The sequence below is a fragment of the Oribacterium sp. FC2011 genome (assembly GCF_000701645.1).
Classification (GTDB): domain Bacteria; phylum Bacillota; class Clostridia; order Lachnospirales; family Lachnospiraceae; genus Oribacterium.
On the sequence record NZ_JNJM01000023.1, the window covers coordinates 1 to 57,671 of the forward strand.

44 protein-coding genes, 1 pseudogene and 1 riboswitch (1 of these 46 running past the window's edge) are annotated in these 57,671 nt (G+C 43.4%); of the genes and pseudogenes, 33 read left to right on the plus strand and 12 right to left on the minus strand.

Annotated features, from left to right (window positions below; all coding sequences use genetic code 11):
- The first annotated feature begins 36 nt into the window (after window positions 1–36).
- From T357_RS0115090 to T357_RS0115120, 5 genes are all read left to right on the plus strand, one after another.
- Window positions 37–468, plus strand: a complete 432-nt coding sequence (locus T357_RS0115090) for a CAP domain-containing protein (RefSeq protein WP_031554443.1) — start codon at window positions 37–39, stop codon at window positions 466–468.
- A 317-nt stretch (window positions 469–785) separates the two neighbouring features.
- The gene (locus T357_RS0115095; protein ID WP_044917143.1) at window positions 786–1,937 is read left to right on the plus strand and encodes a hypothetical protein; all 1,152 of its coding nucleotides are present in this window, start codon (window positions 786–788) and stop codon (window positions 1,935–1,937) included.
- Between the two features lie 147 nt (window positions 1,938–2,084).
- Window positions 2,085–3,023 carry a hypothetical protein gene (locus T357_RS0115105; RefSeq protein ID WP_031554450.1) on the plus strand — a complete coding sequence of 313 codons (939 nt, stop codon included), beginning with the start codon at window positions 2,085–2,087 and terminating at the stop codon, window positions 3,021–3,023.
- Window positions 3,024–3,076: 53 nt separating this feature from the next.
- A complete protein-coding gene (locus tag T357_RS0115110) occupies window positions 3,077–4,195 on the plus strand; it encodes a M20/M25/M40 family metallo-hydrolase (protein ID WP_031554452.1) in 1,119 nt (372 codons plus the stop codon).
- Window positions 4,196–4,744: 549 nt separating this feature from the next.
- Window positions 4,745–5,362 carry a sugar O-acetyltransferase gene (locus T357_RS0115120; RefSeq protein ID WP_031554454.1) on the plus strand — a complete coding sequence of 206 codons (618 nt, stop codon included), beginning with the start codon at window positions 4,745–4,747 and terminating at the stop codon, window positions 5,360–5,362.
- A gap of 91 nt (window positions 5,363–5,453) precedes the next feature.
- On the opposite strand, the gene T357_RS0115125 is transcribed toward T357_RS0115120, so the two are convergent.
- Together T357_RS0115125 and T357_RS0115130 are read right to left on the minus strand one after the other, a co-directional pair.
- A complete protein-coding gene (locus T357_RS0115125) occupies window positions 5,454–7,454 on the minus strand; it encodes a transporter substrate-binding domain-containing protein (protein ID WP_031554456.1) in 2,001 nt (666 codons plus the stop codon).
- Between the two features lie 11 nt (window positions 7,455–7,465).
- Window positions 7,466–9,055: a sensor domain-containing diguanylate cyclase gene (locus T357_RS0115130; protein WP_242840128.1), complete on the minus strand. Its 1,590-nt coding sequence runs from the start codon at window positions 9,053–9,055 to the stop codon at window positions 7,466–7,468.
- A 379-nt stretch (window positions 9,056–9,434) separates the two neighbouring features.
- On the opposite strand from T357_RS0115130, the gene sfsA reads away from it, so the two are divergent.
- Entirely contained in the window at window positions 9,435–10,121 is a 687-nt protein-coding gene (gene sfsA, locus T357_RS0115135; RefSeq protein ID WP_031554461.1) for a DNA/RNA nuclease SfsA, read from the plus strand.
- An 18-nt stretch (window positions 10,122–10,139) separates the two neighbouring features.
- Here the strand turns inward: sfsA and T357_RS0115140 are convergent, their stop codons facing one another.
- The gene (locus tag T357_RS0115140) at window positions 10,140–11,489 is read right to left on the minus strand and encodes a LysR family transcriptional regulator (RefSeq protein ID WP_031554464.1); all 1,350 of its coding nucleotides are present in this window, start codon (window positions 11,487–11,489) and stop codon (window positions 10,140–10,142) included.
- Between the two features lie 212 nt (window positions 11,490–11,701).
- Between T357_RS0115140 and T357_RS0115145 the strand changes: the two genes are divergently transcribed.
- The 4 genes from T357_RS0115145 (at window position 11,702) to T357_RS0115160 (ending at window position 16,126) form a co-directional block, all read left to right on the plus strand.
- Window positions 11,702–12,796, plus strand: coding sequence for a tripartite tricarboxylate transporter substrate-binding protein (locus tag T357_RS0115145; protein ID WP_031554467.1), 1,095 nt, complete (start codon window positions 11,702–11,704; stop codon window positions 12,794–12,796).
- 126 nt (window positions 12,797–12,922) lie between these two features.
- Window positions 12,923–13,402 (plus strand): tripartite tricarboxylate transporter TctB family protein, encoded by a 480-nt coding sequence (locus T357_RS0115150; protein WP_031554481.1) that lies wholly within the window; start codon window positions 12,923–12,925, stop codon window positions 13,400–13,402.
- A gap of 16 nt (window positions 13,403–13,418) precedes the next feature.
- Entirely contained in the window at window positions 13,419–14,912 is a 1,494-nt protein-coding gene (locus tag T357_RS0115155) for a tripartite tricarboxylate transporter permease (protein WP_044917145.1), read from the plus strand.
- Window positions 14,913–14,965: 53 nt separating this feature from the next.
- Window positions 14,966–16,126 carry a mandelate racemase/muconate lactonizing enzyme family protein gene (locus tag T357_RS0115160; protein WP_031554483.1) on the plus strand — a complete coding sequence of 387 codons (1,161 nt, stop codon included), beginning with the start codon at window positions 14,966–14,968 and terminating at the stop codon, window positions 16,124–16,126.
- 69 nt (window positions 16,127–16,195) lie between these two features.
- On the opposite strand, the gene T357_RS0115165 is transcribed toward T357_RS0115160, so the two are convergent.
- Both T357_RS0115165 and T357_RS0115175 read right to left on the minus strand, forming a co-directional pair.
- On the minus strand, window positions 16,196–18,862 hold the full coding sequence (locus tag T357_RS0115165) for a leucine-rich repeat domain-containing protein (RefSeq protein ID WP_031554484.1): 2,667 nt from the start codon (window positions 18,860–18,862) through the stop codon (window positions 16,196–16,198).
- 438 nt (window positions 18,863–19,300) lie between these two features.
- Window positions 19,301–20,440 carry an RNA-guided endonuclease TnpB family protein gene (locus T357_RS0115175; protein WP_031554486.1) on the minus strand — a complete coding sequence of 380 codons (1,140 nt, stop codon included), beginning with the start codon at window positions 20,438–20,440 and terminating at the stop codon, window positions 19,301–19,303.
- 232 nt (window positions 20,441–20,672) lie between these two features.
- Here T357_RS0115175 and T357_RS0115180 point away from each other — a divergent pair, with 232 nt between their 5' ends.
- Window positions 20,673–22,979, plus strand: coding sequence for a diguanylate cyclase domain-containing protein (locus T357_RS0115180; protein WP_031554492.1), 2,307 nt, complete (start codon window positions 20,673–20,675; stop codon window positions 22,977–22,979).
- 93 nt (window positions 22,980–23,072) lie between these two features.
- On the opposite strand, the gene T357_RS20500 is transcribed toward T357_RS0115180, so the two are convergent.
- Window positions 23,073–25,349 carry a fructose-specific PTS transporter subunit EIIC gene (locus T357_RS20500; RefSeq protein WP_049962474.1) on the minus strand — a complete coding sequence of 759 codons (2,277 nt, stop codon included), beginning with the start codon at window positions 25,347–25,349 and terminating at the stop codon, window positions 23,073–23,075.
- Between the two features lie 290 nt (window positions 25,350–25,639).
- Between T357_RS20500 and T357_RS0115190 the strand changes: the two genes are divergently transcribed.
- Window positions 25,640–26,176 (plus strand): hypothetical protein, encoded by a 537-nt coding sequence (locus T357_RS0115190; protein ID WP_049962475.1) that lies wholly within the window; start codon window positions 25,640–25,642, stop codon window positions 26,174–26,176.
- A 406-nt stretch (window positions 26,177–26,582) separates the two neighbouring features.
- On the opposite strand, the gene T357_RS0115195 is transcribed toward T357_RS0115190, so the two are convergent.
- The 3 genes from T357_RS0115195 to T357_RS0115210 form a co-directional block, all read right to left on the minus strand.
- Entirely contained in the window at window positions 26,583–27,746 is a 1,164-nt protein-coding gene (locus T357_RS0115195) for a GGDEF domain-containing protein (protein WP_031554503.1), read from the minus strand.
- Window positions 27,747–28,193: 447 nt separating this feature from the next.
- The gene (locus tag T357_RS0115205) at window positions 28,194–28,583 is read right to left on the minus strand and encodes a PaaI family thioesterase (protein ID WP_031554505.1); all 390 of its coding nucleotides are present in this window, start codon (window positions 28,581–28,583) and stop codon (window positions 28,194–28,196) included.
- A gap of 235 nt (window positions 28,584–28,818) precedes the next feature.
- A complete protein-coding gene (locus T357_RS0115210) occupies window positions 28,819–29,403 on the minus strand; it encodes a hypothetical protein (protein WP_031554506.1) in 585 nt (194 codons plus the stop codon).
- A 485-nt stretch (window positions 29,404–29,888) separates the two neighbouring features.
- On the opposite strand from T357_RS0115210, the gene T357_RS0115215 reads away from it, so the two are divergent.
- Complete coding sequence (locus T357_RS0115215; protein WP_031554507.1) at window positions 29,889–31,625, plus strand: carbon starvation CstA family protein; 1,737 nt, start codon at window positions 29,889–29,891, stop codon at window positions 31,623–31,625.
- Window positions 31,626–31,641: 16 nt separating this feature from the next.
- On the opposite strand, the gene T357_RS0115220 is transcribed toward T357_RS0115215, so the two are convergent.
- The gene (locus tag T357_RS0115220) at window positions 31,642–32,499 is read right to left on the minus strand and encodes an AraC family transcriptional regulator (protein WP_049962476.1); all 858 of its coding nucleotides are present in this window, start codon (window positions 32,497–32,499) and stop codon (window positions 31,642–31,644) included.
- Window positions 32,500–32,633: 134 nt separating this feature from the next.
- On the opposite strand from T357_RS0115220, the gene T357_RS0115225 reads away from it, so the two are divergent.
- The 16 genes and pseudogenes from T357_RS0115225 to T357_RS0115295 all read left to right on the plus strand — a co-directional run bounded on the left by T357_RS0115225 (window position 32,634) and on the right by T357_RS0115295 (window position 50,650).
- Window positions 32,634–34,826: an alpha-galactosidase gene (locus T357_RS0115225; protein WP_031554512.1), complete on the plus strand. Its 2,193-nt coding sequence runs from the start codon at window positions 32,634–32,636 to the stop codon at window positions 34,824–34,826.
- Between the two features lie 260 nt (window positions 34,827–35,086).
- The gene (locus tag T357_RS0115230; RefSeq protein WP_242840129.1) at window positions 35,087–35,536 is read left to right on the plus strand and encodes an HIT family protein; all 450 of its coding nucleotides are present in this window, start codon (window positions 35,087–35,089) and stop codon (window positions 35,534–35,536) included.
- A gap of 100 nt (window positions 35,537–35,636) precedes the next feature.
- Window positions 35,637–36,128, plus strand: coding sequence for an NAD(+) diphosphatase (locus T357_RS0115235; RefSeq protein WP_031554516.1), 492 nt, complete (start codon window positions 35,637–35,639; stop codon window positions 36,126–36,128).
- 224 nt (window positions 36,129–36,352) lie between these two features.
- Window positions 36,353–37,429, plus strand: a complete 1,077-nt coding sequence (locus tag T357_RS20505; protein WP_049962477.1) for a GGDEF domain-containing protein — start codon at window positions 36,353–36,355, stop codon at window positions 37,427–37,429.
- A gap of 245 nt (window positions 37,430–37,674) precedes the next feature.
- Window positions 37,675–38,751, plus strand: coding sequence for a uroporphyrinogen decarboxylase family protein (locus T357_RS0115245; protein ID WP_049962478.1), 1,077 nt, complete (start codon window positions 37,675–37,677; stop codon window positions 38,749–38,751).
- 109 nt (window positions 38,752–38,860) lie between these two features.
- Window positions 38,861–39,808: a transporter substrate-binding domain-containing protein gene (locus T357_RS0115250; RefSeq protein WP_049962479.1), complete on the plus strand. Its 948-nt coding sequence runs from the start codon at window positions 38,861–38,863 to the stop codon at window positions 39,806–39,808.
- Window positions 39,805–40,665 carry an amino acid ABC transporter permease gene (locus T357_RS0115255; RefSeq protein ID WP_081828201.1) on the plus strand — a complete coding sequence of 287 codons (861 nt, stop codon included), beginning with the start codon at window positions 39,805–39,807 and terminating at the stop codon, window positions 40,663–40,665. Before T357_RS0115250 ends, T357_RS0115255 begins: the two co-directional genes overlap by 4 nt.
- A gap of 15 nt (window positions 40,666–40,680) precedes the next feature.
- Window positions 40,681–41,409 (plus strand): amino acid ABC transporter permease, encoded by a 729-nt coding sequence (locus T357_RS0115260; RefSeq protein ID WP_031554535.1) that lies wholly within the window; start codon window positions 40,681–40,683, stop codon window positions 41,407–41,409.
- Complete coding sequence (locus tag T357_RS0115265; protein WP_081828202.1) at window positions 41,397–42,242, plus strand: amino acid ABC transporter ATP-binding protein; 846 nt, start codon at window positions 41,397–41,399, stop codon at window positions 42,240–42,242. The genes T357_RS0115260 and T357_RS0115265 overlap by 13 nt, the downstream gene beginning before the upstream one ends.
- Window positions 42,243–42,392: 150 nt before the next feature.
- Entirely contained in the window at window positions 42,393–43,625 is a 1,233-nt protein-coding gene (locus tag T357_RS0115270; protein WP_044917146.1) for a MalY/PatB family protein, read from the plus strand.
- Window positions 43,626–43,741: 116 nt separating this feature from the next.
- A complete protein-coding gene (locus T357_RS0115275; protein ID WP_044917148.1) occupies window positions 43,742–44,932 on the plus strand; it encodes a trans-sulfuration enzyme family protein in 1,191 nt (396 codons plus the stop codon).
- Window positions 44,933–45,276: 344 nt separating this feature from the next.
- Window positions 45,277–45,453, plus strand: a pseudogene (locus tag T357_RS22365) (potassium channel family protein); the annotation flags it as partial.
- A gap of 156 nt (window positions 45,454–45,609) precedes the next feature.
- Window positions 45,610–46,821, plus strand: a complete 1,212-nt coding sequence (locus T357_RS20510; RefSeq protein WP_242840131.1) for a hypothetical protein — start codon at window positions 45,610–45,612, stop codon at window positions 46,819–46,821.
- Window positions 46,822–46,850: 29 nt separating this feature from the next.
- Window positions 46,851–47,648, plus strand: a complete 798-nt coding sequence (locus T357_RS0115285) for an alpha/beta hydrolase (RefSeq protein WP_031554545.1) — start codon at window positions 46,851–46,853, stop codon at window positions 47,646–47,648.
- Window positions 47,649–47,717: 69 nt separating this feature from the next.
- Window positions 47,718–48,851, plus strand: a complete 1,134-nt coding sequence (locus T357_RS0115290) for a macro domain-containing protein (RefSeq protein WP_031554547.1) — start codon at window positions 47,718–47,720, stop codon at window positions 48,849–48,851.
- A gap of 44 nt (window positions 48,852–48,895) precedes the next feature.
- The gene (locus T357_RS0115295; RefSeq protein WP_031554549.1) at window positions 48,896–50,650 is read left to right on the plus strand and encodes a hypothetical protein; all 1,755 of its coding nucleotides are present in this window, start codon (window positions 48,896–48,898) and stop codon (window positions 50,648–50,650) included.
- Window positions 50,651–50,741: 91 nt separating this feature from the next.
- Here T357_RS0115295 and T357_RS0115300 read toward each other — a convergent pair whose 3' ends face one another.
- Window positions 50,742–51,602 (minus strand): PRD domain-containing protein, encoded by an 861-nt coding sequence (locus tag T357_RS0115300; protein WP_031554551.1) that lies wholly within the window; start codon window positions 51,600–51,602, stop codon window positions 50,742–50,744.
- A 116-nt stretch (window positions 51,603–51,718) separates the two neighbouring features.
- Entirely contained in the window at window positions 51,719–53,875 is a 2,157-nt protein-coding gene (locus tag T357_RS0115305; protein ID WP_031554552.1) for a PTS sugar transporter subunit IIABC, read from the minus strand.
- Window positions 53,876–54,599: 724 nt separating this feature from the next.
- Here T357_RS0115305 and T357_RS20515 point away from each other — a divergent pair.
- From T357_RS20515 to T357_RS0115325, 4 genes are all read left to right on the plus strand, one after another.
- Window positions 54,600–55,280, plus strand: a complete 681-nt coding sequence (locus T357_RS20515) for a hypothetical protein (protein ID WP_049962480.1) — start codon at window positions 54,600–54,602, stop codon at window positions 55,278–55,280.
- 138 nt (window positions 55,281–55,418) lie between these two features.
- Window positions 55,419–55,512: riboswitch (TPP riboswitch) on the plus strand.
- Window positions 55,513–55,599: 87 nt separating this feature from the next.
- On the plus strand, window positions 55,600–56,259 hold the full coding sequence (locus T357_RS0115315; protein WP_081828203.1) for a YkoF family thiamine/hydroxymethylpyrimidine-binding protein: 660 nt from the start codon (window positions 55,600–55,602) through the stop codon (window positions 56,257–56,259).
- 4 nt (window positions 56,260–56,263) lie between these two features.
- Window positions 56,264–56,881 carry an ECF transporter S component gene (locus T357_RS0115320; RefSeq protein ID WP_044917150.1) on the plus strand — a complete coding sequence of 206 codons (618 nt, stop codon included), beginning with the start codon at window positions 56,264–56,266 and terminating at the stop codon, window positions 56,879–56,881.
- Window positions 56,881–57,671, plus strand: the 5' portion of a protein-coding gene (locus tag T357_RS0115325) for an ABC transporter ATP-binding protein (RefSeq protein WP_031554556.1). The gene runs 775 nt beyond the window's last position; 791 of the gene's 1,566 nt are visible here — the first part of the coding sequence; it begins with the start codon at window positions 56,881–56,883; the stop codon falls past the right edge of the window. The genes T357_RS0115320 and T357_RS0115325 overlap by 1 nt, the downstream gene beginning before the upstream one ends.

Here is a 57,671-nt window from a genome sequence, read left to right on the forward strand (position 1 = left end):
GAAAGGTCAGCCAGTTGCACTTGAAAGGAAAAGAAAATGAGAAACCTCGTTAGAACAATATTCGTAGCAATCTTCTTCGCAGTAATGATGACACTTACATCTTTTGCACAGACTGACCTTGAGGCTCAGGCGCTTGCAAAGGTTAATGAGATAAGAATAGCAAACGGACTTTCAGCAGTTCAGTACAGCGCATCTCTTGAGACAACATCTGTAGTAAGAGCAAACGAGATCACAACCAAGTTCTCACACACAAGACCGGACGGAACAGACTGGTACACAGTAAATGCAGATCTTCAGTACGGCGAGAATCTTGCAGAAGGCTACAACACAGCAGACGATGTAGTAAATGCATGGATGGCATCACCTACACACAGAGCAAACATCTTAAAGCCTGACTTCACAACTTGCGCAATATCAACAACAACTCAGAACGGAAGAACATACTGGGCACAGGAATTCGGAATCTGATGTAAACAAAAAATGATAAACCTCTCCTTATAAATTAAACCTACGTACATAAAAGACTCTATCGGAACCAAATCCGGTAGGGTTTTTTAGCTGGTTTATTCACCTTGGTAAAATAACCCTTTGGATGTTTTATCAGATAAATATTTGCCATGTAGTCTGTGATACAATAGAAATCAGTTCAGTTACTGAAAATATCATTAATTAGCAATATAAGGGAATTAAAAATGAAAAAAATATCCGACAAAAAAATAAAATCCTTACTAATATGTGTTGTGGTTATATTCACAGCGTTTTTTATTGTATCGTGTGGGGATGAGATGATCTTTCCAAGGGAATCAGACGCAGAAAAAGTTACTACCACGAATGCAGTGTATCTTGGGATTAAAAATTATGGACAGGAGGAGGTCAATAAGGATAATAAAGACAGCTTCCAATACATATTTGAAATAGATGGCAAAGAAAGTACCTTCCGGATGGATAATGGAACCGTAAATGAGGATGGGGCATATGATTATCCAATTCAGAATATTCTGAAGGAAGGATACAGCTATTTAGTTGGTATAAGCGGTAATACTATCATTTCGGCGGAAGAGACAGGAGACGAAAAAGTGAGCTATGTACCAAAGGTCCAGGGAACTCCGGGAAAACGTACGCTTTTAAATTTTTTAAAGACCGCAATGATGCCTGTCGGAACAACGCTTTATATTTATGGCGGTGGCTGGGACTGGCAGGATGCAGGTTCCGCAATACAGACGAGAACAATCGGTGTTTCGCCGGACTGGGTAAAGTTTTTTGATGAGCATGATGAGGATTTTACCTACAAGTCAAAAGACGGGAATGAAGATAATTCCGATCCTTCAACCAGCTATTATCCTTATGGCGGATATAATGAATACTATTACGCAGGTCTGGACTGCTCCGGATATTTAGGATGGATTTTGTATAATACATTTGAAACAGAGAATGGAAGAGATGGTTATGTGGGTGGCTCCACCGGCATTGCAAAAAGGCTCTCTAAAATGGGCTTCGGTGAGTGGACACAAAATGTCAAAGCACCGGACGGAAAGAACGGATATGAGATGAAGCCAGGGGATGTCATGAGTATTAACGGTCATGTGTGGATAAGCCTCGGTACCTGCGATGACGGTAGTGTGGTCATAGTCCACAGTACACCTGCAAACAGCAGAACAGGGCAGCCAGGAGGTGGCGTGGAGATCAGTGCAATCGGAACCACAAAAAACTGCAAGGCATATATTCTGGCAGATCACTATATGTCAGAGTACTATCCCAAGTGGTATGAAAGGTATCCGGTAAAACTGGCTGAACCTGAAGTGTACTTCACTTTTGAGGGTGAAAATGCCGGTCGTTTTACCTGGAATACTGAAAATACTACAGATGGAATTACGGATCCGGAAAGGGTAAGTGAGAAAAGCCCGGAGAATGTTCTGAAAATGTTGTTTGCAGAATGAATGATAAGGGTGCCAGGGACTCTTACATACCTGCCAGGCTTCAGGCGCTAATGGTGCCGGAACTCTTGTTATCACAACTCATGATATTGAAGATTACCAGATTGCAGCATAAGAGATGCTTTATTTTGGGGACGGAGGAACAAGTTTATGAATCAGAAATTATTAATAGAGTTTAAAAATCATATCGATTTGGGGGATCTGATAAAAAAATATAATCACAGCTTCGATGAGTATGTAACAATGCAGATCGGCTTTGATGGAAACGTTTATATTTTATTCAATAAAAACATTCCGGAACGAATAGATGGAATGTTTGTTCCAACAGAGTCAAACAGTAATTATTCTGTTTTGCTGTTACAGATTGACTGGAATGAAGAAAAAATAATAAATGAAAAGTATTATGATCTTGGAGTTCAGAAGATGAATTACAGCTTTGTCCAGCCAATTTCTGAGGGCCTTCTTTTGGTATCTTCGAGATGCAGATTTAATAAAGGAAATCCGGAAAATAATGCTGCAATAGTTGATTTTAATGGAAATATAATCGATGAATTCTGTCTTGGAGATGGGATATCTCATTGCTTTGTTCATCCTGATTTAGGAATTGTTATCGGGTACTTTGATGAAGGTGTCTTTGGAAATTACGGATGGAATAATCCGCTAGGTGCATGTGGTGTCAGGGTCTGGGGAAGAGGCGGTCAGGATATATGGCAAGCAGACAAAAATATCTATGATTGCTATGCTATGAATATAAGTGAGACAGGGACTATCTGGTATTACTACTATGATGAATTTAAACTTGTCAATGCAAGTATAAACAATTCTTGCGAAAGAGAATACATTCCTGAAATAGACGGAGCGGTGTCTCTTATTATTTCAAAAGATAATCTCACAATAATGATGGATAAAGGATACGATGCTAATGATGAATTCGTAGCAAAAAAGATAATAGACGATAAGCTTTGCGATGAAGTGCATATTAGCTTTATGTATCAGGGGAAATGCCGTAAAGTCAGTTTGATTTCTTCATATGGTTCCAAAGCTGCATTTGTTGAAAATGGAACTTGTTTATTTTTAAGAAGTTTCTAGCTTGAGCCTTTGAGCAGATGCAGACATAAATCCTCTGAAGGGACTTTTGAAAAATGAGTATGGAAATAGACAGTATAGTAAACACTTTCGTTGAGCTTAGCCGAATCGATGGTATCAGCTGCAAGGAACGACAAGTTGCAGATCACCTCATAAAAATATGGGGTGATTTTGGCGTAAGATTAATCGAAGACTCAGTCGGAGTAAAATTCGGTGGTGATACCGGAAATCTTTACGGCTTTATTCCGGGAACCGGAACAAAAAAAGATGCGGAGCCGATCCTTTTCTGTGCACATATGGATACGGTATCTCCGGGTCTCGATAAAAAAGTGATACTTCATGATGACGGTCGTATAACAAGCGACGGAACCACTGTTCTGGGAGCCGATGACAGAGCAGCACTTACATGTATCTATGAGGCCTACAAAAAGATTCTTGAAGAAGGGCTCGATCATCCTCCGATCGAGCTTTTATTCACCGTGGCTGAAGAGTCCTACGGATTGGGATCAGATGCCTTTGACTATTCCATCATTAAATCAGAAAAAGCCTTTGTACCCGATGCCAGCGGTGATTTTGGAGTCTACTCATCCCAGGAGCCGACACTTGTTAATTTTGAAATAGAGATTTCCGGACGCTCTGCACATGCGGGATTCGAGCCGGAGAATGGCATTAATGCATTGGCCATAGCGGCACAGGCTGTTAGTAAAATAAAGCAGGGCTGGACAAACGACCACACTACTTTGAATTTCGGGACCATCAAAGGCGGCACAGTTAGTAATGCGGTTCCCTCATCAGTAACCCTGACGGGAGAGGTCAGAAGTTCTGTTCATGAGGAGGCGCTCTCCACAGTAGAGCATATAAAAAATGTCTTTGAAACGGAGGCTGCACATATAGGCGGGAGCATCAGCATGGACAGCGCTCCAAAGATCTACACCTACAGGATAGATCCTGAATCCCAAAGTCTGAAGCTTTATGAAAAAGCTCTTGCTGCTTTTTCTTTAAAGCCCGTACCAAAAAAATCCTTCGGAGGCAGCGACAACAATATGCTTATCAGAAAGGGTATAGATGGTCTTTGCATATTCAATGCCATGCACGATATACATACCGTAAACGAGTACACTACGGTGGAAGAGCTGAAAAAAACAACTGAGCTCATAAAACTATTGATGTCATGAAGTCAATATGATACTTCAGAAAAATATAAAGAAGTGAATATAATGTAAAATGGTAACAAGAGAAGAGGCTTTTAATCTGCTTAAAAAATACAATAAGGATCCGTTTCATATGTTGAAAATGTACACGGTACTTCTTATCGGATGCAGACGAGATTATTTCCTGTATTTCGCCCTATTTACCTGTGATATCAAAGGAATGCCGGCTTCTTGACTAAATAAGAAAGAAAACTCAACATTAGAGGAAGATTTCTTTGTAAGGACTCAGAATAATTTGATTCCAGTCGAAGTTAAGTCAAATAGTGACCAGTCAAAATCATTATCTTCGCTGATAAAAAATGAGAACTATAGCGATATCTCATATGGGATAAAGCTGGGAGACTTCAATGTTGGTAATGCAAATAACATATATACTTTTCCATATTTTTGTGCATTCAAGACGAAAGAGTATTTAAAGAAAAGGGATTGATCGAAAATTAACGTCGTAAGGAAAAGAGGCACAGGCAGCTATCGCCGAGTGGCGGGAAGATAATAGATGGGACAGGAGAGATTATGACAGAATATGAACGAATGAAGAAGGGTTTAATCTATGATCCCGGAGATGCTGAGATAATGAAAGAACAGGTCCCGTTCCAGGATAAACTCTGGGAATTTAATCAGCTAAAACCTTCTGATTATGAGAAGAAAGAACTATATATGAAAGAGGTTTTTGCAGAATGTGGAGAAAGATGTTATATAGAGCTGCCTCTTCATGCTAACTGGGGAGGACATCATGTTCACTTTGGAAGTGGAGTATATGCCAACAGTAATCTTACTCTGGTGGATGATGGTCATATTTATGTTGGGAATAAGGTGATGTTTGGACCAAACGTAACTATCGCTACTGCAAATCATCCTATAGAAGCTTCTTTAAGAGCCAAGGGACTGCAATACAATAAGGATGTCCATATAGGGGATAATGCATGGATAGGTGCTAATACTGTAGTCTGCCCCGGAGTAACAATCGGACATGATACAGTTATCGGCGCGGGAAGCGTTGTTACAAAAGATATCCCGGATGGATGTGTAGCATTTGGAAATCCCTGTAAAGTACATAGACGTGTCTCTGACCATGATATGGAATATTTCTATAGAGATGAGAAGATTGATTGGGAAAACCTGAAAGATTAATGTAATTACCCCGGCTCTAAAGAGTCGGGGTTTAAAAGGTTTATGATGATTATTTCTCCTCGGATTATAACACTTAAAATCTAAACGATTCCTAAGTGATTTTCATATATGTGACCGCGCAGTATCCGGGGGATAGGATCTGACGGACAGATAATCGGAAATTATCTCCGCTCACTATGTCTGTAAAGTCGTTCTCCACGGTCTCACCGTTTATTGCCGCGCGCTTTACGTTCTGGAACCATGATTCCTCAATATAGGGATAAAGCGTTCTGACTCTTTGCCCGATGACCGAAGCGGCCGAACACCTTCCGTATTCCTCATATTTGTGGTTAACGTAGATGATTTCTGCGTCATACAGCTCGCTGTGCTCCGAATGGATCACATGGTAAACGCTGTAAGAAATGGGAAGATCATCGAAGAGGTGAAAGTCTTCCGCCCTGGGTGTCTGCAGCCGGTTCCTGTCAGCCGCCTTTTTCTTCTGTGAGATATACAGCACAATCAGGTACGCCAGCAACGCCGCGACAAGCATTGCAAACAGGATACCCGGATTCTGCCTGAGGAAGCTTTGCAGGCTGATTCCGGCATCTTTCGTGTAATAGTAGGTTAGCGCTGCATTGACGGAAGGCGCCGGAATAGCACCCGCAGTCTTGGTAAGGATAGAATACAGAACCGTATCCGTCCGGTTTACCGCAAAGCAGTAGTCCATCTCCACACCGGTAGACCAGGTGGTAAGGTGATATTTGTCACACAGGTTGGAAATGTTATTGAAGCGGTAATTGCTGATCAGCAGGCAGTCAGCATGCCCGTCCGCAATTGCCTTGAGGCATTCAGGTGTATTTGAAAAGTAGATAGCGCGCCATTTGGGGAAATGATCCAGCAGGAACTTGTCGTAGTTGGGATTGCCCACGTTTACCGCAACGGTCACACGTTCTTTGCTTGCAAACAGATTCAGATCAGACTCGCGTATCACCGCTGACATATCCGTGCGCATCAGTGCCGGCGTAATAAATACGCCGCTCAGCTCGCCGTCATATTCGGTCAGATTATTGGGAAACACACAGTCTACCTCTCCGCGCTTCAGCGCCTCCATGGCGTCTTCAGCTGTGGCGTAGCAAGTCGGTTCAAAATCGATATGGGCATTTTCCATACAGTTTGAAGCGATGTCCAGATAATCCTTCAGTGCGCCGGTCAGCTCTCCCGTCTTCGGATCCTGTGCGCAGAATGCCAGATAGTTGTCCTGATACCCCACCCGGACAGAGCCGTGCGAGGAAAGCCATTTGATTTCCTCTATGCTGAGATAACGGTTCGGGGCAGTGGTCTGCAGGTACTTGGCGTGCAATTGATGGTTCAAAGACACATTCTCATCCTGCACCCGATTCATTGCGTTGTTTAGCTCCATCAGAAGATCGGGACGCGATTTGCTGACGGCAAAAAAGAAATCGGATGCTCCAATCCTGCATATCGGTACGGCATACTCCTTGTCGAAAAATCCGCCGGGAGATAAATACATATCTATATCGCCGCTAACCAGCTTGGCAATATTTTCATCCTCATTGCCAGTCATCTCCACGATTTCCGCTTGGACCCCGTTTGCCTCCATCCACTCCCTAAACAGGTCGATCTGGATGCTGTCACGGTTTGCGCCGACCTTTTTTCCGTTGAATGTGGAATAGTCCTCCGGGGAAATCTTCGTATGATTGGGCGATACGAAGAGATAATACTCCTCTGAGCCCATGGGAAGGGAAGAATACAGCATTTGTTCCGCCCGTTCTGCGGTATAGGACACATCGCTCAAAAGGTCAATCCTGCCATCCGCCAGCATTTGGAGAAGCTCAGGCCAGCTTTTCTCCACATATTCATAGGTCCAGCCTGAATAGGCGGCGAGCTTCTGCTGGTAATCATAGGAATAGCCGGAACGTCGGCCGAGTTCATCCTTCATGTTGAACGGTGATTCAAACCATCCTACGCGGACGATTTTTTCTGGCTCCTGCGCATAAGCGCAGGTCAGCGGAAGCAGTATCGCTGTCCATGCCGCCAGTGTCAGCAGAAGCGCCAAACGCAGTATTTTGGAGTTCTGTTTTGTCTGCTTCATCGGTAACCTCCCTATCGGCTCCGTTTGCCCTGCTTACGGATACGTTTGTTTTCGTACATGCACTCATCCGCGCGCCGAATGATATCATTCATACTGCGGTCTGTCTGCGGGTCATACGCGGCGATTCCCAATGAGACGTGTACCTGCTCCCACTCATTCTTTGCCGAGGCGCTGATCTCGACCATGGCAGTCTGAAACCATTGAACGAGATCATCCCTGTTCCGAAAATCGTCCTTCTGAAGAACAACTGAAAATTCGTCACCGCCGATTCGAAATACGGGGCTGTGCGAAAAGACGTGACATATCAGGCGGCTCGCTGTTTGAAGGTAAATGTCGCCTTTTTCATGACCGTATTTGTCATTGATGTACTTCAGGTTGTCGCAGTCAAATACGCCGATTGCAAATTCTGTTTCCTGCCCTTCCTCGTCATTAAGGCGCAATTGAAGTTCCTCGATGTAAGTTGTATAGGCGCCCTTGTTGCGCACGGAGGTCAGCGAATCGACATATACCCTCTTGTTCAGCTCGGAGATATGATCCTTCATATGTCCGGACAGCCGCTTAAAGGTGCTTGTAAGCCTGCCGAGCTCGTCGTCGCAGTCATAGGTCAGCGGGTAATCGTAATTGCCCCGGTCCACCTGATTTGCAGCCTCGGTCAGTTCTACCAGGGGCTTTGTGATTCGTTTCGTATAGAACATGATGAAAGTGCTGGATACGGTCAGAACAATGAAGGCGAGAACCATGATTTCCATAAACAACCGCTGCCAGTCTCCCTGCGTTTCCGAAATAGGCGCCGTAACGTTCAGGTGCATTCCGTTGCTCAGCGGCAGCCACGCAGAGATTTTATCAACTCCTTCATAGTTGTATCGGATGAAGGTATTCTTTGAGGCCGCGCCTTCGGAAAATACAGGCAGCTCCTCCTTGGGCAATCGGCTGACGTCGATCCGCGGGTGATAAAAGAGATTACCCTTCTCATCGCTCAAAAACGCATAGCCGTTGCTGTAAAGCCGGATGCTCTCCACCTGCTCTGCCATGGTGGAATAGTCGATCTCAATCCCCACCACACCGACAAACGTGCCTCTCCAATAGATCGGAACATTATAAGATATCACGCGCACACCAAGATTGTCCGTGATATACGGTGGGAGCCACACGGGTACTCCCTCGTATTTGGGAACTGTGAACCAGACGAGATTTGATGTATCCGACGTATCATAAAGTGTGATATCGGTAACCTCATGAACTGTAAAGCCTTCCCCTTTGAGGTCTGTGTACCAAAAGCCCTTCACCTTATCGGAGATCTCAGGGTCAATGCGATAATAGTAGGTCAGAACGCCATTCGTCTTGGACGCCATCTCTTCAAATTCTTTTTCCACGCGCTCCATGTGGCGCGCAAGCCTGTTGTCATCGAGCCCGTCCAGATCTGCTTCCACGAAAGTCGCGATATTCCTGACCGATTTCTGCACACTATCGAAATAGTAATCGAGATTTTTCTCACCGGTTTCACACAGAAGCAGAAGCAGCTGATTGGATTTCTGCTGCTCGGTGCGGACGATAAAGACCACACTGAGCAGCGCCATGCTGGTAACGATGGCGACGATCATAAGAAGCGTCACCAGTGTCATTTTCGTTCGTATGGATCGCATAATCATAACCTCTTTGAATAACCGGCCGCCGCATTCTCGTGTTTTTAAACTCGTGTGAGGCTTCACTCTGAAAGAAAAACTGACTCAAAATCGCTCGGATGAAGCGGACGGGAGAAATAGTACCCTTGCGCCAGCTCGCACTATTATCCCCCGGTCAAGTGTCTGTGCATTGCTTGTTATCTTCTGATAATACAGGTGAGTGTGCTATGGTGGCATCATATTATTTCCTTTTATATACTGAGATTATACCACATTTCATCACGAACATGACGTTCCAAATATAATCCAAAGTACCCGGATTCGCATACGGCATGGGTAGTACAAAATAAGGTTATTTATGAATTATGAAAATATAGTCCCCGGAGTTTTCCTGAAAAGACCGAACCGTTTTATCGCGGAGGTTGAGATAGATGGCCGGAAGGAAACGGTTCACGTGAAAAATACGGGACGGTGCAGAGAGCTTCTGGTACCGGGATGTGAGGTATGGCTTACAGCGCCGGGGACTCCGGGAAGAAAAACAAAATATGATCTTGTGGTTGTGAGGAAAAGCACAGGGGTGTTGTTCAATATCGACAGTCAGGCGCCAAATAAGGTGGTGAAGGAATGGCTTTCGGAACAAGGCTTTGACAGGGTGATCCCGGAGTTCACCTTTGGTGACTCCAGGATCGACTTTTATATGGAAAAGGGTGACGAAAGGTTTCTGATGGAAGTCAAGGGCTGCACTCTGGAGATAGACGGTATGGGATATTTTCCTGATGCGCCCACAGAGCGTGGAGTTAAGCACATACGGGAGCTTATAAAGGCCAAAGCCAGGGGGTACAGAACTATCCTTGCATATGTTATACAGATGGAGGGGGTATCCGAAGTGAGACCTCACAGGGAGATGCATCCTGAATTCGGAGAGGCCATAGATGATGCCTTAAATGCCGGCGTGAAGATATTGTTTCTGAGATGTAAGGTTGAGCCGGATAAGCTGTGGATTGAGCCGGACTCTTATGCTGACCTCCGACGCGCGGGCGAGTAGGGTGCGATAACATCTTCTCTACTCGTTTTTTGATGGTGTGATCATTTCTGTTTCCAGTTTCAGTATATTCCTGGCACCGTTGATAAAAACTTTTCCGGCATTGGTCGGGAGCAGCCGGTTGTGTTCACGTGTAAAAAGCGGAATTCCCAACATATCCTCAAGGTTTCTGACATGTCTTGAAAGAGCGGGCTGTGCCAGTAAAAAGCGTTCTGCAGCCTGAGTAAGCCCTTTTTCATCTGCTATAGCAACGATATATTCAAGGATACGGGTATCCAGATGGATATCTTCGGATCTTTTTCTCTTACGGCCTTTTTCGTCCTTGGCTGTATTTTTTTTATTGTTTAAGATGGTGCGTTTTCCGTCATCGGGAATTGCTTCTTCAGCGTTATCATAGTTCCCTAACCTGCTTGGACCAACAGGTGCTGACTTTTCGATTTCTTCAACTGTCTCAAGAAAACCCTTAAGCTCAAGAGATGAGATCGGTTCATTACCGGGATCTGAAAGCCTGTGCTGTATGAGAAGACCTGCAAGATAACGTTCAGGTTCTGTAAGGACATGACCCTTCGGGTAGCGTAGATGAGTGAGCTGATACTCCGGGGGATCAAGAGAGATATACCGAACCTCTTCGCAGGACTTAACATGAATTCTCGATACGAGCCCGGCACCCATTGACTGTCTGATAAGTGCGTCAATCAGTATAACGTCATCTGATTCAAATACTACAAGAGGATCAAATCCGGCTTTTCGAAAAAGTTTATCTGCGATCCCCCGGACGCTGTGTCTTTCTCCCTGGAGAACGAATGGCGTGTCTCTGAGTTCTGAAAGTTTTACTTCTTTTCGTGAAGAAAGAGGATGTGATGAAGGAAGTGCGATCAACAGTTCCTGTTTTGCAAAAGGGATGTCCTCCACCAGATCAGAGATAGAACCTGCTCCTAAAGCAATATCCGCAACTCCGCGTTTTATAAGTTCCGGCTGTTCACTTGCAAAACGCTCAATAAGCTCTAAGGCAATATCCGGGTATCTTCGGGAAAAACGCTGATATACCTCACTGTAAATGATGGCCCCTCTGTTGGGTGCTGTACAGAGACGTATCCTCTGACGGGCAGCTCCTGCAACGGTTTTCATGGAGAGGATCGTGCGGTTCTGTTCATCAAGGATCCGTTGCGCCTTCTCAAAAAATACAGAACCCTGTTCAGTAGGAAGGAGCTGTCTTTTCTCTTTTCTGAACAGACAGATACCATAGATCCTTTCCCATTCGGATAGCTGTTTTGAGAGTGCAGGTTGTGAGATGCCGAGAATCTTTGCGGCCGTTGAAAGATTCCCGCATTGTTTTATCGTGATGAGATAACGCAGCTGTTTGGTATTCACTTATCATTTCCTCCTGATCCATCTGAACACTAAACATTAGAATACTATAACTAAAGTGTTATGAAAAGAATAAATTATTCATAATGGTGATTCACTGAACGATGCATTAAAATCAACCCATACAATTAAATATCACGGAAAACATTAGAGGTTTTCAATAAAATAACTGTAGGAGGTCAAGATCCTCCACAGAAAAACAGGAGGAATACGATATGAAAAAAGGATGGATTTCATTGGTGATGGCTTCGTCTATGATGCTTGCACTTACAGCATGTAGCGGTGCAGCTTCCACACCTACTGCCGCAGCGACAGAAGCAAAAACAGAAGAAAAGAAGGAAGAATCAAAGGCTGAAGCAACTGATGCCGCAGCTGAACAGACAGAGAACAGTGATGACATAGGCTTCTTAAAGGATGAAACACTTACTCTTGTTGTACCCGGAAAAGCAGGCGGCGGATCAGATCTTGCGATCCGTTACTATGCACAGGCACTTACAGATGTATATGGACTGAAGACAACAGTCACAAACTACGATTCCAATACTATCGGTCACCAGATGGTAAAGGATGCAAAGCCGGACGGAACAACATTGACACTGGCAACAGGAGCCCTGAATATCCAGTATATCACAGGAAACAGTGATATAGATCCTATGAATGATTTCACCCTGATAGCCACAATGCAGGACAACGGCTTCAGTGCCCTGGGTGTTCCGGCCGATGCTCCTTATGATGACTTTGCAGGCTTTGTTGAGTATGCAAAAGCACATCCGGGTGAGATCAATGTAGGCATGCCGGCAGCAGGTGCAAACACATTCCTTTTCGGAAAGATCACCAGTGCTTTAGGTATAGAGCTTAATCCGGTAGAAATGGCATCTGAGTCAGACAGACTGACAAATCTTGCAGGTGGTTTCATAGATATCGGAGTAGTTGGTGTCGGTCATGGCATAGAGTATGAGCAGGCAGGAAAGCTCAAGATCATCGGAACTATGGCTTCGGACGGAACAACAATCGCAAGCTATCCTGAGGCTCTTCCTGATAACTATAAGACACTTCAGGAACAGGGATTCGAAGACTGCTATTTCAATGTTTACCACTATCTTCTCAGACCTGCAGGTATGGATGAGACTATGGTAAAAAACATGAATGCTTCCATGCAGAAAATCTACGAGACAACAAAGGATGATATATCAAAAATAGGAAACATCCCCGGATGGCATGATCTTGAAGAATCCAAAAAGATAAGACAGGCAGAATATGACAATCTGGTTGAGGTTGGTAAAGCTATCGGTCTTTATGTACAAGGCTAAATGCTAATACTTTCGGTAGTAGGTCCCTCCGAAGAAAAACTTCGGAGGGATTTTTATGCAAGAGACACACTATAACTCGTGGTTTTAGTTAAGTCTCTGTGAATCTCAGGAATAGGAGACATTGTAATGAAAATGAAACGTGACTCTGTAACAGGGATCGTGGGACTCATATGGTCACTCATATGGCTCCTGCTGATACAGATACAGACAAAACAACCTAAAAATCTACTGGAACCCGGGCCCAGGCTTCTGCCGTACGTTGCCTTTATAGTGGTATTTATCAGTTCATTAATGCTTTTTCTGAAGGGAGTAAGTGACTGGAAAAAGGATCCGACATTGGATAAACCATATTTTCCTGAAGGCGGAAAGCTAAAAGTTACAAAAAGCTACCTGATGCTGGTTTTAACCGGGATCCTGATGGCAGTTTTCGGATTTGTACCGGTAGCTCCTTTTGCGATTTTTGCATTTATCCATGACCTTAAAGGCAGCAGCTTCGTGAAACCGCTCCATGCTGCATTAATATCCGTTATCGTAACCATCGGGCTTTATGCCATGTTCGTGATCGGCTTCCAGGTAAAGCTCCCGACGGGCATCCTGTTTAAATAAAAGGAGGAAATCTATCATGGCATTGTATCTTTCACAGCTGATGATATGTCTTAGGCCTATCAATCTCCTGCTTATATTTGGAATGGTATGCCTCGGTATCGTGTTCGGGGCAATACCCGGTCTTTCCGCAACACTTGGTATAGCATTGCTTCTGCCGGTAACATTCGGATTATCAACTGAAACATCATTTATCTTATTGCTGGCAATCTGGATCGGCGGTGTGTCCGGTTCATTTATCTCTGCGGTTTTGATCGGCATACCCGGGTCTTCTTCATCCATAGCCACTTGTTTTGACGGATATCCCATGACACTTAAAGGAGAATCCCATAAAGCTCTGGCAGTAGGTATCACAGCTTCATTTCTGGGCACATTTTTTTCGGTGATACTTGCAACGATCCTGTCCCCCATCATCGCAGATTTTGCCCTGACTTTGGGCCCATGGGAATATTTTTCTCTTTGCTTCTGCGCCATCACTTTAGTGGCATCACTTTCCAAAGGAAATATCTGGAAAGGTCTGATGGCTGCCGGACTTGGCCTCATGCTTGGGTGTGTCGGTATGGATCCTATAAACGGTACTCAGCGATTTACTTTTGGCAACACCAATCTTTCAGCCGGTATTTCCACTGTCGCACAGATGCTGGGAATGTTTGCTATGTGCCAGATCATCAGGGATTCGGCACGTGGTGAAGCCAAAATGCCTGATGCGGAAACAAGCAGAAAAAAAGGTTTTGGAATCACTATAATGGATTATTTTGAAAACCTGAGAATCTGTCTTTTCTCATTTTTAGTTGGACTTTGGATAGGTTTCCTTCCGGGAATGGGTTCGGGAATCTCCAATATGGTTGCTTACGGTTATGCAAAAAGCACAAACAAATCAAAAATTCCGTTTGGTGAAGGAAATCCTTCCGGTATCTGGGCTTCGGAAACGGCTAACAATGCATCCCTCGGCGGTGCACTGATACCGATGATGGCACTTGGAATCCCGGGCGACGGCATTACAGCTATGCTGATCTCAGCACTGACTATACATGGCCTTCAGGCGGGTCCTCTTTTTATGACCAGCCAGCCGGATCTGGCAATGCTTATCTTTGCATGTGTTCTGGTATCCGCTATAGTAACTTTCATTGTGCAGATCATGACTAAGAACTGGTTTGCATATATTCTCAGGATTCCATACCATTTCCTTTATTCCGTGATCCTGATCATTGCCTATATAGGTGGCTACGGTATATCAAACACGATGTTTAACATCTACGTGATGCTGGCACTTTGCCTTCTGTCTCTGTTCATGTCCATCGGAGGACTTCCTACTAGCCCGCTTGTTTTGGCTTTCATTCTGTCATCAAAGCTTGAGGGATACTTCCGCAGGGCTATAAGTATGGATAAGGGAAGCTATGAAAAGTTCTTTACACGTCCGCTGTCACTTATACTTCTCCTCCTTGCTGTATTCTGCGTGATCTGGCCCTACCTTTCCGATTACCTTAAGAAGCGCCGTGCTGTCAAAGGATGATAAGTTACTAAGTATAATTATAAACAGTCATATTTGTCTGAGAGGAGATCAAAATGAATCAATTCGATTTTGAAGACGAGATCCGTTTTACAAAAGCGGTTTTTTATAATTTCCGTCCCATTCCACTGCCGAAGCCCTTCAGAGACGCTACCGGTGGTATGGGAACCAATATTCCGGAACAAGGTTATATGGAACTTTATGATGACACCGGTGCATGCGCTCACTATACAGTTTCCAGGTCCTTTGTTCAGACCATGCTTCCGCGTATACTGAACGGAGAAAAGAAAAGCTACAATGCATGGAGACATGAACAGTACTGGAAGATCAGAAATGCCGGTTTTCAGAGTGGAGATGCAGTCAATGTAGGCACACTGGATCTTATGATGCTGGATATCCTGGCACAGCGTGCAGGAAAGACCATACATCGTTTTCTCGGTGCGGAAAAAGACTGGTGCGCAGCTTACAAAGGCGGCGGCGGAATCATTCGCGATGATGAAGAGCTTGTGGAAGAGATGTGTCGTTATGCGGAAGAAGGTACAGATACCGTAAAGTTCAAAGTAGGATCTTCTCATGGAGAACTTGGTGAGATCATTGACATGGATCGTGATCTCAGAAGAATTGAAAAAGTACAGAAAGCCCTGGGAGGAAGAGCACGGATCGCTGTTGACTGCAATCAAAAGTTTACTGTAGAACAGGCAGCCCGGTTCTGTCATCTTGCGGAACCTTTTGATCTTGAGTGGATCGAGGAACCCATCCACAGCGCAGATTACAACGGGATAAAGAAGCTGAAAGAAATGGGTGTAAAGCAGCGTCTTTCTGCCGGAGAGTCCATGAGAGTGTACTATGCTTATGAGACATATGTGGAAAAAGGGATCGATATACTGCAGCCATCTTTAGGCCGCATGAGTCATATCGATGATCTTCTCAAGATCCGTGATCTTTGCCGGGAACATGGACTTGAATTTCAGTCCGGAGGCCGTGGCGCATACAATGCATATTTCGGTGCTTTATATGGTGACAATGAAAGGATCGAATTCCACGCGCCTATATCAGAGCCGGTACATGAGCTGATGTTAAATGTCCCGGAGTTTAAGAACAGCAGATTTACTCTTCGTTCAGATATTCCGGGTATTCCGGTTCGCATGAACATCGAGAAGATCGAAAAGCTCGGATATCTGGAATCTGTATCATATCATACACCGTCTCGCGCCTGAGATGAATAAATCCGCCGGTGGCTTAAATCAACTTAAGCCACCGGCGGATTTACTATTTTGGAGTTTAAATCATCTGAGACTGTAATATGTAAATGTTGCTCCTGAAGGTATGCCATGGGCACGAAGACCATCTTCGACGCCGGAACGCGCATCACCCGGAATAGATTCAGGCAGATGAACAGTTACATCATCAGGGATACCTTCAAAGGTATCAGGCTGATAGTGAGGAACTCCGTCAATGGCATTACTGTCATCTATCTCATCCATGATGGCAGTAGTAAACCATATGTCCTTAAGAGCAGTATTTCCTGCAAGGATCCTTGATCCTATTCCGTTTCCGCACTGTCCTCGGAAGTAGGCAGAAGTAAATGTAGAATCCTTGAAGGCTTCATCTGCGATGCCATATACATTGCCTGTCAGCCACCAGCCATCTTCCGTGTACATATGATAGTTAGGGATACCAAGCTTATCACTGTTGCCGTGATATCCTGTTATAATTCCCGGATTGATACAGTCAAAGTCAAAGGTGCTGTCAGGGATGAAATCTCTTGAAGAACCCATCCATGCAATCTCCGGATATCCGATAGAAAGCAGGTACTTATCAAGATTATCAGACTCTTCAATGGTTGCGTCAGACGGAAGGTAGATCTGATAATCGAAGCTTGTTGCATCATAGAAATTTCCCTGAATCTGTGAAGCAGGGTCATAAACATCATCGAGATACAGACAGCTTCCTTCAAGTTCCTCATGATCTGAGAATACATGCTTATAGGCATCTTCCAGATATACGTAGTCAGCCTGTATTGCGCGCTCGCCTATCTCTGCTTCAGGACAGAGGATAATGATGCAGGCAGCGCCAAATGTTGCATGGTCACCGATCTTTGTTACTGTAGAAGGAATGACAAGAGTGTCCAAAGTTGTGGAGTTGAAGCAGCCATCCGGAATCTCGGTGAGACCTTCCGGAAGATTAATATACGGAAGTCCGAACATGGATGAAAATGCACCTTCACCTATGGTTGTGACTGTCTCAGGAAGTTCGATCTTCTGGATGTTGTGACAGTTTACAAATGCTCCCTTGCCAAGTTCCTTAAGGTCTGACGGCAGCTCTATCTCAGAAAGCTGTGCACCGTCAAAAATATAATCCGCCGAAAGGATCGCACCGTCTGCAAAACTTATCTTATCAAATCCGCTTTCATCAAATGCGTGATAATCATATTCTGCGGCGCTGCCTTTAAATGTTCCTGTGCCGGAACCTTCATAAGCACCGGATCCTACATAAGAAACACCATCAGGAAGTACTACATCCTTAAGGTTAGGGCAGTCACGGAAAGCGTACGGATATATGAAGCTCAGGGTTTCGGGAAGAACGACCGTTTCGAGATTTGTACAACCGAAGAAAGCATTGCCCTGGATCTCGGTGACGCCTTCGGGAATGACTACCTTCCTGACAGAGGTGTTGTCCTTAAATGCATTAAAGCCCACGCTGACTGTGTTGTAATCACCGATAACAGAAGGGATAGTTACTTCTTCATCAGTGCCGGAGTATGACATGATACTGCCGCCGTCGGAAAGAAGACCGTTTACTTCTGCTGTACCCGGCTGGTGCCATGCCTCAGGATCAAGTTTCACAGAATTCATCAGATCCACAAACTGTTCGTTGTCAAGGAATGCTTTGAATTCCTCAGGACCGAAGCTGTTGTTGGAAACATGAACACAGGCACACATCCTGTCGCTGAACTTTGAGAACAGGTACATGGAGTAAAGGATGGTCGGCTCATCAGCGCCATCTTTTTCAAAGGTATGTTTTGCGATGACACCGAGCCAGTCATTGCTTCCATAGGTACGGTTGAACTGATCCCCTTCGTACATATCTGCATGATGCTGAGGATCCGGGTTGTACTGTGTTGTTATGGTGATACCGCCGGTGAGAGCATTGGAATGCAGATTTGCCACCATGGAATTCTCACCTGTTTTTACGGGCCAGCGGGCAGGGAAGGTGGCGGTGATGCCGTTTACGGAATATTCATTGCCATCCGCGGTCTTTATACATTCAAAACTGTTCAGTACGGCACGAAGCTTACTGTTATACAGGTAGTGATAAATGTTTGTATCATCGGTTGGCTTCAGCGCTTCCAGACGGATATGCATGCCCAGCCATTCTCCTACCAGAGTTTCGCCGTAATCCATGACGATATCAACAGCAGGTGTATCACTTTCGTTGGAAGGGTGGAGCCATCCCTTTCGTGTATTATTGGCCCACACCCGTACAGGGAATCCCGCCAGAGTCCCTGATACGTCACGTGACCAGTCTGTTTTTACCTCGTTTCCGTCATAGATAACAGTATTACTCACATTGTTTATTATGTTGTTAAGTGAGAAATTATCAGGGCGGAACATAAGCTTCCAACCATCTTCTTCATCGGTAACTGTAATGTGACCCTTGTTCTCACCTTTGCCTTCATTAACAGCGGTGACGCCTTCAGGCAGCCTGAGGATGAGATTTTCATCTTCAAATTTCTGTTCCGTGAGATCATATTCCTTATTGATCCCGGGGATAGGTGACGCGGAATCCAGCTCGTTCTTCGCCGGCTCTTCTTCGACGAATGGAGCCTCTGTCTCAGCTGCTTTGGTGGTTGGAGCCGGACCATTATTCTTGTCGCCATTGCCGCTGTTGCAGGAAGCGAGACCTATGATCGTCACTGCTCCGATGATCAAAACCAGTGAATGTTTCTTCATAAATATCCTCCTTAAGATTTAAATCTGATAGATTTAGGAATCTTTTCCCCATACCGGTTTTAGTTTCGTTACTTTGTCTATTATACCACGAAAAGGATGAAAATTTCAAAAAAGCATATATTAAGGATATATAATTCAAAAAGTGGAAATGCTGTTGCTCCGGTCTTTTTGGATGAGCACATATAAGGAACATTCCCTATATGAAATAAGAAACACGGGTAATGTTATAGTCTGTCAAAATTGACTAAAATTTAACGTGTAAAAAGATCGGGGGATAGAGGTCCTCTAAAGTCAACTACCCATCACCTAAAGGTAATGGGCTTGTAACTACCCAGTCGTAGTAACGGCTTACGCCTCCGACCTTTAACCCCGATAGGCTTTGCTACCTAAAGTGGCGTTACATCACAGGGTGGCTGACAACACCCTTTACGACAAAGTTTACTCTGCCGTAACTGTATCAGGTACTTGGCTATCTTCGAGATAGTTGATTCCCATACGGTACAGATTCATTGCTCCAATGCGGTCATCATTGGATCTATAGCTACAGTTCTTGCAGGAAAACAGATGTATCTTCTTGTCACGGTTGGTCTTTTCGATGTGTCCGCACACAGGACAGCATTGGCTTGTATATTTTGGATCAACCTTAATCACGGTGGATTGTCTCTGTTTTGCCTTGTAGATAAGCTTCTGTTCAAGGTCAAAGAAAGACCATGACACAGATACATAACGGTCTCTGGCTTTGACACGTTCTGTAGCTTTACGAACCCCAGACAGATTTTCAAGGACAAAGAGAGTATGCTTCGGGTTGTTTTCTACGAGTGCCTTTGATACACAATGGTTTACATCCTGCATCCAACGGTTTTCTCGCTGACCGATAGCCTTTAGTCTTCGTCTTGCAGACGCAGTCTGACGCATCTGGAGCTCCTTGCGCAGCTTTGAATAATGAGCACGCTTCTGTTTTATGGTTTTACCATTAACAAAACCGGACTTGTGCTTACTGTCATATGTGGCAACAAGAAAGTTGATGCCCCTGTCAATGCCTACAACATTACAGATGTCGGAAATACTGCTTTCCTCGACATCATAAGTAACAGGGATATGCAAAAAATACTTGCCGTGATTATTTACAAGCTTGGCAGTACCAAACTTATACACAGTGTGGTCGAAGTATTTAGACATACCCTCAGTGAAATATGGGAGTTTTACACGTCCATTCAGGGTGTTTACTGAAAAACGATTCTGAGTCAGGGAGTAATCCCTGTTCCAGACAAGGTCGTACTGGGGTTTCCTGAAAGACGGACGTATCCACTTCTTTTGATTCTCAAGAATGGTCTTATACCTTGCAATAACAGTCTTGAATACAGACTGTGCCATCTGGGATTTGAGACCGAATTTATCTCTGAGCACAGAGTACAGAGTTTTGTTAAGAGAAAACTGTTTTAAGTCGTGAGTACGGAACACATAGGCAGATACGTAATTACAGGCATCAGAATAAACAGACATGGTTTTATTAAGTAAAGCCCTGCTGTCTGCATCGGCTGATATCTGAATTTTAGCTGTAACTGTGATTTGTTCCATAAAGCCCCCGTAAATATCAACAAATATAGTATAGCACATATGTTTGCCGAAAACAATACACAGGGCTCCTCCCACCTGCTAAAGCAAGTGGGTTTCCGCCTATGGCAACGAAAGCATTATAGTTATGAAAAATTTTTAAAATATAGAAATATTTACCTGATTTTTGTCGACAACTATATTGATAGAGTGAAGTATCGAGTATCAGTGGAATAGTTGATCAGAGAGTAACAAAATGGGTAAACGGTTTAATATAGCATATCTTATTTCTCATAAAACAGTAGGGTATCCCTTGGGGATTCAGAATGGTATAAGAAATGCCATAGAGGAACAGGGGCATAATCTCATCAACATCATGGATCTTTTACCGTCAAATACTTTTCTGGAGTGGTCACACAATTACATTCATGCAGCATTTGAGCTGGCTGCCCGGATGGATTTTGATGCTTATGTTGTTCCTGTAGGTGTTGTAAATGCCTTTAATTCCCGGTCTTCAGGAAAATTCGCTATGAAATATGTGGAGCTTCTGGATCCGAAAAAAACCCTTCTTATCGAGGAATACCATGAAGGTTACAGATGCATCACAAAAGATAATAAACCCGGTATCCGGCAATTGATCCGACATCTCATTGAGTATCACGGCTACAGAAAGATCTGTTTTTTAAGCGGTCCTGCCACAAGCTTTGGTGCAAAGGAAAGGGAGACGGTTTACTTTGAAGAGATGGAGCGGCACGGGCTTCCTGTGGAAGACCGTATGTTTGCCCGTGGGATTTTTTCGGGTGCCTGTGATGAGGTGGTTGAAGAGCTTCTGAGTAAAAATCCTGATGTTGAAGCCATCGCCTGTGCTTCCGATCATATGGCAGAAACTGTTTATCGTGTGATGAAAAAGCATGGTCTGACTCCGGGAAAGGATATAGCAGTAACCGGTTTTGATGATGTTTTGATTGCTGCCGAAATGACTCCGCCGCTTACCACAGTGCGCCTTTCGGCGTATGATTTGGCATATAAAGCGGGATATGAGGTAATTCGTCTCTGTGAGGGGAAACCTCAGGAAACGGATTGCATTGAAAGCCTTTTTGTTCACAGACTTTCTTGCGGAGAGACAGTAAAAGAAAATGACTCTAAGCTTGTACAGCTTATGTCTCAGACGCCGGTTGATCGTGAGGCTATGGCAAAACAGCTGTTGGAGGATGTGGCGGAAGCTGCTTCAAAACAGGTAAAACAGGAATGTTATCCACGCTTTAAGAATTTTATCGATAAAATTTATAACGTTCTCATGGACAGGGAGAACAGGGGATCAGGTCATATTGTGGGCCAGGACGATATCGTTGATATATTCCGTTATGATTACAGTAAGTTCTTTTCTCTCAAAAAATTTGGTGATGCAGTTACGGATTGTTATGATTACGCAGCATCCCGTTTGGAAGGAGACCAAAAGATTTGGATACTGAATGAGCAGGCGCGTTTTCAGCGTATAATGAGAAAGAACATCGCTGAACAGTATGATCAGAATATCTGGGACAGCCAGAAGCGTCAGCATTATATAACCCGTATCACTATGGATGCGTTGATGAATTCCATGGATAGGAAGAAAGCTTTCAAAGCGATGTTTGAGAATCTTATCAACCTTGGAGTCAAGGATGCTGCTCTTTTGAGTTTTTCTGAACCTATAGAGTACTTCCATCGTAACTCAATTCATATGGGAGATAACCTGTATCTTGAGGTGGCGTTGTCAGATGGGGAAATCAGGGTACCTGAAACCCCGGAATCGTATAAGATTTTCCGTCTTGTGGAAAACTTTATGTCACAGGATATGTCAAAACATGCGCTGCTTCAGCTGGATCCGAGTTTTACTGTCGGTGCTCTCCTTACCGGACGGGAGATGATAGGTGTATTGATCGTGGGGCCAAGCATAATTGATTCCACTGAACTCGTCAGGGTATATCATCAGATGGCGGTGGGTATGCAGCATCTTGAGCTTATACATCATGAGCAGGAACTTATCGAAGTATTGAACCGTAACAATCTGAGACTTTCACGGGAGTCAGAGCATGATATGCTGACAGGTGTTTTCAACCGGAGAGGCTTCATGAATAATCTGGAACAGCGTATCAGCCATGCCATTATGTATGATAAATTCAACTCGAAAGCAGCCATCTTCTACATGGATATGGACGGTTTAAAGCAGATCAATGATACATATGGTCATGATGAAGGAGATTTTGCAATCAGGAATTCGGCAGATATTCTGTCGAAAGCCTTTGGCAACGGTCTTGTGGGACGACAGGGCGGTGATGAGTTTTTAGGCTTTTGCCTGTTGGATGGGTCTGTTGTTGTGGAACCCGGGGATATGATCCCAAAGGTGGATAAGCTTATGGAGGAGTTTAATGAAAAAAGCGGAAAGCCATTCAAGCTGAGAATATCCATTGGACACATGGAATTTCCAATAGATTTTAATACCATGAAGAATCTGTCTTCTTATATGGAATCGGCAGATACCATGCTTTACGAAAATAAGAGAAAGCGTAAGGGGCTAAAATAGTTTAAAGTGACGTAAACCTTGAACAGAGCCGGAGGGCATCCATTTATAAGAGATTCGCTTATAAATGGATGCCCTCCGGCTCTGTTCATATCATTATGCAGTGTTTTTTTTCTTCAAGAATCCCAGGATAAGGGCAGCGACCACTGACCCTGTCAGGATGGATAACAGATAAAGCATCGGATGTTCAACCACCGGCAATACAAATATTCCTCCGTGCGGAGCCGGAAGCCTGCAGCCAAACAGCGAAGACATTAACCCTGAAACTGCAGAGCCTGCGATACAGGAAGGAATCACTCTTGCGAAATCCGTGATCACATAAGGAAGAGCTCCTTCTGTGATGAATGAAAGTCCCATGAAGAGTGCAAGTATTCCGCCGTTCTTTTCTTCTGTACTGAATTTTTCTCTGAAAAGAGCCATTGATATGGCGATTCCGATAGGTGGAACCATGCCTCCGGCCATGACTGCTGCCATGATCTGGGTGTCTTTTGCGGTAATGGACGCCAGTCCGTAGCTATAAGCTATTTTATTAATGATTCCTCCCATATCAACGGACATCATTCCGGCAGCCAGCGTACATACCAGAGGCTTGCTTATGGTTTTGGAGTAATCCAATAACGTGTTAAATACAGATCCCAGTGCCACAGCGGCGGGTTGTATCATAAAAAATGAAATAGCCTGTACTATGGTGAGACTGAATATCGGATATATAACTATGGGGGCAGCTCCACGGATGTATTTCGGCAGACGGTCTGTGAACAGGTTGATCTCTCTGCTGATTATCCCTGCGGCCAGACCTGCTAAGGCAGCGCCTATAAATCCCGAATTGGTATTTATCACCATATAACCGCCTACAAGTCCTGACATAAAAGCACTTTCACCTGCAAGACTGTAAGCCATAAAGGCCGAAAAAACAGGAAGCATAAAATTGAAGGTCGTATCCCCAAGGTATTTCAGATAGGTAGATATGGAAGTCATGGATCCCAGGGAAGATCTTTCATCAGCTGACAAGGTGGAAAGGTCAATGCTGGCGGCATCAAACAGGAATGCCAATGCTATGAGTATACCTCCGGCTGCCACAAATGGAGTCATCCATTTAACGGCAAATATGATTCCCGAAAGAAATCGCTTTTGCAAAACCTGCTTGAGACTGAGGCTTGCTTCCGCAGATTTCAAATTAATCTCAGTAGGTATTTCAAAAGATATGGCTTCCGGTCTGGTTTGATCCGGTACTGTACTTTTCTCGGTGACAGCAGAGGTTGCTTTCTCTGCTTTTGTCATGGATTCAGAAAAGGCTGTAACGGTATTTCTTCCATTCTCTTTTGACTGATATAAGGCAAGATCAGCATTTTCACAGACTTCCGATAAGGTCATATTGTTATTTACCGGAGTTATACCAACACTTATTGTAAAAGGAGCTCCTTCTTTTGGAGAATCCAGACGTATATTATTGCACAGTTCAAAAAGTAAGGCTTTGGCTTCAGTTAAAGGCAGATTAATGACACCGATGAACTCGTCTCCACCCCATCTTCCGGCAAAGCCATTAGCCTTCGATACAGTGGTTTTTATATAATTTGCAAGCATCGATAAAGCAGCATCGCCGGCTGCGTGTCCGTACTTATCATTTATCTGCTTGAATAAATCTATATCCAAAAGAAACATTGAATAATCATGAGATTCATCTGTGAACAGTTTCAGTTTGCGGTTAAATTCTGCCGTAAAGTATTTTCTGTTGGCAAGACCTGTCAGTTCATCTGTTGTGGCAAGCTGTATAAGCTTATTTTTGTATCTGGAGAACATGTTGGAAATAAGAACCAGAAGTGTAATGATCAAAATTACACCTATAGAAAAAATCACAACATACTGCATCCTTTGAAGCTGTCGCTCTTTGGAACCGTCATTTTCCAAAATCAGACTATATCTGTTGCCGGCAAAGCTTCGTGCGATATAAAGAGTCTTATCTGCAAAAAATAATGAGTTTCCGCCATTATTCGCATCATAAAAAATCTTATCAGACTCTTTTACAGAGTCCAAAAAGTATGACTTGAATTCCAGTGTGTTGTCGGGGGCTTCTGCCACGATGTTTCCGGATGAATCAATAAGCCAAAGTGAAAACCCTTGTTCAGTATAAACCGAAGACTGGTCTCTGAAGTATTCTGAAAGCTCGGTATCCTTATCCGGAGATGAAATACTTAAGGCTTTTTCATTCAGAGTACGTGCCAATTCATGGGAAATCAGTTTTGTATCGGCTTCCAGATATCTTAGAGAAAGTGTGTTGCTAAGATATGCAAAAGAAAGAAGAATCAGCGTAAAGGTACCGATGATAAGCAGGAAAATGATATTTAATTGTCGTTCATTGGCCCTGTCGCTCACTTGAAGCTCCTTAAAAATATGACATAGTACAAGATACGATACCACTATATCGGCAGGCGTGGATGTTATTATAAGGTACAGGAGATGGTTTTTAAGTGAACATTTTGGGCTGAATGTCTATGCCTTTCGTGGGTCACTCTGCTAAACTTCTAAAAAATGTATAAAACCTCTTAAAAATGATTGGATTTGTGGCAGGGATCTATTTACAGACAGCTGGAGGGACATGGTATAATAAATATAATTATCTTCAGTCGTTTCTAACGTGTAATCTTATGGGAAAGGAGTATGATATGGCAATGAATCCTATCGGTGCGATCGGCACAGGACAGACGAGTAGTAATCCATATGGGAGTTATTACAGTGCGTACTATGGGAATTCCCGGAATTATCTGAACTACAGACAGATGATGCCCGGTAACGATCATAACTCCGTAAACAGTAGTGATGATACGGTAAAAAAGGCCGGAAGGACGAGTGCGCCTTCCGAATGTCAGACCTGTAAAAAACGCAAGTATCAGGACGGCTCAAATGAAATGGACGTTTCCTTCAAGTCGGCTTCACATATTTCTGTTAAAGATGCTCCTGCAATGGTTCGGGCTCATGAACAGGAGCATGTTGCCAATGCTTATCAAAAGGCGGAGGAGTCAGGCGGTAAGGTTTTGCAGGCTTCGGTTTCCATAAAAACCGCCATTTGTCCGGAGTGCGGGACGACTTATGTTGCAGGTGGTGAGACAACCACAAAGATAAAGTATCCTGTGGATAAGAAAGCAGCTGAGGCTATGGCTGAAGATACCGGACTGGGAAAGATGTTTGATGCTTCGGCGTGAGAGCGTGTGAAAAAACTGTTTTTTTAAATTCCGGTTCAGTGTTAAAGCCGTAGAGCATACCACCCGGGACGGTTCTCGCCGGCGAGAACCGTCCCGGGTGGTATTGCGTAGAAATGAAAAGTTCTGAACAAGAAAGGATCCGCAGCATTTTCTCAGTAGGGGAGGGGGAGAAAATGTTTGGCGGATCCTTTTTCACACGGGCACTGCCATTGGATTGGTCACAGTGCATTAATTGGTTTTGGATTACCATATATTGTGTTTCTGAAATTATAATAACACAATATACGGGTAATTACATCTGTTTTTAAGAGAATTTATAATTTTTTTATGGATTTTATTGATTGGTTATACGAAAACGTCCCGACTCTGAATCCATTGGGGACGAAGAGTCGGGACATTCTTGATTTTAACCTGTTTTTTTACGTCTGCAATTTTCTTTTCTGCTATAAAAACTACGCTTATTTTCGTACATCATCTCGTCTGCTACAGAGATGAGATTATTGATAGAACCCGGATGGTCCTTGGCAACAGCATAACCTGCAGAAACACTTATGCTGTCTATGTGTTCACCCTTCCAGGAAGCAAGAATGTCATTGAATCCAAGCAATGCTTCATTCAAAGATTCCGGCTCTACCTGTAAAAGAGCTACGAACTCATCTCCGCTTATATGATAGCATTCACCGTAGTCGCTGAAGGCTTTTTTCAGACATTCTCCTGCACCCTGAACCAGTTCATCACCTGCTTTATGCCCCAGACTGTCATTGACACGTTTAAGACCGTTTACATCAAAAACCATGGCAGTGAAATTATCCGGAAGCGTATCAAGGTTTTCGTACTTATCAAGAACATTGCTGTATGCAAAACGGCTTTTCAGTCCTGTCATGACATCAGTCTCAAGGAGCTTTTGTTTTTCGGAGAGATCCATCTCTTTTTTGCGAAGACAAAACGCCTGGTAATGTGTGAATAAAAGTATGGTTCCGTTAGTGATAGCGAGACAAATAGTTCGCATATCGCCGCCAAAGTACATCTGCAGGCCAATGCCAACAGCAGTTACCAGCATAATATATACAGTAGAAATATCGTAGGAGTTTGATGAATCTCTAAAAGCTTTAAGGTAAGCCCATAGCACACTGAAAAGCGCTAATACAAAGGTCAGCATATATACAGGGAATAATGGCCCATGATGATATACGTTTTGTGCATCTACATAAAATACGCAGCCGTTAAAAATCGATACGATTTCCACAAGGACATTACTTATCATCAGATACTTGAGATAGTTCTGAAGTCTGCTGTCAGGCATGACGAGACTAACCAGTTCCAGTCCCAAAAGAGGTGTAAAGACATAATCTGCTGCTTTAACTACTGTATGAAGTGGAACTGTCCATGACGGTGCTCCGTTAAGAGCAACTCCGCCCCACTCAGCCAGCATGGCAATTATGATCACTAAAGAAGTCCGGAAAAAATTCGTTTTTGTTTTTCCATCTATTTGTTGGTTGTCATGTACCAATTTTGCAAACATAGATAGTGTTGCACACGACAAAAAAATGACAGCTGTATAGTAACCCATAATATCCTCTTAAAAATATATAAAAAACGAAAAAATTTAACATTTTATTAAAAGCTATTATCCGTTTTTCGATAATCTTGTGTATTTTAACACCCTGAATCAAAAAAGAATAGTAAAAAATAATATTCTTATTTGTTGCGAAAAGGGATATGTGATTTACCTATGGTGTTCTATAGAGAACCGGGCGGTGACAAAGGCACTGTGATAAAACCGGAAAGACAGAAACAGAAGAGAATAAACATGATAAAAGTTGAGTGATTTTACGGAATATTTAAAAAGTAAGTGATTTTACGTTTGCACCGGCTTGTTTTGCTTATTTTGTCTCCTATATAGTGTATAAAGCTGATTAAGACACAATATTTGGATGACGAACCGTAAATTCACTCAACTATTCCTTATAACGTCCTGTGCAACCGTATAATCACTCAACCTTTATGTTCATTTGAATTAAAGTTTATAATAGGTAAAGGTTCCCTCGGCGAAGGTCTCTCCGTTATCATCTTTGATATAAACTTTCATTACGATGACAGCTCTGCCGTTTCTTATAAGCTCTGCAGTTCCATACAGATACCTTGTTGTATTGCTTGTAAGGAAATGGAAATCACTGTCAAGTGTTACGAGGTGATCGGTGTAGCGGCGGGCATTGGCACCGCCTGTGGTATCTGCAATGGTAAACAGCATGCCTCCGTGTACATGGCCGGCACCATTCATGTGCATAGGCATGACTTCTGTGATTGTGGTTATGGAGCCATCCTGTGAGTTTTCTTCAAAATCGATGCCGCAGTGTTCAACAAAACGGCTTTTGATGTAATAATCGATGATATTTTTTCCTGTCATTTCATTCCTCATTCTGTACGTAAATTTACTCAACTTAAAAACACATAAGCATTTTCTGAGTAGTGACACCAAAGTATGGGTTTCTGATGTGCTTCTGACATGATACCACAGGTTGGGAGGAAAATGATCAAAAACTGAGCCGGAGGGCATCCATCTGTAACCGGGTCACACAACGGTTTCAGATGGATGCCCTCCGGCTCTTTAGCTTCTTATATTATATTCCGCGACTGATCTCTTATTCTGCAGAAGTAATCGTATTACCCATATCAGCAGGCATCTGTGCAGCAGCGATAGCTGTGGCTGTTGCACCGTCTTCTGAAGTGATCTCAACCATATCGCCTACTGCGAAGCTGCTTGTAAGTGAGCTGTCGATGGTGAAAGTCATAGTTGTCATTCCACCCATATTACCCATTCCGTTGGCTTCACCCTGGCCGGCATCAGCAGGAGGAGTCTCTGTTTCACCGGCTGCGTTTGTAGGAGCTGCAGGAGGTGTCTCAAGCTCGCCTGAAGCATTGTCAGGAAGTGCAGGAGGAGTCTCGAGCTCGCCTGAGGCATTGGTTGGCATAGTGCCATCTGCCTGCATATTTCCGTCAGGCTTTCCCATGCCTCTTCCGCCATGGCCCATGGTTTCGATAGTAATGGAACCGCTCTCGATGGCAGTGATTTTACCCATGTACATACCGTTGTTCATAGGTGGCTGACTTGCTTCGGTAGTAGTTGTCTCGTCGGCCAATGATGCCACAGCACCTACAGAAGCTACACCAAGAAGTGTGCAAAGACCGATAACTGCGATTTTGTTCTTTAAAATATTCTTTTTCATTTTAATCTCCATTCCGTGAGCATCCGGTTTTTAAACAGTAATCTGGAAACCGGAGCCACAATTTGATTCTTTGTATTCGGTTTTCTGTTTCCCTCTCGGGATGGCATCACTATAAAAAACGAAACTGTAATGAAACTGAAAAAGAAAAAATATTTTGGAAATATTTGAAACTGTCAGATCAAAATGCTTTCGATTTAAAAGTTGAGCAAATGTTCGTACTAATTGAGCGGAATTACGGTAACTTGAGTAAATGCATGACTTAGGGTTAATTGTTATATAACCTCAGATTATTATGAATAAGCAAAATACCACTAATAACATAACTATATGGCATATTTGAGACTTTTGGGCCCTCAGAAACTCTTAAATTTATGGGTTTTCACGAAATAATTAATAATAATTGAATCCGCCGATTTAAAGTACTAAAGTGAATGGAAAGAGCTTTTATTATTCATTTTATTCATATTTATAAGGGGGCGAAAATAATGAATAGCTTAGTTATTTTACTCGTAGCAGGTATCGCACTTCTTGCCGGATATCTGTTATATGGAAGATACCTTGCAAAAACCTGGGGTATCGATGAAAAGGCAGTCACACCTGCAACAAAGTATGAGGATGGAGAGGATTTTGTTCCATCATCAAAGCTTACAGTATTTTCACATCAGTTTTCATCAATCGCAGGAGCGGGACCTGTTCAGGGACCTATCCTGGCAGCAGCTTTCGGATGGGTGCCATGTCTTTTGTGGCTTCTGTTCGGTGGAATCTTTTTCGGAGCTGTGCAGGACTTCGGAGCACTTTATGCTTCAGTAAAGAATGACGGAAAGTCCATCGGTATGATCATCGAAAAGTATATCGGAAAAGCCGGAAGACGTTTCTTCTCACTGTTTTGCTGGCTCTTCACTCTGCTCGTTATTGCAGCATTTACATCCATGGTATCAAGCACCTTCAACGGATTCACTAAAGCAGCAGACGGATCCGCAGCACTTAACTTTAACGGCGCTGCAGCAGCAACCATTTCAATGCTGTTTATCTTTGTTGCCATGGCCTTCGGACTTGTTGAAAAGCATCATAAGAATATGAAGGAAAGCACCAGAGTTGTGATCGCCATCGTACTTCTTGTGGCAATGTTTGCATTCGGTATGGCAGCGCCGATATATCTCACTGCACCTCAGTGGAACTATGTGATCATGATATACCTTTTTGCAGCGTCAGTCACACCTATGTGGCTCCTTATGCAGCCCAGAGATTATCTCACAACTTTTATGCTTCTCGGCATGATCGTCGGTGCTGTATTTGGTCTTATTGTTGCTCATCCTGAGATGAAGCTCAATGCTTTCAACGGCTTTGTTCTCACAGCAGCAAACGGTTCTCACAGCTACATTTTCCCGACATTGTTTGTGACCATCGCCTGCGGTGCGGTTTCAGGTTTCCACAGCCTTGTATCTTCAGGCACATCATCAAAGACTGTAAGAAACGAAAAGGATATGCTTGCAGTCGGTTACGGTGCAATGGCACTTGAAACACTTCTCGGTGTTTGTTCACTCCTTGTCTGCGGCGCAGTTGCGGTTAACGGAGCAGTACCTGCTGACCTGACACCTTTCCAGATTTTTTCACAGGGTGTTGCCGGCTTCCTTGAGACCTTCGGTGTTCCAAACAGCGTTGCCAATGTCTTCATGACCATGTGTGTGTCAGCATTGGCACTTACATCCCTTGATTCAGTAGCAAGAATAGGAAGAATGTCTTTCCAGGAGCTTTTTGCCACAGACGAAACTGACAAGTCAAAGATCCCTGTATGGCAGAAGCTTTGCCTTAACCAGTATTTTGCAACAGCCATAACACTTTTCTTCGGATACCTCCTCTGCCTTGGCGGTTATGCTAATGTCTGGGCCCTGTTCGGTTCCGCAAACCAGATGCTTGCGGCTCTTGTACTTATCGGAATTGCCGTATTCCTGAGAGCTACCGGTCGTAAGAGTGTAATGCTTTATGTTCCTATGGTTATCATGCTGGTTGTGACATTTTCTGCTATCGTTCTTAACTTCATCGGTAATGTCAATGCTTTCAGAGCCGGCACAGCAACCTTCCTGGTTAACGGCCTCCAGCTTATCGTTGCAGCATTTCTTATGGTACTTGGCGTATTGGTTACGCTTACATGCGTAAATAAACTCCTTGGTACCAAAACTTCGGAAGAAGATGAAATGAAGAAAGAGCCATCATTGGCTTAAGATCTTTGTAAGGGGGTCAGACCCCCTTACGATTTTTTTGTTCTGCACGGTAAATGGACGGAGAATTGCCGAATACTTTTTTATATGCTTTCGAAAAAGTGAATATGTCCTTATAGCCAACCAGGTTTGAAATAGTCTGAACGGACTCGTCCGTTTCTTTCAGAAGCCGGTTGGCTTTTTTCATGCGGTAATCCATAAGATATTCCTGGATGCTTGAACCGGTGGCATCTTTAAAGATTCTGGACATATAGCTTCTGTTGAGCCCGCAAAGCTCTGCAATCTGAGTGACTTGCAGAGGTTCTGAATATTTTATCTGGATGATGTGTATGATACGCTGCACAAAATCTAGTTGTGTGTTTGGTCTGGAAAGCTGCCGGTTTACGGAGGTTGAAGTGACATGATCCATGATTTCAAATAGCTTTGAAATGCAATACAGTTCTCTGTCTCGTTTTTCAGAAATATCCCTGTAAAGTTCAGGCATAGGAGAGGAGTCGACGTCTGAGACAAATACAGGATTATCCTCTGACAGACCCGCCTTTGTCCATATTTCAGCCAGTCTTGCACCGCCTATATGCAGCCAGAAATAGGACCAGGGATCATTCCTGTCAGCTGTATATAGAGCCTTGACTTCATGAGGGATGAGAAAGCCCTGACCGGCTTCTACAGTATACTCGCGGTTTTTTATATAAAGCTTACCCTTGCCTGAAAGAACAAAATGGAATATATCTCTGGGACGTGCAACAGGCCCATAGGAATATAACGGAGGGCAGTTGAAGTTACCTATTTCATAAAGTGAAAGATCATCGGACCAGTCATAATCAAGAAAGGCATGATCATCAAATCTTCCGACGGACGCAGTTGTCTGAACTCTCATAAACACTCCTTTGATAAGTCACAAAAAGACAAATTCTAAACGCATTATAACATACTAAAAGATGCAAAAATAGCGTAGTATAGCCATGTCCAAATATTATGAAATATAATTTGCAAGGCAAAAGGAGTGTCATAATGGCAATAGTTTTTGATGAAACAAAAAAGTTTTTCAGACTGCTTACAGAGAATACAGAGTACCAGATGAAGATAGATGACATCGGACTCCTCTTACATACATATTATGGAAAACCGACTTACGGTACAGATATGAGCTATCAGATCATACCTGTTGACAGAGGTTTTTCAGGAAATCTTTATGAGTACCGTCTCGACAGAGGACGTTCCATAGATGTTCTCCCTCAGGAGTTTTCGGGCTGCGGAGTTGGGGATTTCAGAGTGAGCTCTTTAAGTCTCATAGCTGAGAATGGCAGCAGAAGCTGTGATCTGAGATATAAATCATATAAGATACTTGAGAAAAAGCCTGAGATACCGGGGCTTCCCTCGGTGAGACAGTATGATGATGAAGTAAGTACACTTGTAATTACCTTAGAAGACAAGATCATCGGATTGACAGTTGAACTCTACTATTCTGTATTTGCTGAAAAAGATATCATCGTAAGACACACAAGATTTATCAATGCTTCAGACAAGGCTATCCGTCTTGAGAAGGTTTCCTCAGCTACCCTTGACATTCTTTACGGAAGCTGGGACGAGATACACTTTGTGGGAAAGCACGCCATGGAACGTGAGATGACCCGTCATGAGCTTGATCAGGACATCAGAGTTATCAGCTCGAAGAGAGGCATGAGCAGTCACCATCAGAATCCCTTCGTGATACTTTGTGATCATGAGGCCACAGAAACAAAAGGCGACTGCATTGGCATGATGCTTATGTATTCGGGCAATCACAAGTTTGAGATCGAGCAGGATCAGGCCGGGGCCGTACGTGTGGTTACGGGTATAAACGATGAAGGTTTTTCATGGCTGCTTGAAAAGGGTGCATCATTTGACACGCCGGAAGCCATAATGACTTTCACGGATCAGGGCCTCGAAAAGCTCAGCCACAACTACCACAACCTTATCCATGATAATGTCTGCGACCGGAAATACAGAGACCTTAAGCGACCTGTTCTCATCAATAACTGGGAAGCTACCTACTTTGATTTCAATGCTGAGAAGATCATCGACATTGCAAGATCTGCTTCGGAACTTGGGGTAGAGATGATGGTGCTGGATGACGGCTGGTTCGGAAAGCGCGACGATGATAATTCAGGTCTCGGCGACTGGTTTGTTAATGAAAAGAAGCTTGTTGGCGGACTCAAGAGAATATCAGACGAAACCGATAAGCTTGGCATGAAGTTCGGTCTCTGGTTTGAGCCGGAGATGATCAATGAGGATTCGGAGCTTTTCAGAAAGCATCCGGAGTGGGCTTTGAGGGATCCGGACAGACTCCCGAACATGTCACGAAACCAGATGGTGCTGGATATGAGCAACAAGGAAGTAGAGGATTACCTTTTCGACAGCATCAGCAAAATCCTTGCAAGTGCTCATATTTCCTATATTAAATGGGACTTTAACAGATCTGTATGTAATGTTTACTCCAACAAGCTCCCGGCAGACCGTCAGGGGGAGGCTGCCCACAGATTTATGCTGGGAACCTATTCTCTGCTGGACAGACTTTTAAAGGCTTATCCTGAACTTATGATAGAAGGCTGCTCAGGCGGAGGCGGACGTTTTGATGCGGGAATGATGTATTACTGTCCTCAGATATGGTGCTCAGATGATACCGATGCTATCGAACGACTTGAGATTCAGGAAGGAACCTCATTTGGTTATCCTGTAAGCACTGTAGGAAGCCATGTTTCAGCGGTTCCGAATCATCAGACAGGAAGAAGCACACCTTTTGAGACCCGCGGCGTCGTTGCCATGTCAGGAACCTTCGGCTATGAGCTTGATATAACGAAGCTTACAGAGGAGGAGCGTGAGAAAGTAAAGGATCAGATAAAGACCTTCAACAGATTCTATTGGCTTATACAAAAGGGAGATTACTACAGGATCACACCGGAAAGTCAGCGTGAGATTTATAAAGCCTGGGAGTTTGCGGCAGCCGATAAGTCTGAGGCTCTTGTCAATGTTGTAGTCAAGAAATCTCAGGCTAATGCAAAGATCAAGAACATACGGCTCAGAGGCCTTGACGAAGAAGCAGTTTACAGGCTTGAAGGAACCGATCAGAAAATGTCCGGTGCCGCACTGATGTACGGAGGTTACGCCATGAACCTTTCCATGGGAGATTATCCGGCGGTACAGCTGCACTTCGTAAGGGTATAATGCAGCGCAGCAGTTGATTAAAAGCCTTCCAAAGATGAATGTAAAGTCATTTATCTTTGGAAGGCTTTTATTATTTGTGTCTGTTACGTGTCTGTTGTAAGGAGCCTATTAGATTTGCATCTGTATGTCAGAGATATACGGATGCGGATTTTTCGGTTTCTTTAAATTATCCTTTTATAAGGGGATTTGAAGTGTTATACTAAGCAAAAATGTAAGCGATTACACAATTATTTTTTATGACAATTTTGGAGGTATTTTTTATGGCACATGATATGGCGAAAGAGCATCCGGACTGCGCATATTGCGCAAAGGGCGAGCTGGTGGCAAAATTCGGATATGAAATCTGTGAGCTCCCTGCTTCAACAGTTTATCTATTTAAGGAGCAGAGCCATCCCGGAAGATGTATAGTTGCATCAAAGCATCATGTATCTGAGATGACGGATATTTCTCTCGAGGATCGCAACGCATTTATCGCAGATGTGGTAACCGTTGCCGATGCTATCCACAAGGTCTTCAACCCGGATAAGGTAAACTACGGAATGTACGGTGATACAGGCTGCCACCTTCACATGCATCTGGTTCCAAAGTATAAGGATCAGTTTGAGTGGGGCGGAACCTTCGCCATGGATCCGAACCTGAAAAAGATACAGGATCAGGCTGAGCTTGAGAAAATCGCAGCACCTCTTCGTGATGCAATACTTGGTAAGTGATGACTCTGAACAGACGATTTCCCGATATAATCAGTTCTATGTTATGATTTAGTAAATAATCACAAAACGGTGAATAAAGTAATATCGATAGGAGTCAGATATGAGCGAAAAATATTGTCAGGTCTGTGGATCTAAATTAATTGATAAGGAATTGGAAGGAGAAGGCATGGTGCCTTTTTGCCCTGCCTGCAATGAGTTCAGGTTCCCCATGTACAATGTGGCTGTAAGCATGATCGTTATCAATAAAAAGACTGATAAGATACTCCTGATCAAGCAATATGGCAGAGATGTCTATATCCTTGTTGCCGGATATGTCAACAGAGGTGAACAGTTAGAGCATGCTGTAGTAAGGGAACTTAAAGAGGAAACCGGTATGACTGCATCACATATCCGATTCAACAGAACTAAATTCTTCGAGCCATCAAACACCTTGATGTGCAATTTCACAGTATATGTTGATTCGGACAGCGAACTTTCCACCAATAAAGAAATCGATTCTTTTAATTGGTTCGCCTTTGATGATGCAAGAAATAATATTAAACCGGGAAGTCTTGCCGCTGAGTTTCTGAATGCATATCTGGACGAGCTATAAAAATATCACATTTGGTTTGGCGCGGAGCAGCCTCTGTTAATGAACCGAAAGACCCTGTCGGAATTGATCCGGCAGGGTCTTTTAATATCGGTCAGTTTATGGTAAATTGAAAACATTTATATTAGATGTAAAATTGATTTTGTAATATCAGGATAGGTAATAGCAAGAAGATATTGCATAAATTACAGTAATTTCTGAGCTTGAGATAAGGAAAGCAGTTTAGAATGAGAAGCAGAGATATATTAGGCAAATTCTTACATTTTATTGTGGACAACACTTTAATGTTTACTGTTGCCATAATGTGTATGGTACATGTGGTACTGCTGATGATAGTGTGGTATGCAGGTGTGATGCCGTTAACATTGTTTAATAGCATGAGTGTGATCATATACCTGGTTTGTATTTTTCTTTGTAAGCATGATCACATAATGCCGGTTTATATGAGCATCATCTTAGAGGTTAGCATTTATTCGACCGTGGCGGTTTATTATATCGGATGGAAAAGCGGTTCTTACAATTTCCTGTTTTCCATCGTGCCCATAATCATATATTTTGGCAGCTATCTGTTTAAGGGGATAAGGAGATGGATGATAGTCCTGGTTCTGACGCTGATATTTGCTCTGTATGCATTATTGTATACCGCTTACTCGAATATAAATCCTGTTTATGAGATGGCAGGTACAGTAAGAACCATTATGATGCTTTTTTCATCATTTGTAATGTATTTCAGTGTCGTTTTTTACAGCTCCATATATATTATTTCAAGCGAGATCGAAAAGATGGGCCTCGAACTGACCAATGAACAACTGTCGGCTGATGCTTCGGAGGATGCTCTTACAGGTCTCTTGAACAGACGTGGTTTTATCCCGCGGATTGAATCACTTATGAAGAGTGACCAGCCAAAGCAATTTTGTGTGGCTTTCTGTGATATCGATAATTTCAAAGGAATTAACGATACCTATGGACATGACTGCGGTGATGAGGTATTGAGGCACACCACCGCATTGATAAAAAATGAAATGAGCGACTGCGATATATGCAGATGGGGTGGAGAAGAGATCGTCATCCTGATGAAGGATTATGATTTTGTTTCGGCAAGGCAGAAAATAGAAGACTTAAGAAAGCTCGTAGAAAAAACACCGACGGTGTTCTTTAATAAACGAATTAAAGTAACCATAACTATTGGACTTACCAAATATATGGAAAACTTCAGTAAAGCTGAGGATTTGATCAAAATTGCTGACGAACGTATGTATTACGGCAAGCAGCACGGTAAGAATGTATTGGTATCTGAGGATTGATAAAACCGCTCAAACTCATTCAGAGTCTGAGCGGCTTTTTTGTTTTGCCGTAAGTCCACCGGGGAAGGTTCTCAATCGCGAGAACCTTCCCCGGTGTTTTTTTGCTGTTATAAACCGTGACTATAACAAGAGATAAGAAATACCTAGTTTACAGATAGGTAATTGGCCAGTATAGTTCTACACAAGAAGTTCAAGAACAAATCCAAACCGAAGACAAAAGTAAAATTAATAAGGGGGAGATAATTATGAGTACAAAGAGAGAACTGGTTTTAAAGGCATTTCACAATGAAGAGGTTGAAAGAATTCCTGTAGGTTTCTGGCACCATTACCTAGACGAAAGTGAGTTCGTAAGTGGTGTTGAGCATCCTGAGAATTTCAAAAGAATCCTTGAAGGAGCGAGAAAGTTCAAAGAGGAATTCGATCCGGATTTCGTAAAGATCATGACAGACGGATATTTTTATCTTCCGTTGAAGCTTGATGCAAAGACTCCTGAAACACTTCCGGATTTCACACCGGTTTCCGATGCTCATCCATGGTTCACAGATCAGGAAAAGCTTGCTAAGGGATATAGAGAGATCTACGGTCAGGATATCCTTCTTTTCTATAATATTTTTGCACCGCTTGCTCATCTCCGATTCGGACTTGCAAACGGACATGATCTCAGCGAGCAGGAAGCAAATGACCTGATCCTTCACTTCCTTAAAACAGATCCTGAGGCAGTGGAAGAGGCACTTGATAAGATAGCTGACAATATCATCGATCTTCTTCCATACATCATAAACAGAGAAGGAGCCGACGGAATCTATCTTTCGGTAACAGACACACATCGTTTCATTCCGGATGCGCTTTATCGTCTGTATGTAACACCATCAGAAAAGAAGATCCTTGAAGCAGCCAACAGACTTACCGAGACAAACATCCTTCACATCTGCGGCTGGAGAGGAAATACAAATTACATTACCATCTATCAGGACTATCCTGCACTTGTTTTCAACTGGGCAGTACACACCGAGAGCCTCAGCTTAAGAGAAGGAAGAAGGTTCTTTGGAGGCAAGGCTGTTATCGGCGGATTCCTTAACACAGAGGAAAGCATCCTTTACAGAGGAAACAAAGCTGAGATCCAGAACGAGACCAGAAGCATCATCGAAGAGACAGGAAGAACCGGTCTAATCATTGGCGCAGACTGCACAGTTCCGAATGATACTCCCGTAGAGCATCTCAACTGGGTAAGAGAGGCAGCAGCAGAAAAAACACCAAAGGTACATATCGTAAATACTTTAAGAGATGCACGTAGTTTCACGAATCTAAAAGCATCAGTCTGAGAAAAATTCCATTGAAATAATGTTGTCAAAATAGTGTTCAATCAAAAACCGTCAGCCCCGGAGGTAAGGAAGTCCGGAGGCTGACCATCGAAAAGAAGGGGAGATAATTATGAGAAAGAATATTATCAATATCATCGCAGCAGTTTCACTTGTATCACTTTCAGCTACGGCACTTTCAGCCTGCGGCTCAAATTCCGCACCTGAGGCTACAACCGCAGGGACAACAGCCGCGGCAGCAGAAGCAGCCCCCGCAGCATCACCAGAAAGTGCAGCATCGGCAGAAGGCGTGACAAAGAAGGTTATCGCTCATACCCAGTCCTATGTACCATACGATTTCATTGACAAGGACGGAAATCATGACGGATACGAGGTTGCGGTATGGAAGGCCATAGACGAGAAGCTTGATAATTACGAGTTTGAATATGTTGGAACCACCGACGACGATCTTCTGGTTGGCGTTGAGTCCGGTAAGTACAATGCAGGCAGCAAGGGTGTATGGTGGACCGAGGAGCGTTCCAAGAAGTACGTTTTCCCTAAGAATTACACCGGAGCTTCCATCATAGGCATTGCCATCCGTAAGGAAAATGCAGCTGAGATCACAGATCTTGAGTCCTTCGCAAAGTATTCGGGAAAGCTTGTTCCCATCGGACCTGCAAACGCACAGTATAACATCGTCGAGAACTACAACACAAAGCACCCGGACGCAAAGATTGACCTTGTGGCAGGCGATTCCTTCGAAGCAGCCGACGCTTACCAGTGGGTACTGGAAGGCCGCTATGATGCTTACTTCAACATCAAGACTTCCTTTGAGGCCAATGTTGAAAAGGAGGATGGTGAGTACCATGATTTTTCAGACAAGCTTGCCTTCGTTCCATATGAGGGCATCCCTATCTGGTCACTCTTCAACAAGGATGAGCAGCAGTTTGCGGATGATTTTGATAAGGCTTTTGAAGAATTGAAAGCCGACGGAACCATCGAAGATTTACAGAAGCAGTATTTCGGTTACAGCTTATTTGATTATGTACCTGAAGGATATCAGAAAGGTGATACACTGTGAGACCATTTAAACCCAGCTTCATTTTTGAAGTCTTGCCCCAGATCCTCCCATATACACTTGTTACCCTCGGTATCATGCTGGGAACAGTATTATTCGGAAGCCTCCTGGGGCTCCTCCTTGCAGCAGGAAAGCTTAAGGGCGGAAAAGTTCTTCACGGTATAGCCAATGGCTACACCTATTTCATCCGCTGCGTTCCTTCCATCGTTATGCTTTTTATCATTTATTACGGACTTCCGGAGCTGTTGCTTAGTTTCGGAATCAACATTAATAACGCAAGCAAGGCGGTATTTGTCATCACTACATTCACGTTAATGTTCAGCGCCTCCATGTCGGAGGTATTCAGAAGCTCGTATCTTGCGATAGATCCCGGACAAAGTGAGGCAGGTCTCAGCATTGGCTTAAGCCGCTGGCAGACCTTCAGAAGAATCATTTTCCCGCAGGCTTCGGCGGTGGCACTTCCGAACTTTACCAATGCACTTGTGAATCTCATGAAGGAAGGTACCCTTGCTTATACCATAGGACTCATCGACATCATGGGAAAGGGACAGCTCATCATCGGTCTTAACCACGGGTCCTATGCATTGGAAACCTACATAGCGATGTTCATCATCTACTGGGTGCTGACGCTGGTGATAGAGGCTCTTTCAAAGAGACTGGAGAAGCATCTTTTGAGAGGACTAAAACCACATACGGAGGCAGCAAAAGATGACCCGGGATTCAAATTACCGGTATGGAAAAATCCTTTCAACCTCAGAGATTCAGAGGGATCTGCGGTTCTTCAGAAGGTAAAGCAGACCTCAGGATTTTTACATATACCTGTCAGGAATCAAAGGTCAGCGAAAACAGATATTAATTAGTGAGGAGGTTCACTCATGGAAATTGAATTAGGATTTATGTGGGAGACCTTCCTGGTGGCTCTTTCCGGAATACCTGTCACATTGAAGCTTACTTTTGTGACATTGCTCATTTCCACGCCGTTGGCATTTTTTATGGCACTGGGAAAGCTTATGGATCATAAGATTTCTTCAAAGGTGATCGGCTTTTATGTATCTTTTGTCCGTGGAACCCCCATCGTGCTCCAGATACTGTTTTTCTACAGTCTTTTGCCCACAGCCCTTAACTACTTTTTTAAAAACGTACTTCATTCCGAGTACAATGTTTTCGCCTGGAACCCAATCATTTACGCCTATACGGTATTTTCCCTGAACACCATCGCTGTTCTTTCTGAGGTATTCAGATCGGCACTTCTTACAGTAAACGCCGGTCAGCTTGAGGCGGCAATGTCTATAGGAGAAACCAAATTTCAGGCCTATACGAGGATCATCATTCCCCAGGCTCTGGTGGCAGCACTTCCGAATATCGGAAACACAACTGTGAGCCTTTTAAAGAATACATCTCTTGCATATATGATGACGGTCAAAGACATTACCGCACTTGCAAAGATAGAAGCAGCCATAGGATATAACTACATTGAAGCGTATCTGGTTATCCTGATGATCTATGTACTGCTATGCACGGTGGTGCAGCTTATCTTCAGATTTGCGGAGAATGTACTTTCTGTTTACAAGAAACGTATAGAGGTAATACCATGCTTAAAATAACCAATATTCATAAATCCTTCGGAAACAATCAGATATTGAAGGGAGTGGACCTGGAAGTAAACAAGGGTGAAGTAATAGTAGTCCTCGGACCTTCCGGTTCAGGAAAAACCACCATGCTGCGCTGCATTAATTTTCTCGAGCGTGCGGATCAGGGTTCCATCGAGTTTGATGATATAAAGACAGATTTTCGTGTGGCAAGCCATAAGACTATCCGTGACATAAGAAAGAAATCCGGCTTTGTTTTTCAGAACTACAATCTTTTCGCCAACAAAACAGCTCTTGAAAATGTCATGGAGGGACTTACTGTCGCCAGGAGTGTTCCAAAAAAGGAAGCCGAGGAACGCGCGAAGAATGCATTGGACAGAGTCGGACTTAAGAATCGTTATGACTACTATCCTTCACAGCTTTCAGGCGGACAGCAGCAGAGAGTGGGAATCGCAAGAGCAGTGGCTCTGAATCCGGACGTTATACTTTTTGATGAACCAACTTCAGCCCTTGATCCCGAGCTTGTGGGAGAGGTTCTCAATGTAATGAAGGATCTGGCGGAATCCGGGGCAACCATGGTGGTGGTAACCCACGAGATGGATTTTGCAAGAGACGTTGCCAGCAAGGTCATCTTCATGGATAAAGGCGTCATCGTGGAAGAGGGGGCACCGGAAGAGATATTTACACATCCGAAGGAAGAAAGAACCGCACAGTTCCTTAAGAGAATCCTGAAGGAGGACTACAGAGCTGATCAGGATTCGGATTTTCCTGAAAGGGATGAGTCATTGCTGGCGAAGGTATTCGGCGGTGGTTCGGGTAAGAAGACCTATAATTGGGGAGTTTGCTAAAGATTATTATAAACAAGTCTTATAGCTGATTATGGATTTTTTGTTATTCCCCGGGGGCTGATGGTCTGATAGTATTCGAATCATAATTAACATTGAATCATGACTTAGTGCAGATGACGATGGGAGTGCTTCGGGACGGGGGGAATAGATATGAACGATAATAAGGATGTAAATATTTATGATTTCGATAGAGTTGTAGACCGTCGCAACACCGACTGTTTGAAATATGATTTTGCAAAAGAGCGGACAGGTCGGGAAGATCTGTTACCGCTCTGGGTGGCAGACATGGACTTCCGCCTTCCGGAGGAAATTCTTGAAGATCTAAAAGCTAGAATAGCTCATGGAATATTTGGATACACCGATCCGAAGGACAGCTATTTTGATGCTTTAAATAACTGGATAGAGAAACATTACGGATACTCAGTTGCAAGAAAATGGGTAACGGTGGCGCCAACGGTAATGTTTGCACTTGCGAACTGTGTAAATGCTTTTACAGAAGCCGGGGACAAGATTCTCATTCAGCAGCCGGTTTACTATCCCTTCGGAGAAGTGATTACAGATAATGGAAGAATTCTGGTGGATTCACCTTTGAAGATAATTAATGGACATTATGAAATCGACTTTTCCGATCTTGAAAAGAAAATTTCTGACCCTGAGCTTAAGCTGTTTATTCTTTGCAATCCCCACAATCCGGTTGGTCGTGTATGGACAAGAGAAGAGCTTCTTCAAATAGCGATTCTATGCGTGAAGCATGATGTTATTCTCGTCAGTGATGAAATTCACTGTGATTTCATATATCCGGGACATGAGTTCACATCAACCCTTTCTCTGGGGACAGCGTATCGGGATCATCTCTTGGTTCTCCATTCTCCTACAAAAACATTTAATATTGCAGGCCTTCAGATTGCTAATGCCATAATCCCTGATAAAAAACTCAGGCTGAAATATCAGAAGGCAAATGCCGCAAATGGATACAGTCAGGCCAATATCATAGGACTTAAGGCATTGGAATCAGTTTACACAAAAGGTGAAAGGTGGCATCAGGAGATGCTTCAGTATCTTAAGGGAAATGTTGATTTCGTGAGAGATTATATACAGGAGCATTTGCCGAAAATAAGACTTATAGAGCCGGAAGGTACCTATCTTTTATGGATAGACTTTTCCGGTCTTGGATTAAAAGATGATGAACTTGAAGACCTGATAGTTGATAAAGCACATCTGTGGCTTGATCCGGGAGCTATCTTTGGCCCTGAGACAGCACAATTTGAAAGATTTAATATAGCATGTCCGAGGAAGACATTGGAAAAGGCATTTCGTCAGTTGAAGAAAGCGGTATATGAATTAGAGCAGGAAAATCAGGTGAAAGCTGATCAAGCTAGTTGATACTCTGGTTTTAATCCACCGATGGGATTTCAACAATAGCCCCGGAAGGGGGATGACCCGGAGAATGGCAGAACCAACCAGCGGTACTGACTTAGATAATACAGGGGGATGGATATATGGAGTACAGTGTTGAAACACGATGTCAGCATTTACAGGGGGCAGATATAAATGAGCATTACGGTGCGGTCAGTTTTCCTATATATCAGTCGTCGACATTTGCACATAAGGGATTCGGAGTGAGTTCGGGGTATGATTATTCCAGACTTCAGAATCCTACGAGGAATCATCTTGAAAGGATAGTTGCAGGACTTGAGCATGGGACAGACTGTATAGCATTGGCAAGCGGAATCAGTGCAATAGGATGCGTGATGGAGCTGTTCGGGCCGGGAGATCATGTACTGATAGATGAAGACCTCTATGGCGGAAGCATCAGACTTTTCCGTGAGATCAATCAGAAAAACGGAGTTGAGTTTAGTTCAGCAGCTCTGCATGAAACAGATGTGGAGAATCTGATAAAGGATAATACAAAGGCAATTTATCTTGAGACTCCTACCAATCCCATGATGAATGTGACAGATCTCAGAAAGCTTTCCGGGATAACAAAACGTCATGGTATTCTCCTTATCGTTGACAATACATTCATGTCTCCCTATCTTCAGAATCCTTTGGACCTTGGCGCCGACATAGTTATCCACAGTGGTACCAAGTTTATGGCAGGACATCATGATGCCATAGCCGGGTTTATAGTAGTGAAGGATCAGGCTCTTTCCGAGCATCTCAGATTTCTTTTCAAAAGTACCGGTGCAGGACTTTCGCCTTTTGATTCATGGCTCATTATACGAGGCATTAAAACACTGGCTGTAAGACTGGACAGAGCTGAGGAAAATGCTCACAGGATTGCGGATTTTCTGCAGAACGATAAGCATGTGACCCGTATATTATATCCGGGATTAAAGGACCATCCCGGATATTCCATCATGAAGGAACAGGCAAGGGGATTCGGAGCCATGATAACCTTTGATGTACCATCAAAGGAATTTGCCGTAAAGGTCCTGGAAAACCTTGACATCATCCTTTTCGCCGAAAGTCTCGGAGGTACGGAATCACTTATCACATATCCCATAACCCAGACCCATGCTGATGTACCGTCAGAGATTCTTGAGAAAAACGGCATTCATGAAACCACACTTCGTTTGTCTGTAGGAATTGAAAATGTGGATGATCTGATAGAGGATCTGAGACATGCCTTTGAGGCTGCTGAAAATATGGATAATGCTGATTATCAGGCAAATAAAGAAATAGCCTGATGCTTAAAAAAATAAGTGATGTAATGTAAGGTCAGTGGAGATCAGATGCTCTGCTGACTTTTTTCTTGAATAAAAAATATGTAAATAATATTATTTTATTGATGGTTTGAATCGAAAGGTAAAGTATAGAGTTTTGATGAAAAATTCATGAAAATTATTGAAAACATGTAACAGGTAGTTATTTAAGAGGATAAATCGGTATGGAAACCAAAAAGTCATTACGCCGCAGGATTTCGGATTTGAAAATCCGTCTCAAACTGTATAAAAGACGTGTACGTAATCCGGAATTCACAAAGCGTCTGAGTTCTGTGCTTAAACATTACATTACCATTTTTTTGGCTATAATGTATGTATACCTCATCCTTTTACTCTTGTTGATCCGGGCAGAACAGGCAAGTCCGGATGCCTCTATACAAACCCTTGGGCAGGCAATATGGTATTCCATTACCACTTTTACAACTGTTGGATATGGAGATTTGTATCCGGTGACAACTGGCGGCAGAATTATCTCATCCATTTTTCTGCTTATAGGCATCAGTTTACTGGGTTTCTTTATTGGTTTTACGATGGAATTCGTTGTGCGGATGAGGCCGGTCATAACTTTGACGATGAAATCAGATCGTCCGTGGTATATTTTTACGGCAAAAACCGGAAATGCCATGTTGTTTGCGGAGAATTTGAAAAAAGTGCGGCCGAACGCCATGATAATCTATGCGTCAACTATCAATGATGATAAGAACTTCCCGGATCTTTGTGTTTCATGGACTCCTGAGGCACTGCTTGATCGCCGCGGATCTCTGTATGACGCTCATCTTATGTGTACCAAAGATAATGATATGGATAATTTCCTGGACGCTGTGGGGCTTGCGGATTTTGAAGTTCCCATCATCTGTTTTTCCAGCTTCACACCATCCTATCATCCTATGAATATCAACTTTTTCTCTTTGGATGATTGCACCGCCCGGGCTTTCTGGCAGCAATATCCTGTGAAAAAGTATGATGAAGAAATCGTAATCATCGGTTTCGATAATGCCGGTCAGATGATGTTGGACCGTGCACTTGAGCTGAACGTGCTCTTCGAGAAACAAAAGATCAAGTATCATGTTTTCGGAGACAGCAGTGAGTATTGCCGGAACCGTAAAATGCTGGGAGAAATAGTATCTCTGAACCAGCCGTCGGAAGAAATGGACAGTGTTTTTTTTCACAATGAACTTTGGAATGAGGATGGTCGGCTTCTGGGTTCCGCAGATCGTATCGTGCTCTGTTCGGATTCGGAGGAGGAGAATATCAAGATACTGCATACGATTCAGACATTCTTTGCTATCCGTGGAAACCTGTATATCTATAACAGCAATGTTCGAGGCATTGCAACTTCTTTCGGAAGAGCCGAGAATATGCTTACTCCTGCATATGTGCTTCATAACCGGTTAACGGATATGGCTATGTGCCGGCACGAGATGTTCCGCTATACAGTAGACGAATCGATTCCCATGTGGGAAGATCTGAATTCACTGACCAAAGATATGAACTACATTTCCACAGACCATATCAGCATGAAAGTCCACATCCTTCTCAAGGACGAGGCTCCTGATAAATCCTTTGATGAATTGGATCCGAAGCTTCTTAGAAAAGCATACGATATTTTCCAAAATTCCTCAGAAGAAGAAAAGGAGGTTTTTCGAAAGATCGAACATACGCGAACCATGCGGTATTACAAGCTGCATAATTATAGCTATGGTGATACGGTGGATGATGACAAACGTATCAATCTGATGATTCGTCCCTATGAAGAACTTGGGGAAAATGAAAAGCAGGCAATCGATATTTCCTGGATGCTGCTGAACGAATTGGCGTCTCATAAAGAGGCGAAGCGTGGAAGCAAAAAGTGAAAATCATAAGTTTATAATGGAGGCTTAAAATGGCAAGTGGAAGAATGGAATTTCATGCTCAGAGTATAATGCAGCATGCGAACTTTTCTTTTGTGTTACCCAATGATGTTGAAATGGCAGAAGTTAAAGATCCAAAACACTATGAACGACCAACAAAAAGTCTGATGCTTCTTCATGGATTAACCGGTACGGATACAGACTGGCTGTTCGGCGGAGTAGCCCAGGAAATGGCCATACAGTATAACCTTGCTGTATTTATGCCCACAACCGGCAATTCATTTTACCTGGATAAGGGATATGTCGGCGGCAATTTCTGTCAATTTGTAGGTGAAGAGCTGCCGGATTATATCCATAAGGTTTTCGGATACTTCTCGAAACGGGAGGACAACCTTATTGCAGGTTTATCCATGGGTGGATATGGAGCAATCCATACTGCATTTGCCTATCCTGATAGATTTTCACAGTGCATTGCCTTATCTTCGGCAATACATATAGAGGACATAGCAAAGACAGATGCTTCAGCTGCAAGCCTTATGCCGGTCGAAATGCTCACGGATGTATTTGGTGATCTGTCTAAACTTATTGAATCGGATAAGAATCCAAAGGTTCAATATAAGAATCTAAAGAAAGAAGGTAAGAAAATACCAAAATTATATATGGCAATCGGTACTGAAGATTCTCCGGAATTATATAATGCAAATACGGATTTCAGAGATTTCCTCAAGAAGGAAAATGCCGATTTCTTCTATGAAGACGGCCCCGGAAAGCATAATTGGACATTTTGGAATGAGTATTTAGACCGTGGGTTATCCCGGATGCTTGGATGATATCATGGTGAGATCTTAAATAACATGATCTCTTATAGTATTGAATAAGGAAAGTGAACGAAGAGTATTATGCCATTTCAAATAATCAGAAATGATATAACCAAAGTTAAAGCAGATATTATCGTGAATACTGCAAACCCGAATGTAACGGTCGGTGGCGGTGTTGATTCTGCCATATATCTGGCTGCCGGGAAGGATAAACTCCTTGCCGAGAGGAATAAGATAGGCGTCCTGGCACCGGGTAATGTTGCCATTACGCCGGCTTTTGACCTGGATGCCAGGTACATAATCCATGCAAGTGGCCCATGGTGGAATGGCGGCAAAGAAGGTGAAGCAGAACTTCTTAAAGCCTGCTACGATAAATCTTTACAGCTTGCGGCAGAATATAAATGTAATTCGATAGCATTTCCATTACTTGCCACGGGAGCGTATAAATTCCCTCAGCGTCTTGCAATGGAAATCGCAGTCAATGCTTTTACCGAATTCCTGGAAGAACATGATATGGAAATCATCCTTGTTGTGTTTGAGGAGCAGTCAGTAAAGATATCCGGAGAGTTGGGAGAGGAAGTCAAGAGCTTTATTGATGATGACTACGTTACGGAAACTCTGTCTCGGGAATATGAATATGACAGTGCATCACAGACGGTATTCAGCCAAAGTGTTTGTTTTGACGAGGAAACACTTGACGAAGTAGTTTCTGATGAAAGTGCTCCTGAGAAAGAAGCCCCGGGAGCAGCAGGTCCGGGCAGGCTTACGAGTGTTTTAAGGTCTGCAGGATTACCGGCTTTCAAACCATTTTCGGCTAAAGGCGCTCCCGCAGCAGGCTCCTCGGGAACCCTGGATGACATGCTGAAGAGCATATACAAAGAATCCTTCGAAAAACACCTGCAGAAACTCATTAACAAGAAAGGTCTCAGGAATTCCGAAGTATATGCGGCTGCCAATATCTCAAAACAGTATTTTTCACGTATCATGAAAGGAACCGTAAACCCTTCCAAGAAAAAAGTGCTTGCACTGGCTGTCGGACTTCGTTTGAACCTTGATGAGACCGTTGATTTCCTGAGAATCGCGGGATATGCTTTATCTCCTATTTCCCAGACGGATGCGGTTGTAAGGTATTTCATTGAACATAAGGACTATAATGTTATAAAAATCGATATTGTCCTCTTTGATTACGGCCTGGACCCTCTGTCAAAAGACTGAATTTTTAAAGGTAAACTTCAGGTTTGCCTTTACAGGGGATTGAGATGAAGAAAAGAATAATTTATGCAGCGGCAGCAGGAACTTTAGCTTGTATGATGTTGGTCGCCTGCAGCAATAAAAAAATAGCTGAGACTGTTTCTGATCAGACTTCAGAAGCGATTGAGACAGAGGCGCAGGGTGGGGCTCCATCAGAGGAATCTGTAAAAGATAGCAGTGAAAGCAGCGAGGCGCCGGCAGATGCACCTGAGCAGAAGAGTGATGAAAAGGCAGCATCTGAAATGCAGTCAGGAGAAGCTGTGCACTATGATGGACAGATACTTTTCCGCAACTATTCTTCACAGGCCCCGGGCTATGGCGCTATGTGGGGAAAGTTCCAAAGAAATTCTACTGTATATGTTCCGGGAAGCCTTTGCACCTTTGATCCAAAGTCTCCCGAAAAAGGAATAACCACTGTCTGTGAAGACAGCGGAAATGGCTGTTTGTACCTTAAGGATGGCAATATCCTGTATTCCCAGAAAGTGACTGATTATTCAGCTGAAGGCGAGCAAATGAGTCATGTATATAAGAAGGAACTCCCGGACGGTGAAGATAAAGATATATGCCCCGGTGAAATTCGGGGATTTTCTCCTGACGGCGGGCATTTTGTTGTCTATACATACACCCTTGATCCATATAAGGTGCAATATTATATTTACGAAACCGGAGACATAGATACAGACACCGCTCATTATGAGCCGGAGGATAGTGCTTTATTCCTGACCATGGATGATGATAATGCATACTTCCTGGAGAAAAAGGAGGGTAATATCCATACAATCGTCCAGGTCAGCAACAATGGAAATATCTACAGGCTTGGAGAGTGTGACTTTACAGAGCTTGCTGAATACGGTATCTCCTATCCGGAATTTTCAGGAGATATTACGACAGATAACGGAAAACTTGAAGCGCAGTTTGATTTCTATGAAGGTACCGGGCATTTCTACTATACAAGTGCAAAAGTAAGTGTTCCGATCTGTCAGGACACGGAGAACGAAGCAGGAGATTCTGTGTTATTTGATGCAGAGGTTGAAGATATTCATTTTGAGGAAGATCCTCAGTCTGTTTATCCTGACGGAATTAAAGATATGATGTATGACTATCCGGCCCCGGATTCCGGAAAGGGAGTTGCCAATGTCATTCAGAATTACGAGGAACTTGATGAAGGTATATTTTTCACCAAGGCACAGAGCCACAGGGATTCCTTTGAGGACGTAGGCTGGAGAGAGTACTATTGTCTCCTTAACTACTATTATTATTTCCTTCCGAAGGGCGAAAAAGATCCTGTGCTCCTTTATACCATGTTTGAACCTCTGGGTAAAAAAGGAACTCTCGATGAATACGAGTACTATGAAACACAGCCAACTCTGTACGCCTATGCCGGATTCTATGAAGATAAGGATGGCAAGCTTGTCGGAGCATACTATGAAGAAATATATACCGGAGGTCCGGAGACTCCGACTGAGGTATCAAACCTGTATAATATGGCAGAGTTTTCTGATGAGTTTTATTATGAGCATCTTAAGGATGATTATAGTCTGGATGACTTCGTTGTTTCGGATCTTCATGAATTTACGGATTATATTCATTCCTGGGTGCCACAGAATAGTATACCTGTCAGACCGGCACAGTATGATGAAAATGGCAATCTGAAATTTGAACCGGAGCTAAGTATAAAAGACGGCGACAGCGTATACATGTGCCATTTAGGATTTGATAAGGATGGAAAGATATATTACATACGTCCGGTGATCATGGATTGAAATGAATCAAAAACCCCGTCCCCTGAGAACTATGGGTACGGGGTTTTGACTCGTTTTGCAAACTAAATGACACATTAACCCGTGCCCGGGATCATTCCACTCCAATAACCCTTGCTATATGCATTGCAAGGTAGCCTACCTCTGCATCCTGGTACGATTTCTTCAAAAGCCTGCTCATCTGATTGCAGATGTCAGCGGAAAGTTTAAATGTGTCCGGATACTTCAGCTCCATGTAATCATTAAGATTCATTTTCAGAAGCTCTCCGGTTTCGATGCGTGTCACCATATAGCGGATATGATTCATCATACGGTTGTATCCGAGGGAGGTGACTTCAAGCTTGTGCCCGGTCTTTTCTTCTATATAAGAGATACAGTTACGCACTATCTGTGCGGTCTGAAGAGATCTGGCAACATTTTCATTAACGATGGCAGAGTGAACGTGCAGCGCGATAAATCCGATCTCATCTTCATTTATGACGAGTCCGAATTTTTGCTCCAGAACAGGTGCAACGGTTTCCGCCACCTGATATTCCATATGAAAGAGAAGGCGAATGTCATCCTTCAGAGGATTTCTGATACTTTCGCCTTTTTTTATTCTCTGGACAGCAAATGCCAGGTGATCTGCCATAGGGAATACTATGGTTCTGTCTACTTTCCCAAAAGCCTTTTCTGCTTCATCAAGAACAGCATCCGAAATCTCAAGACATACAGGATCCACCGCGTTGACGATGGACATGGCATTGCCACGTTCCGTTGTCTTTTCCAGTGAGTAGATGGAGGCATCTTTGGGAAGGTCCAGTCTCTCAGAGATCTTTACACCGAATCCTATACCCTTATGGAGAACCAGATAAGATTTAAGCCCCTCATCATTTTCCGGGTCAGCCGAAATATTGTTATCAACACCCACAACAATGATAGAATTATGATTTAAAACTTTTCTGACACGATACATAGTTTATATTTATCCTTCGTCTAAAAAACCCCTCCCAGGCAGTTCCTGAAAGGGGTTGTGAATCTCGAATCTAAAGCTGATCAGGGTTTTAGCTCTGTATCGCCATTATATGTTTTTTATCCGAGAATGTCGATAGCAATTAAATCTTCGCCCATATTCACCTTTCCGGTCTTGATGAGACGAACCTGCATGTTGTCATCGAGGTCGGTGCAAAGAACAGGAGATGCGGTTGAAGGAGCATTCTTGCTGATGAAATCAAGATCCATCTTAAGCATCGGATCACCCTTCTTAACCTTCTGACCGTTCTCAACAAGAACTGTAAAGCCCTGACCGTCAAGCTTAACGGTATCGATACCCATATGGAAGAGCATGTTGATGCCATCCTCGGTTTCGAATCCGATAGCGTGCTTTGTGTCAAAAACAAATGTTACTTCGCCGTCGCAGGGAGCATAGAGAGTACCGTCTTCCGGAATCATGCATGCACCCTGTCCCATCATGCCGCCGGCAAATGCCTCATCCGGAGTCTCTGAAAGTTCCTTGGCTTCACCGTTGAGAGGGCTTCCGATAATTATGGTTTTAGTTACTGTCTTTTCTGAAGCAGAAGCGGTTTCCTGTGATAATGTTTCTGCATTGGCATTAGCATCTCCATGATACTCTGTTGAAGGCTGTGTCTCGAGATAATCCTCAAGATTTGACTTTACAACAGTAACTGAAGGTCCGTAGATAACCTGTACGCCTGTACCTTTATGTACAACACCTGATGCGCCTGAAGCCTTGAGCATACCATCATTTACAAGTTCAGGCTTCTTAACTGTTACACGAAGACGGGTAGCGCAGCAGTCAACGTCAGAAATATTTGCCTTACCACCGAGACCCTTCATGATAAGGTCGCTCTTTTCATCTGTAACGTCTGAGTTTTCACCGTCCTTCTTTGCAAGATAATCCTTCTTGCTGTAGAGACGTGTTTCCTGATCGTCATCTTCGCGACCCGGTGTCTTAAGATCAAACTTCTTGATAAGGAAGCTGAAGATAAAGTAGTAAAGCAGGAAGTAAATGATACCTACAGGAATTATAAGCATCCAGCTTGTCTTCTCGTTACCCTGAAGGATACCGAAGAAGAACAGGTCGAGAAGTCCGCCTGAGAAGGTGAGACCAACTGCGATATTGAGCATATGTGCGATCATGTATGCTGAACCTGCGAGTATAACCTGTACTACGAAAAGCATAGGTGCAACGAAAAGGAATGAGAACTCGATAGGCTCTGTGATACCTGTAAACATTGATGCAAGAGCGGCTGAGAGAAGAAGACCTGCGGCCTGACCGCGCTTCTCAGGCTTTGCAGTGCGAACCATGGCAAGGGCTGCACCCGGGAGACCGAAGATCATGAAAATGAACTCTCCGGAGAAGTATCTTGTAGCATCTGCACTGAAGTGAGCAACATGCTGTGAATCTGCAAGCTGAGCAAAGAAAATGTTCTGACCACCCTGAACAAGCTTTCCTGCAACTTCCATCTGTCCGCCAACGGCTGTCTGCCAGAAGGGCATATAGAATACATGGTGAAGTCCGAATGGGATGAGTGCACGCTTGATGAGACCGAAGATAAGTGTTCCGATATATCCGCTGCCTGTTACGAGACCACCGAGAGCGAAGATTCCCTTCTGAACGAATGGCCAGAGGTAGAAGCTGAGGATACCCACTCCGATATAGGCAAATGTTGAAACGATAGGTACGAAACGTGAACCACCGAAGAAGGAGATGGCTGCGGGAAGCTCTATCTTATAGAACTTATTGTGAAGAGCCGCAACTCCGAGACCTACGATGATACCGCCGAACACACCCATCTGAAGGGTATTGATACCAACGATGCTTGTTACCGTTCCTTCAAGAACACCCTCTGCAACCGCACCGTCAACGATCATTCCTGTGATGTTGAGCATGGCTTCGATGGTGATGTTCATTACGAAGAAAGCGATCATGGCAGCGAGGGCTGCAACTTCCTTTTCCTTCTTTGCCATACCGATGGCAACACCAACTGCAAAGATAAGGGGAAGGTTACCGAAGATGGCACTTCCAACAGCGTTCATAATGTTAAGAAGTGCATTAAGCGGAGTACCGCTTCCGAGAAGTGCCTCCATATGATAGGTGGCAATAGTGGTTGGGTTTGTGAAACTGCTGCCGAGTCCAAGTAAAAGGCCTGCAACCGGAAGCATGGCGATAGGAAGCATAAAGCTTCGTCCTACACGCTGTAAAACTGAAAAAATGTTGTCTTTCATAGATCCTCCTTGATTTATCCGTTCGGTTCAGGACTTCATGTACAAAAAATGCCCCCGCGTTTACGCGGGGGCATAAAAAAACAGACACTTCACCACATAAACATAGAACACGTTTTATGTACAGTGAATGCCTGCGAACAGTAACATACTGAATTGAACATCAGTAGGTTAGCACCACGTCAGGCAAATGTCAAGAGGGAATTTAAACTATTATTGTACATCCAATCTCTTTTAGGGTAACAGTTCAGCCGGTGGACCAGGCTTTTGCTTGACTCATAATCTGCTTTACGGGGATATGAGTCATGTAGAATCAGACTTGGCATTGACTCATATCTGGCGTTTTGGTGATATGGGTCATGTAGAATCGGACTTAACAATGACTCATATCCGGATTTTAGAGTTTTGGGTCATGGAGCAGCAGAACTTGAATATCTACTACTCATTCGTACACCATGGTTAACAGGCTGAACTGTTACCTTTTAGGCGGTTCCAAACCATGGTCTGGGTCATGGAGCCGGTTTCTTCGAGTTCTTTCAGCATCAGTTCTTCTTTTTTCTTGGCGATGAGGGTTTTTGCGGCGGGAATCTTCCCCTTAGAATCCTGGTAAATCAAAAAACGTAGAGATAAGGTGAAAAAATTAGTGAAAAATTGCAGAATAATTTACTATTTAATAGTATGTGTTATTATTTATTTGTAAGCGTGCAGAAGAAAAGAGATAGATGGTATGAGAAAAACAAGATTGGCAGCAGCATTTTTTTTATTGACAATATTAGCGGGTTTTACAGCAATGGCCGGAACATGGAAAAATGATTCCAGGGGTTGGAGGTATGACGAAGGAAACGGTTCATATCCTAAGAACACCTGGCAGTGGATAGACGGAAACAATGACGGTATTTCAGAGTGTTACTATTTTGATGAAGATGGTTACTGTCTCATAAATACAACTACACCTAACGGCTGGGAAGTAGATTCAAACGGTGCATGGATTGTGGACGGTGTTGTTCGCACCAAGACGGCGAATGCATCAACCCCGGGTATTCCAACCGATCTTGATTCTGCAAGATGGTTAGATCTGACATCCCTGAATAGCAATAAAGTAGTTCTTGACGGAAGCAGATACCGCATAATGGCAGTAGCCTATGGCCGTGTATATAATCCTGATGAATATGTACGTATTCTTGATGCGGTAAGCAGAGGTGAATATATCGTAGATTCAAATACCGTATTTGAATATAAGTATACTGATCCTGCCACGACTCTTCCTGAATATCAACCGGGAGATACTGCGTTACAGTGGTTTGCACGTCTCTGCAATAATGGTTCTTTACGCCAGAATGACATATTTAAGGTTAAAGTCAGCGGAAATCATATCGATGCTTTTACCGATATCACATCAGAATACTGATTTATATATCCAAAGGGGACGGTTCTCGTAAGTGATCCGTCCCCTTTGGCTCTGTAAGATATATTTAAGACTTAAATAATGATATATTTAAGTCTTAAATAATGGTTGAATACTTAACAATTTAATGTTACATTTGAATCAATAATCCCGGGGTGCCTGATACAGGCTGAGATTAGACCCGTTTAACCTGATCTGCATAATGGCAGCGTAGGTAGCGATATTTGTAGAGACGAGTTTTCAACAGAAACTGGTTTTCTAAATACAGGTCTATATGTTTGATTCAGAAACCTCCGGGAAATAAATAACCGGAGGTTTTTTTATGTCACAAAATCCAGAAGAAAAACATTATGTAACTTACGGTTCACAGCAGAACTCTGATTGTGGCTGCGGCTGCGCCCTGTCACCGGAATCTGTTAAGATCACAGGCTGTCGTTTCGCCCTGAATATCATGGATGACAGGTACATTTCCATCATTCTGGGGGCTCTTCAGAAAACCGACACTTCCAAAATCTGGCAGGACACCGGAAGACTTTCAACGGTATACCGGGGAAAACAGATCCATGTTGAGGATGCGGTGAAAGCCTGCTTTGTCAATGCCTTTACCGAGGGAGTCCACATGACCATGGAAATGACTTTTTCCCGAGGCTGTCCCGGGGATGTTAATGCTGACGTAACCCTGGCAGAGGATGATGTTTTACAGAATGAACCACGGATCAAAGATATTCATTTTCCGGCAGACTGTAAGATCGCACTTTATCCCATGGGTATCCAAAACTACATGGAGCACATTGCAACAGTTGTAAATCATGCCATAGATTTAGGCATTTACGACAGATCCACACATTACTGTACTGTGTTAAAAGCTGATGTGCATGACCTTTTCTCATATTTTGATTACGTGAACACTTATTGCAGTGAGCACTTCAGTCATTATGTCTTTGAAGTAACCTTATCCGTTAACAGCCCGACAAAGGAGTAAAAAAATGCAGAATAAGAATGAGTGGAAATTAAAGGATGTTTTACTGGTAGCGATTTTAGGTGTTTTATTTGGAGTTGTTTATCTCGGATGTACCTATGCAGGCGGTTTTCTGTATGGATTACTGACCCCTGTCGGCCTTGCATCTCTGGGTTATGAACCGTTTTACGGTATTTATTTTATAGCCGGAGCTTTCGGTGTTTACATTCTCCGTAAACCCGGCAGCGGCATCATTGCCGAGCTTCTTGCGGCTATACTGGAATGTCTCAAGGGGAACTTTTTCGGTCCTATCATTATCTTATCCGGCATTGTTCAGGGCCTTGGTTTTGAGCTCATTATAATGCTTAGAAAATATAAGGATTTCAGTACAGCAGTCATGATTGCCTCGGCCGTTCTTTGCTCTGTATTTACAATGATCTACAATCTGATCATCAGCGGCTATAACCGGATTGCGGTTCCTGTTCTTTTGCTGATGCTGGGTGTCCGTATAGTCAGTGCTGTTCTCTTTGACGGACTTCTGGTGCCTGCATTGACCAAGGGCCTTGTTAAGGCGGGAATGCTCAAGGGATATGCTGTGGCTGATGCTGTGGATACGGACCTTTATGAATTAACCGGGATTGCATGATGACAGAAGAAAAAAGCTGTATGCTGGAACTCAGGGACGTGGTATTTCGATACAATCCTCACGGGAAAAGAAATATTCTTGATCATTTGTCCCTCAGCATAAGTGATAAAAGGATAACGGTTATAACCGGGCGGAGCGGCTGCGGGAAAAGCACTATGGCAGCGGTTTCCGCCGGCTTGTACCCGGAAAATGGAGGTTTTCTTGAGGGTGGCGGGATACTGCTTTACGGTAGACCTGTGGCGGACATGAATCCTCAGGAAAGAGCAAAGTATCTCACAGTTATGTTTCAGAATCCGGACCTTCAGTTTTGTATGCGGACTCTCAGGAAAGAGATGGAGTTTTGCCTGGAAAATCTATGCATTCCGGCATCAGAGATGGATCAAATGATACAGGAAGCGGCAGAAAACCTTGGCATAACAGAATTACTTGATAAACCATTATCGATTCTTTCCGGAGGAGAAAAGCAGAAGGCAAACCTGGCATGTCTTTTTCTCATAAAAAGTAATTGTATTTTTCTTGATGAACCTTTTGCCAATGTTGACGAGTCGTCAGCATTGGACCTTATCAAACAGATAGAAATGATGCACGATGCAGGCTTTTCCTTTGTGGTTATCGATCACAGACTGGACTACTGGCTTCCCGTTGCCGACGAAATAATCGTTCTTGGATCCGGCGGACAGGTGCTGAGAAGAGATATTAACAAAAAGAATCTTGAGGCTCATCATGATTTTCTTCATGACATGGGTCTTCTTTTTGATGTTTTAATAAGGAAAGATCTAAATAGTCAGAT

Excerpts from the sequence above, each read along its gene's own strand:
- T357_RS0115090 (WP_031554443.1), top strand. The coding sequence starts at position 37 with ATGAGAAACCTCGTTAGAACAATATTCGTAGCAATCTTCTTCGCAGTA.
- T357_RS0115095 (WP_044917143.1), top strand. The coding sequence starts at position 786 with ATGATCTTTCCAAGGGAATCAGACGCAGAAAAAGTTACTACCACGAAT.
- T357_RS0115105 (WP_031554450.1), top strand. The coding sequence starts at position 2,085 with ATGAATCAGAAATTATTAATAGAGTTTAAAAATCATATCGATTTGGGG.
- T357_RS0115110 (WP_031554452.1), top strand. The coding sequence starts at position 3,077 with ATGAGTATGGAAATAGACAGTATAGTAAACACTTTCGTTGAGCTTAGC.
- T357_RS0115120 (WP_031554454.1), top strand. The coding sequence starts at position 4,745 with ATGACAGAATATGAACGAATGAAGAAGGGTTTAATCTATGATCCCGGA.
- T357_RS0115125 (WP_031554456.1), bottom strand. The coding sequence starts at position 7,454 with ATGAAGCAGACAAAACAGAACTCCAAAATACTGCGTTTGGCGCTTCTG.
- T357_RS0115130 (WP_242840128.1), bottom strand. The coding sequence starts at position 9,055 with ATGATCGTCGCCATCGTTACCAGCATGGCGCTGCTCAGTGTGGTCTTT.
- sfsA (WP_031554461.1), top strand. The coding sequence starts at position 9,435 with ATGAATTATGAAAATATAGTCCCCGGAGTTTTCCTGAAAAGACCGAAC.
- T357_RS0115145 (WP_031554467.1), top strand. The coding sequence starts at position 11,702 with ATGAAAAAAGGATGGATTTCATTGGTGATGGCTTCGTCTATGATGCTT.
- T357_RS0115150 (WP_031554481.1), top strand. The coding sequence starts at position 12,923 with ATGAAAATGAAACGTGACTCTGTAACAGGGATCGTGGGACTCATATGG.
- T357_RS0115155 (WP_044917145.1), top strand. The coding sequence starts at position 13,419 with ATGGCATTGTATCTTTCACAGCTGATGATATGTCTTAGGCCTATCAAT.
- T357_RS0115160 (WP_031554483.1), top strand. The coding sequence starts at position 14,966 with ATGAATCAATTCGATTTTGAAGACGAGATCCGTTTTACAAAAGCGGTT.
- T357_RS0115165 (WP_031554484.1), bottom strand. The coding sequence starts at position 18,862 with ATGAAGAAACATTCACTGGTTTTGATCATCGGAGCAGTGACGATCATA.
- T357_RS0115175 (WP_031554486.1), bottom strand. The coding sequence starts at position 20,440 with ATGGAACAAATCACAGTTACAGCTAAAATTCAGATATCAGCCGATGCA.
- T357_RS0115180 (WP_031554492.1), top strand. The coding sequence starts at position 20,673 with ATGGGTAAACGGTTTAATATAGCATATCTTATTTCTCATAAAACAGTA.
- T357_RS0115190 (WP_049962475.1), top strand. The coding sequence starts at position 25,640 with ATGGCAATGAATCCTATCGGTGCGATCGGCACAGGACAGACGAGTAGT.
- T357_RS0115195 (WP_031554503.1), bottom strand. The coding sequence starts at position 27,746 with ATGGGTTACTATACAGCTGTCATTTTTTTGTCGTGTGCAACACTATCT.
- T357_RS0115205 (WP_031554505.1), bottom strand. The coding sequence starts at position 28,583 with ATGACAGGAAAAAATATCATCGATTATTACATCAAAAGCCGTTTTGTT.
- T357_RS0115210 (WP_031554506.1), bottom strand. The coding sequence starts at position 29,403 with ATGAAAAAGAATATTTTAAAGAACAAAATCGCAGTTATCGGTCTTTGC.
- T357_RS0115215 (WP_031554507.1), top strand. The coding sequence starts at position 29,889 with ATGAATAGCTTAGTTATTTTACTCGTAGCAGGTATCGCACTTCTTGCC.
- T357_RS0115220 (WP_049962476.1), bottom strand. The coding sequence starts at position 32,499 with ATGAGAGTTCAGACAACTGCGTCCGTCGGAAGATTTGATGATCATGCC.
- T357_RS0115225 (WP_031554512.1), top strand. The coding sequence starts at position 32,634 with ATGGCAATAGTTTTTGATGAAACAAAAAAGTTTTTCAGACTGCTTACA.
- T357_RS0115230 (WP_242840129.1), top strand. The coding sequence starts at position 35,087 with ATGGCACATGATATGGCGAAAGAGCATCCGGACTGCGCATATTGCGCA.
- T357_RS0115235 (WP_031554516.1), top strand. The coding sequence starts at position 35,637 with ATGAGCGAAAAATATTGTCAGGTCTGTGGATCTAAATTAATTGATAAG.
- T357_RS20505 (WP_049962477.1), top strand. The coding sequence starts at position 36,353 with ATGAGAAGCAGAGATATATTAGGCAAATTCTTACATTTTATTGTGGAC.
- T357_RS0115245 (WP_049962478.1), top strand. The coding sequence starts at position 37,675 with ATGAGTACAAAGAGAGAACTGGTTTTAAAGGCATTTCACAATGAAGAG.
- T357_RS0115250 (WP_049962479.1), top strand. The coding sequence starts at position 38,861 with ATGAGAAAGAATATTATCAATATCATCGCAGCAGTTTCACTTGTATCA.
- T357_RS0115260 (WP_031554535.1), top strand. The coding sequence starts at position 40,681 with ATGGAAATTGAATTAGGATTTATGTGGGAGACCTTCCTGGTGGCTCTT.
- T357_RS0115265 (WP_081828202.1), top strand. The coding sequence starts at position 41,397 with ATGCTTAAAATAACCAATATTCATAAATCCTTCGGAAACAATCAGATA.
- T357_RS0115270 (WP_044917146.1), top strand. The coding sequence starts at position 42,393 with ATGAACGATAATAAGGATGTAAATATTTATGATTTCGATAGAGTTGTA.
- T357_RS0115275 (WP_044917148.1), top strand. The coding sequence starts at position 43,742 with ATGGAGTACAGTGTTGAAACACGATGTCAGCATTTACAGGGGGCAGAT.
- T357_RS0115285 (WP_031554545.1), top strand. The coding sequence starts at position 46,851 with ATGGCAAGTGGAAGAATGGAATTTCATGCTCAGAGTATAATGCAGCAT.
- T357_RS0115290 (WP_031554547.1), top strand. The coding sequence starts at position 47,718 with ATGCCATTTCAAATAATCAGAAATGATATAACCAAAGTTAAAGCAGAT.
- T357_RS0115295 (WP_031554549.1), top strand. The coding sequence starts at position 48,896 with ATGAAGAAAAGAATAATTTATGCAGCGGCAGCAGGAACTTTAGCTTGT.
- T357_RS0115300 (WP_031554551.1), bottom strand. The coding sequence starts at position 51,602 with ATGTATCGTGTCAGAAAAGTTTTAAATCATAATTCTATCATTGTTGTG.
- T357_RS0115305 (WP_031554552.1), bottom strand. The coding sequence starts at position 53,875 with ATGAAAGACAACATTTTTTCAGTTTTACAGCGTGTAGGACGAAGCTTT.
- T357_RS20515 (WP_049962480.1), top strand. The coding sequence starts at position 54,600 with ATGAGAAAAACAAGATTGGCAGCAGCATTTTTTTTATTGACAATATTA.
- T357_RS0115315 (WP_081828203.1), top strand. The coding sequence starts at position 55,600 with ATGTCACAAAATCCAGAAGAAAAACATTATGTAACTTACGGTTCACAG.
- T357_RS0115320 (WP_044917150.1), top strand. The coding sequence starts at position 56,264 with ATGCAGAATAAGAATGAGTGGAAATTAAAGGATGTTTTACTGGTAGCG.